The 42,220-nt window shown below is 71.8% G+C and carries 22 protein-coding genes (1 of these 22 running past the window's edge); 12 read left to right on the forward strand and 10 right to left on the reverse strand.

Translation table 11 applies throughout. The features are described from left to right. A protein-coding gene (locus ABZZ04_RS27955; RefSeq protein ID WP_356934988.1) for an NADH:flavin oxidoreductase crosses the window boundary here: on the forward strand, window positions 1–154 show its 3' end. The gene continues 935 nt to the left of window position 1, outside the view; 154 of the gene's 1,089 nt are visible here — the last part of the coding sequence; its start codon lies beyond the left edge, outside the window; the stop codon is at window positions 152–154. A 255-nt stretch (window positions 155–409) separates the two neighbouring features. On the opposite strand, the gene ABZZ04_RS27960 is transcribed toward ABZZ04_RS27955, so the two are convergent. The 3 genes from ABZZ04_RS27960 to ABZZ04_RS27970 form a co-directional block, all read right to left on the reverse strand. Beyond that, the gene (locus tag ABZZ04_RS27960) at window positions 410–781 is read right to left on the reverse strand and encodes a nuclear transport factor 2 family protein (RefSeq protein ID WP_356934989.1); all 372 of its coding nucleotides are present in this window, start codon (window positions 779–781) and stop codon (window positions 410–412) included. Window positions 782–1,162: 381 nt separating this feature from the next. After that, on the reverse strand, window positions 1,163–1,402 hold the full coding sequence (locus ABZZ04_RS27965; protein WP_356934990.1) for a hypothetical protein: 240 nt from the start codon (window positions 1,400–1,402) through the stop codon (window positions 1,163–1,165). Window positions 1,403–1,421: 19 nt separating this feature from the next. Further along, window positions 1,422–1,820, reverse strand: coding sequence for a hypothetical protein (locus tag ABZZ04_RS27970; protein ID WP_356934991.1), 399 nt, complete (start codon window positions 1,818–1,820; stop codon window positions 1,422–1,424). Between ABZZ04_RS27970 and ABZZ04_RS27975 the strand changes: the two genes are divergently transcribed. Then, complete coding sequence (locus ABZZ04_RS27975) at window positions 1,813–2,280, forward strand: cytochrome P450 (RefSeq protein ID WP_356934992.1); 468 nt, start codon at window positions 1,813–1,815, stop codon at window positions 2,278–2,280. The genes ABZZ04_RS27970 and ABZZ04_RS27975 overlap by 8 nt on opposite strands. Before the next feature lie 68 nt (window positions 2,281–2,348). Here the strand turns inward: ABZZ04_RS27975 and ABZZ04_RS27980 are convergent, their stop codons facing one another. After that, complete coding sequence (locus ABZZ04_RS27980; RefSeq protein ID WP_356934993.1) at window positions 2,349–3,011, reverse strand: NADPH-dependent F420 reductase; 663 nt, start codon at window positions 3,009–3,011, stop codon at window positions 2,349–2,351. Window positions 3,012–3,417: 406 nt separating this feature from the next. Between ABZZ04_RS27980 and ABZZ04_RS27985 the strand changes: the two genes are divergently transcribed. The 5 genes from ABZZ04_RS27985 to ABZZ04_RS28005 all read left to right on the forward strand — a co-directional run bounded on the left by ABZZ04_RS27985 (window position 3,418) and on the right by ABZZ04_RS28005 (window position 27,569). Next, window positions 3,418–3,666 (forward strand): acyl carrier protein, encoded by a 249-nt coding sequence (locus ABZZ04_RS27985; RefSeq protein ID WP_283855559.1) that lies wholly within the window; start codon window positions 3,418–3,420, stop codon window positions 3,664–3,666. After that, entirely contained in the window at window positions 3,654–5,645 is a 1,992-nt protein-coding gene (gene asnB / locus ABZZ04_RS27990) for an asparagine synthase (glutamine-hydrolyzing) (protein ID WP_356934994.1), read from the forward strand. Before ABZZ04_RS27985 ends, asnB begins: the two co-directional genes overlap by 13 nt. After that, on the forward strand, window positions 5,642–25,483 hold the full coding sequence (locus ABZZ04_RS27995) for an SDR family NAD(P)-dependent oxidoreductase (protein ID WP_356934995.1): 19,842 nt from the start codon (window positions 5,642–5,644) through the stop codon (window positions 25,481–25,483). Before asnB ends, ABZZ04_RS27995 begins: the two co-directional genes overlap by 4 nt. Window positions 25,484–26,167: 684 nt before the next feature. Continuing rightward, complete coding sequence (locus ABZZ04_RS28000) at window positions 26,168–26,815, forward strand: CBS domain-containing protein (protein WP_356934996.1); 648 nt, start codon at window positions 26,168–26,170, stop codon at window positions 26,813–26,815. Window positions 26,816–26,867: 52 nt separating this feature from the next. Next, window positions 26,868–27,569, forward strand: a complete 702-nt coding sequence (locus ABZZ04_RS28005) for a response regulator transcription factor (RefSeq protein WP_356934997.1) — start codon at window positions 26,868–26,870, stop codon at window positions 27,567–27,569. On the opposite strand, the gene ABZZ04_RS28010 is transcribed toward ABZZ04_RS28005, so the two are convergent. Genes ABZZ04_RS28010 through ABZZ04_RS28020 form a run of 3 tightly spaced genes read right to left on the reverse strand, consistent with a single transcriptional unit; the run spans window position 27,566 to window position 32,856 of the window. Continuing rightward, complete coding sequence (locus tag ABZZ04_RS28010) at window positions 27,566–29,311, reverse strand: GAF domain-containing protein (RefSeq protein ID WP_356934998.1); 1,746 nt, start codon at window positions 29,309–29,311, stop codon at window positions 27,566–27,568. The genes ABZZ04_RS28005 and ABZZ04_RS28010 overlap by 4 nt on opposite strands. Before the next feature lie 49 nt (window positions 29,312–29,360). After that, entirely contained in the window at window positions 29,361–31,982 is a 2,622-nt protein-coding gene (locus ABZZ04_RS28015) for an HAD-IC family P-type ATPase (RefSeq protein ID WP_356934999.1), read from the reverse strand. Between the two features lie 7 nt (window positions 31,983–31,989). Continuing rightward, on the reverse strand, window positions 31,990–32,856 hold the full coding sequence (locus tag ABZZ04_RS28020; RefSeq protein ID WP_356935000.1) for a universal stress protein: 867 nt from the start codon (window positions 32,854–32,856) through the stop codon (window positions 31,990–31,992). Window positions 32,857–33,194: 338 nt separating this feature from the next. Between ABZZ04_RS28020 and ABZZ04_RS28025 the strand changes: the two genes are divergently transcribed. Together ABZZ04_RS28025 and ABZZ04_RS28030 are read left to right on the forward strand one after the other, a co-directional pair. Further along, window positions 33,195–33,818 (forward strand): CBS domain-containing protein, encoded by a 624-nt coding sequence (locus ABZZ04_RS28025; RefSeq protein WP_356935001.1) that lies wholly within the window; start codon window positions 33,195–33,197, stop codon window positions 33,816–33,818. Between the two features lie 498 nt (window positions 33,819–34,316). After that, entirely contained in the window at window positions 34,317–34,568 is a 252-nt protein-coding gene (locus ABZZ04_RS28030) for a hypothetical protein (RefSeq protein ID WP_356935002.1), read from the forward strand. Between the two features lie 144 nt (window positions 34,569–34,712). Here the strand turns inward: ABZZ04_RS28030 and ABZZ04_RS28035 are convergent, their stop codons facing one another. Genes ABZZ04_RS28035 through ABZZ04_RS28045 form a run of 3 tightly spaced genes read right to left on the reverse strand, consistent with a single transcriptional unit; the run spans window position 34,713 to window position 38,949 of the window. Continuing rightward, window positions 34,713–37,103 carry a glycoside hydrolase family 65 protein gene (locus ABZZ04_RS28035; RefSeq protein ID WP_356935003.1) on the reverse strand — a complete coding sequence of 797 codons (2,391 nt, stop codon included), beginning with the start codon at window positions 37,101–37,103 and terminating at the stop codon, window positions 34,713–34,715. Further along, window positions 37,100–37,870 (reverse strand): HAD-IA family hydrolase, encoded by a 771-nt coding sequence (locus tag ABZZ04_RS28040; protein ID WP_356935004.1) that lies wholly within the window; start codon window positions 37,868–37,870, stop codon window positions 37,100–37,102. The genes ABZZ04_RS28035 and ABZZ04_RS28040 overlap by 4 nt, the downstream gene beginning before the upstream one ends. Then, window positions 37,867–38,949 (reverse strand): alcohol dehydrogenase catalytic domain-containing protein, encoded by a 1,083-nt coding sequence (locus ABZZ04_RS28045; RefSeq protein ID WP_356935006.1) that lies wholly within the window; start codon window positions 38,947–38,949, stop codon window positions 37,867–37,869. Before ABZZ04_RS28045 ends, ABZZ04_RS28040 begins: the two co-directional genes overlap by 4 nt. Before the next feature lie 194 nt (window positions 38,950–39,143). Here ABZZ04_RS28045 and ABZZ04_RS28050 point away from each other — a divergent pair, with 194 nt between their 5' ends. From ABZZ04_RS28050 to ABZZ04_RS28060, 3 genes are all read left to right on the forward strand, one after another. Then, window positions 39,144–40,571: an MBL fold metallo-hydrolase gene (locus ABZZ04_RS28050; protein WP_356935007.1), complete on the forward strand. Its 1,428-nt coding sequence runs from the start codon at window positions 39,144–39,146 to the stop codon at window positions 40,569–40,571. A gap of 133 nt (window positions 40,572–40,704) precedes the next feature. Continuing rightward, window positions 40,705–41,358 (forward strand): CBS domain-containing protein, encoded by a 654-nt coding sequence (locus tag ABZZ04_RS28055; protein WP_356935008.1) that lies wholly within the window; start codon window positions 40,705–40,707, stop codon window positions 41,356–41,358. A 53-nt stretch (window positions 41,359–41,411) separates the two neighbouring features. Next, entirely contained in the window at window positions 41,412–42,155 is a 744-nt protein-coding gene (locus ABZZ04_RS28060) for a hypothetical protein (protein ID WP_356935009.1), read from the forward strand. The last annotated feature ends 65 nt before the right edge of the window (window positions 42,156–42,220 follow it).

The raw sequence follows: 42,220 nt of genomic DNA on the forward strand, positions 1-42,220 counted from the left end.
TGAACTGCTGGCCCGGCTGGAGCGCGACGAGTTCGACCTGGTGGCGGTCGGCCGGTCGCTGCTGGCCAACCCCGACTGGGCGGCGCGGGCCCTCCGCGGCGAGTTGGAGTGGACGGTCGCGTACGACCCTGCCGTGCTCCAGAGCCTGGTCTGACGGCCGTCCGGCACCGCGTCGACGCGGCCGAAGACGCCGACCGGTCGTCAGCGGGCGCCGGCGACATCGGTCCCGCGTCGGCCCGGGGCAGCGCGGGACCGGGGAGTGGTACCTCACTCGTCCGGGGAGAACCGGATCGTCCCGGCGGGGACGGACGCCCCGCACCGGATGCGTTGCACCGAAGTCCTGCCTCCCGGCGGGCGTAAGGTCACGCGACGCTTCCGCAGACCGTGTGAGTGTCCGCCGTGGGCGGCGTCACCGCGCGTTCTCCTCCGGCGCGGTGTAGACGTACTCCTCGATCCGGTCGATGTGATCGTCCTCGAACCGGAAATACACCACGGCGTGGACCTCATCGGAGGAACCGTCGGCCAGATTCAGGCGCAGCACATGCTGCTGGAAAAGCTCGCTCCCGTTGTGAACCTGTCGGGTCACCTCGTACCGGAGGGAGTCGACGTTGGCGACAAAGGACTTGAAATGGTCGAGGCGGTCACTCATCGCCACCTCCCCCTCACCGTCGTTCTGCCATACGACGGCCTTTTCGGTGCACAGCGCCAGGGCACCGGAAAAGTCGTACGCCTCCAGCCGCCGCAGAAACTCATTGACGGGCACACGCAGGCCCTGTGTCATGCCGGACCACCTTTTCACGTCGAATGATTGCTCTCACACTATCGAGGAGTCACATTCTCACGGTCAAGATGATTATGTCGATGCATTGGATCGCCCAGGCCCATGAAGCGCTGCGGTCGGACTGGATCACAAAGTGCGATGTGCTAGATCGACAGAATGAGTTTGACTTGTGTCGGCCGACTCATTAGCAGTAGCCAGGACGCCTCCGCAGGAATATCAGAATTCGCTCAGGATTCATGCTGCCATGGACGCAGGAAATCCCAGCGACCCCGCCATTCTGGAGCCTTTCACCGTGGCGAACATCCACCGTGCCGCCGGCGCCGAGATTCCCGATTTCCCGGGCGGCAGACCGGAATCCTGCCCTTTCGACCCCGATGAGATCTACACCCGGCTGCGCGCCGAGGAACCCATGACGCCGGTCCACTGCCCTGCCGGAATGGACGCCTGGCTGATCAGCCGGTACGAGGACATGCGGCACATGCTCGCGGACCGAAGTCTGAGCTCCCGCGCCGCCGGCTCGGACCACATGCTGCCGTCGTACGACGGGCACGAGCCGCTTCCCGGCTTCATGATCCAGTTGGACGGCCAGGAGCACGCGCGGCTGCTGATCGGGGAGTTCACGGTCCGCAAGATGGAGGCGCTACGACCCTGCGTCCAGAAGATCACCGACGAGCACATCGACGCGATGCCCGCCGGGGCCGGTGCCGATCTGGTGCGGGACTTCGCCCTGCCGATCCCCTCGAAGGTGATCTGCGAGATGCTCGGGGTGCCGTACGAGGACCACGAGATGTTCCAGCTCGACAGCCAGGTGCTGATGAGCTTCGAGGCGGACGAGATCAGCCGGGGCGCGGCCGGCCAGCGGCTGGAGGCGTATCTCGGCGAGCTGATCAGGCAGCGGATCGCCGAACCACAGGGCGATCTGCTCAGTCGGCTGATCGCCCGGAGCAACGATACCGACCGGCCGCTGGAAGTGGGCGAGCTGGCCACGCTCAGCGTGCTGCTGCTGGTCACCGGGCACGAGACCACCCAACATGATCACGCTGGGCATGCTGATGCTGCTGGAGAACCCCGGGAAGCCGGCCGAGTTGCGGGCCGATCCGGACCTGATCGGTACCGCCGTGGAGGAGCTGCTGCGCTATCTGTCGGTGATCCAGTTCGGTCTGCCCCGCTATGCGACCCAGGACGTCACCATCGGCGGTATCGAGGTGAAGGCAGGCGAGTGGCTGGTCGCGGCCGTCCCCTCCGGCAACCGGGACGAGAGCGTGTTCCCGTCCTCGGACACCCTGGACCTCGGGCGACAGGTCCGCACCAACCTGGCATTCGGCTTCGGCGCACACGTGTGCATCGGCCGGCACCCGGCCCGGATCGAGCTCCAGGTCGCGCTGTCCACGCTGCTGCGCCGCATACCGGAGCTCCGGCCGGCCGAACCGCTGGCGCAGTCCGAGTTCAAGCGCAACGACATCGTCTACGGCCTGCAGAGCATGCGCGTCACGTGGTGACGACCGGGCCGATGAGGCCGTCCGGCCACGCGGCGAAGACCTCGGCGTTCTCCACCCCGAAGGCGGGTTCAGCCGCGAAACTCCGCCGGGCGCTCGGGGGACGCCTCGGACAGCGCTCGGGCGACCGCGTCGGCGCCGGCCTGCAGCCCGTACACCGGGGTGCCCGGCTGCTGGCGCCAGGAGTCGTCGAGGGAGCCCGCGTCGACGGTGTCGAAGCCCAGTTCGTCGATGAGGGCCCGGACGGTCTTCTTCGCGGCCGGGTCGTCGGCGGCGACCGGCAGGGCGAGCCGCTCGGGCGAGCCCGCCGGGCGGAACGCATTCAACAGGTCCTCCGCGTAGGTGCCGTTGAACGCCTTGACGACCGGGCGGCCGAGCTGGCGCTCGGTCCAGCGGCTCTCGGTCAGCTCCTCGTCCTCGATGCCGGCGATACGGCCGTCGCGGGGCCGGGGGTAGTAGTTGCCGGTGTCGATGACGACCAGGTCGCCGGACGCGCCGTCGAAGAGCCCCGAGGGCAGGTCGGGCACGCTCTTCAGGGGGAGAGCGACCACCACGACCTCGGCGCCGCGGACGGCGTCGGTGACGGTGGCGGGGGTCGCGCCCGTCTCCTCTGCCAGGGCGGTCAGCGTCCCGGGGCCGCGCGAGTTGGCCACGGACACCTCATGACCGAGCGCGCTGAGCCGCCGGGTGAGGTTGCCGCCGATATTCCCGGCGCCGATGACACCGATCTTCATGAAAATCTCCCGCAGGACATACGAACTTCGCTTCCCCATGACTTTACCCAGGCAACGTGAATTTATGTAGCTGATTCCATTGAATCGTACGAAGCGATCCAGTCCATCAATAAGTTCCGCTTGACCGGCATCAGCGGAACCATTGATAGTGAAATTTAGTGTGACCGCGACCGGTCAATGGGAAGGGGCACCGGCTGAGGGGCGGCCAAGTAATTCCAGACCGCCGACCGATCTCGTCGGCGGTATTCGCCAAGATCGATACGGATGGGTGATGGCGCAGTCGCACTCTCCCAGCGACCACCGCGCGGCCCGGCGGAGTTCTCGCACGCCCCCGAGGGCGCCGCGCGACGTCCCCGCGATGACAAGGAATGGGCCAGTGACCAGGACGGACAAAATCATTCGGTTCGTGGAAGAACAGTTCTTGATCGACTTCGGTGACGACGTGACACCGCAGAGCGATCTCTTCAAGGAAGGGATCATCGATTCCTTCGGATACGTCCAACTGATGTCCTTCCTGGAGAAGGAATTCTCGCTGGAGATCGAGAGCGCGGAGTTCCTGCTGGAGGTCCCGGCCACGCTGGAGGCGATCGACAGGTTCGTGGCCGACCGGATGGACCGCAGCGGTACGCCGGGAGGCGCCCCGTGTGCGGAGTAGCGGGGTACGTCCCCTCCTCGCCCGGTGCGGAGCCCCGCCCCGAGGTCGTCGCCGGCATGCTGTCGGAGATCCGCCACCGCGGACCCGACGAGGTGGGCTACTACCTGGACGACGGTCTCGCCATGGGGACCGTGCGGCTGGCGATCGTCGATCTGGCGACGGGTGCGCAGCCCATGTCGGATGCCACGGAGCGCTACTGGATCTGCTTCAACGGCGAGTTGTACAACCACATCGAGCTGCGTGAGGAACTGCGCGGGCTCGGCCGGCCGTTCCGTACCCGGTCGGACACGGAGGTCGTCCTCCAGGCATGGATCCAGTGGGGGCCGGACTGCCTGACCCGGTTCAACGGGGCGTTCGCCTTCGCCGTCCGGGACGCCGTCGCCGACGAACTCCTCCTCGCCCGCGACCGGTACGGCAAGCGCCCGCTGTTCTACACGAGCGGCCCCGGCGGGTTCCTCTTCGCCTCGGAGATGAAGGCGTTCCGCGCCGTCCCGGGTTTCCGTTTCTCACTCGACCCCCATGAGCTGAAGACGGTCTTCGGGATCTGGACCCCGCTGCCGGACCGGTCCCCGTTCAAGGGGGTGAGCCAGCTTCCCCCCGGCAGCTTCCTCACCCTCCGCGGGGGCCGGCCCGCGGTGCACACGTATGAGGAACTCTCCGTCACCGCCGAGCCGTTCACCGGTACGGCGGCCCAGGCGGCCGAACTGGTGCGCGACACCCTGCGCACCAGCGTCGATGTACGGCTGCGCAGCGATGTCGAGGTCGGGGTCTATCTGAGCGGCGGCCTCGACTCGTCCGTCGTCACCAGGCTCGCCACCGACCTCTCCTCCCACGAGGTCCGCACCTTCTCCGTGGAGTTCGAGGACCGGGCCCTCGACGAGTCGGGCAGCCAGCACTCCGTCGCGGACTACCTGGGCACCCGCCATTCCGCCATCACGATCTCCACGGCCGACATCACGGAGAACTTCCCCGCCGCCGTCCACCACGCCGAGTTCCCCGTCTTCCGTACGGCCCTCGTCCCGATGTACCTGCTGTCGCGGCACGTACGCGACGCCGGAATCAAGACGATCCTGAGCGGAGAAGGCGCGGACGAGGCCTTCCTCGGCTACTCGCTGTTCCGCGAGACCATGCTGCGCGCCTCCTGGAACGGCCTCTCCCCCGAGGAGCGGCAGCGCCGGATCGCGGTGCTGCATCCGGAACTCGGCCACTTCGGACCCGAGCACCGGGTCCATGTGGCGGGGCTGCTCAGCCAGTTCTCCGAGGAGCGGCTGCCGGGGCTGTTCTCGCATGAACTGCGCTACCAGAACGGTCGGTTCGCCCAGCGGCTGCTCCAGGACCGCACCGAGCCGTTCGCCGAACTGCTCGCGCTGGTCGGGAACACGCCCGGCTATGCCGGCCTGTCCCCGACCCAGAAGGCGCAGTGGCTGGAGTTCCGGACCCTGCTGGCCGGCTATCTGCTGTCCAGCCAGGGGGAGCGGATGGGGCTCGCCCACGGGGTGGAGAACCGCTGCCCGTTCCTCGACCCGGCCGTGGTGCGCGCCGCCGCCTCGATCAATCTGCGCTTCGACGACGGATGGGAGGAGAAGGCCGTGCTCAAGGAGGCGTTCCGCGGACTCCTCCCGGCGGATCCGCTCTCCCGGCGCAAGCAGCCCTACCGCGCCCCGGGCGGCATCGCCTTCCAGGAGCACCGGCCGGACTACCTGGAGCTGGTTCTCTCGGAGCGGGAACTCAAGAAGATCGACGGTATCGACCCGGTCTTCGCCGAGCGGCTGGTCCGCAAGGTCCTGGCCACTCCCCCGGACGGGATCAGTACCAAGGAGGACCAGGCGTTCGTCCTGCTTCTCTCGACCGCCCTGCTCAACCAGCAGTTCGTGACGGACGGGAACGGCCCCATGCGTATTCCATCGGACGCCCAGATGAACCTGACCACGGTGATCGACCGCCGCGGGTCCTCACTCCTTCCCGGAGGGCGGCGATGACCACGCGCGCGTACGTTCCGGCCGAGGACGGCGTCGCAGTGATCGGGCTGGCACTGCGGATGCCCGGCTCCGAGACCCTGCCGAAGTTCTTCGGGCATCTGGTCGCGGGCCGGTCGCTGATCTCCGAGGTGCCGCCCGAACGATGGTCCAAGGAGCGTTGGTTCGGCAGCCCCAGGCGAGGCGCCGAGAAGACGAACAGCGTCTGGGGCGGCTTCATCGAGGAGGCGGACCGTTTCGACGCCGCCTTCTTCAGCATCTCCCCGCGCGAGGCGGCGAGCATGGACCCCCAGCAGCGCTTCGCCCTGGAACTGGCCTGGCACGCCATCGAGGACGCGGGCTACCGCGCGGGCGAGCTGGCGGGCACCCGGACCGGCGTCTTCATGGGGGTCTGCCACGCCGACTACGCGGAACTGATGGAACGCGACGGGGCCAGGACCGACGCCTATTTCCCCACCGGCACCGCGTACTCGATCATCTCCAACCGGATCTCGTACCACCTGGACTTCCAGGGCCCCAGCATCACCAATGACACCGCGTGCTCCAGTTCGCTGGTCTCGGTCTACGAGGCGGTGTCCGCACTGCGCAACGGCGACTGCGCGCTGGCCCTGGCCGGCGGGGTGAATCTGTGCTGGTCGCCCAAACACTTCGTCGCCTTCAGCCAGGCGAGCATGCTGTCGCCCACCGGCCGCTGCCGGGCCTTCGACCAGGGGGCCGACGGGTATGTGCGCGGCGAGGGCGGCGCAGTGCTGCTGCTGAAGCCACTGGCACAGGCGGTCGCCGACGACGATCCGGTGTACGCGGTGATCAGGGGTGTCGCCACCAATCACGGCGGCCGGACCAATTCGCTCACCGTCACCAATCCGGTCGCGCAGGCGAGCCTGATCGAGGGGCTCTACACCCGGGCGGGCATCCGTCCGGAGACCGTGTCCTATATCGAGGCCCATGGTCCAGGTACGCCGGTCGGCGACCCCATCGAGGTGCTCGCGCTCAAGCGCGCCTTCCGCGAGCTGCACCGGGCGCAGGGCACGGAACCCGTGCCGGGGACCATCGGCATCGGCTCGGTCAAGACCAACATCGGGCATCTGGAGGGCGCGGCGGGCGTCGCCGGGATGGTCAAGGTGATCGCCGCCCTCCGGGAACGGGTGCTCCCCGCGACCGCCGGTTTCACCGAGCCGAACAAGCTGATCGAGCTGGATGGCAGTCCATTCCGGATCGTGAGCGAGACCGAGCCGTGGGCCGAGCCGCCCGCGGGTCCGGACGCCGCCCCGGTGCCCCGGCGTGCCGGGGTCAGCTCCTTCGGCTTCGGCGGGACCAACGCTCATGTCGTCCTGGAGGAGTACCTGCCCGGCGACCGGCCGGACTGCGGGGCCGAGGCGCCGGGCGCCTGTGTCGTACCCCTCTCGGCACGTACCCCGGAGCGCCTGCGCCGGGTGGCGAAGGACCTGCACACGTTTCTGACCGCGTCCTCCACCGCCGATACTCCGGCCGGTGCGTCGCCGCGCCTCGCCGATATCGCGTACACCCTCCGGACCGGCCGTGAGCCGATGCCCGCGCGGGTCGCCTTCGTGGTGACGGACCGACGGCAACTCCTGCTCGCTCTGGGCGAGTTCGCGGATGGAATGCTGAGCGACACCGCCGCGCACGACCGTACCGGGGCACCGGACACGGACGGTCTCGCCGAGCTGTCGGAGACCGCCCGGCGGTGGGCCGAGGGCAGCGAGACGGGCTGGTCCCCGCTGCCGGGCCACCCGCACGGGCGCCGAGTGCGGCTGCCCGGCTACCCCTTCGCCCGGGAACGCCACTGGTTCCGGACCCGCCCCGAGAACGAGAACGCCACGACCACCGGCACGCTCCACCCCCTCGTGCACCGCAACACCTCCCGCCTCGGCGAACAGCGCTATACCTCGGTCTTCACCGGCGACGAGCCGTTCCTCGACGACCACCGCGTGGACGGGGCGCGGGTGCTGCCGGCCGCCGCCCAGCTGGAGATGGTCCGCGCCGCGGTGTCGTACGCCACCGGTCACGAGGACCCGGCCGCCACGGCACTCCGGCTGACCGACACGGCCTGGCTGCGCCCGCTGGTGGCGGACGGGCAGCCGCTCCAGGTTCGGGTGGTGCTCACCCCCGGGGACGACGGCGCCCTCGGGTACGAGATCCGTACCGGGGACGAGGAGGCCGGCGCCGCCGTGGTGCACAGCCGGGGCATCGCCTCGGTCGGCCCGGCGGAGGAGCGCGAGACGCTCGACCTCGACGCGCTGCGCGCGTCCTGCGCCGCTCGCCGCGACCCCGCCGAGGTGTACGCGGGCTTCCGCGAGGCGGGTCTGCGGTACGGGCCTGCCCTGCGCGGACTCACCGGGATCCGCCTCGGGTCGGGGGAACTGCTCGCGCGGATCGAGCGGCCCGCAACGGACATCGCGGTGGCGCTGCCGCCGAGCGTGCTGGACGCGGCGCTCCAGGCGTCGCTGGTCCTCCGGTCCGCCCTGAACCCCGGGGCGGAGCAGGCGCTGACGCTGCCGCTCGCCCTTGACCGCCTCGACGTCCACGGCACGTGCGGGGACGCCGTCTGGGCCTGGGTCCGCCACCGGCGCGGCGGCAAGGAGCTCGCCGTCTTCGACATCGACCTGTGCGACGGCAACGGCACGGTCCTGGCCCGGCTGCGCGGTCTCGCGCAGCGGACCGTCACCGAACCGGCGGAACCCGCCGAACCGTCCGCCCCCACCGGGCCGGGCGTGGTGGCAGCCACCTCGCGCTGGGTGGAGGCTGCGCCCGCCGGCACGGCCGAGCCCGGCACGGTGCACGGCTTCGTCGCCGGGATGCCCGAGCCGTTCGTCTCCGGGCTGTCCGGTGCGACCGGCCTCCCCTTCACCGCCCTGCCCGGCGTCCCCCTCGACGCCGTGGCGGACGGTGTCACCGTCGTACTGGACCGTGTCCTCGGGCGGATCCAGGAACTGCTGCGCTCGAAACCGAGGGGAACGCACCGCTTCCTCGTGCTGGTCGACGACCGGGTGCCGCGCTTCTGCCACGCGCCGCTCGTCGGCCTCTTCCGGACCCTGCACCTGGAGAACCCGTCCGTGTCCGGGCGGGTGGTCCGGGTCGCCGGCCTCGGCACCGCGCCGTCCGGGCGGATCGCGGAGATCGTGCGCCAGGAGGCCGCCGATCCCGTCGTCGCCGACGCCGAGATCCGTCGCAGCGCCGACGGCGTCCGCCGCACCTGGCGTCCGGTCGCCGTCGAACCCGCCGCCGGTCCGGAGGTCCCGCCGCTGAAGAAGGGCGGGGTCTACTGGCTGACCGGGGGCCTCGGCGGCCTCGGCCGGAACGTCGCCCGCTACTTCGCCCGGCAGGACGGTGTCACCGTGGTGCTCAGCGGCCGGACCCCGGCCGGGGCGGCGACCGACGAGGCACTGGCGGGGCTGCGCGCGGCCGGGGTCGACGCGCACTACCTCGCCGCCGACGCGGGCAGCGCGCAGGACGTGGAGCGCGCCGTCCGCACCATCGTGCGCGAGCACGGGTCGCTGGACGGAATCGTGCACGCGGCGGGGACGCTGCGGGACGCCTATCTCCTCACCAAGGACCCCCGCGAGGTGGCGGAGGTGCTGGCGCCGAAGGTGGCCGGTGTCCTCCATCTCGACGCGGCCACCCGCGGCCTCGCCCTCGACTTCCTGGTGCTCTTCTCCTCCGTCGCCGGGGTGTACGGCAGCGCGGGCCAGGGCGACTACGCGGCGGCCAACGCCTTCCTGGACGCCTTCGCCCGACACCGGCAGACGCTGGTGGACGCCGGGGAGCGGACCGGCCGGACCGTGGCGGTGAGCTGGCCGCTGTGGGCGGACGGCGGGATGACGATGGACGAGGTGACCCTCGCGTCGATGCGCCGGCAGCGCGGCTGGGAGCCGCTGCCCACGGAGGACGGTCTGCGGGTCCTGGGGCGCGCGCTGCTCGACTCGCCGGAGCACCTCGTCCTCGCGTACGGCGCCGACGCCTCCCTCACCGCCGAGCCGCAGGCCGCGCCCGCCGCGGTGCCCGCCCCGCCCGTCCGGGCCCCGGGCGGGCTCTCCGGGGACGACCTGGTGGCGCGTACGACGGAGGTGCTGAAGCAGGTGCTGGGCGAGGTGCTGCACCACGACCCGGCGGCCCTCGACACCACCGTCGGCCTGGTCGACTACGGGATCGACTCGCTCGCCATCCTGGAGGCCACCGAGCGGCTCGGCAAGGTCACCGGGCCGCTGCCCAAGACGCTCTTCTTCGAGTACCTCGACATCGAAGGCGTCGTCGGCTATCTCGTCGAGGAGCACCGGACGGCGCTTGAATCCCATTTCGGCGCGGCACCGGAGCGGACGCCCGAGCCGGTGGCGAAGACCGAGCCGTCCGCCGTACCTGAACCGTCCGCCGTGTCCGGAGCGTCAGCCGCGCCCAAACCGTCGGCCGTCCCCGGGCCGGATGAGGCGTCCGCGCGCCGGGGCCTGGCACCGGTGGAGGTCCGGGCCGCCGCGGCCGGGGCCCCGGCCGCCGCCACGTCCGACGACCGCCACGACATCGCGATCATCGGTATCTCCGGCGCCTACCCCGGCGCCGAGACCCTGGACGAGCTGTGGTCGGTCCTCGAAGAAGGGCGCCACCTCTTCCGGGAGGTGCCCCGCGAGCGCTGGGACCACGACACGATCTACAGCAGCGAGCGCGGTGTCCCCGGCAAGAGCGCCATCCGTACCGGGACGTTCCTCGGGGAGATCGACACCTTCGACCCCCGATACTTCCGGGTCTCCAAGCGCGAGGCGGAACGGATGTCACCGGAGGTCCGCCTCTTCCTGCGGGCCGGTGTCGAGGCGCTGGAGGACGCGGGGTACTCCCGCGAGACGATCCAGCGCCAATACCAGGGCGACGTCGGCGTGCTCGTCGGCTCCATGAGCAACCACTACGGTCTCTACGGCTTCCAGAACAGCCTGACCCGCGGGGCCCCGGCGACCGGCAGCTACACCGGCACGCTGCCCAACATGCTGTCGTACTTCTACGGGTTCACCGGGCCGTCGATCTTCCTCGACACCATGTGCTCGGGTTCGTCGACGTGTGTGCACCAGGCCGTGCAGATGCTGCGGGCCGGCGAGTGCCGGATGGTAGTCGCCGGAGGGGTGAACCTCCTGCTGCACCCGTACAACCTCATCACCTCCTCACACGAGCACTTCACCACCGCGACCTCCGATGTCATCCGGAGTTTCGGGCTCGGCGCGGACGGGACCATCCTCGGCGAGGGCGTCGGCGCCGTGGTGCTCAAGCCGCTGATCGACGCCGAGCGGGACGGTGACCGGATCCACGCCGTCATCAAGGGCACCGCGATCACCAACGCCGGTGTGCGCAACGGGTTCACCGTGCCCAACCCGCGGATGCAGGCCCGTGCCGTCGAGAAGGCGATCGACGACGCCGGCGTCGACCCGCGCACCATCAGCTATGTGGAGGGCCACGGTTCCGGCACCTCGCTCGGCGATCCGATCGAGGTCAGGGCCCTCACCACGGCGTTCGGCAAGTACACCCGGGACACGCAGTTCTGCGCCCTGGGGTCGGTCAAGTCCAACATGGGACACCTGCTGCACGCAGCCGGCATGGTCGGCCTGGCGAAGGTGGTCCTCCAGCTCAAGAAGCGCACCCTCGTCCCCTCGCTCCACAGCGAGCAGCTGAATCCCGACATCTCCTTCGCCGACACGCCCTTCCGGGTGCAGCGGGAACGCACCGAGTGGGAACCGGCAGTCACGGTGGAGAACGGATCCACGACCGTCCATCCACGGCGGGCCGGTATCACCTCCATCGGTGCGGGCGGTATGAACTCGCACATCGTCGTGGAGGAGTACATCGACCGAACCGGCCCCCGGGCACCGCGGCCGGACGGGCCCGAGTTGTTCGTCTTCTCCGCGATGACCGACACCGTGCTGGAGACCTCGCTCCGGCGGTTCAGGGACTTCCTGGCGGCGGCGGACGAGGCGGACCTGCCCTCGATCGCCCATACGCTCCGGGTCGGCAAGAACGAACTGCCGTGCCGCTGGGCCTTCCTGGCCCAGAACCTCGCCGATGCCGTCGCGGCCGTCGACCGTTATCTGGCCGGTGACCGTGACCAGGCCGCCGCGCTCACCGCTACCGGCCCGCGCGCCTCGGCCGCCCGTGAACTGGCCCTCGCCTGGACCGGTGGCGGTGGCGTCGACTGGGCCCCGCTCACCGGCGCCCGCCCGCCCCGGCGGATCTCGCTGCCGGCCTACCCGTTCGAGCGGGTGCGGTGCTGGGTGGACCCGGAGCCGGGCGCACCCGACGTCACCGCGCCGCTGGCCCTGAGCGGGAAACCGCATCCGTTCCTCGGGGCCAACCACTCCGACATCGACGGGCTGCGCTACGGTCTGGACGTCCGCCTCGACGACCTCGCCGACTACGGCTGCCCGCAGGACAAGGTGCGAGGCATCGTCCCGACCTTCGCCGTCGATCTGGCGCTCGCCGTCGGGAAGGTCTCCGGACTCACCGGCACCCCGCGCGTCAAGGGCCTGCGCCTGTACGGCCCGGTCCCCTGGGACGCCACCGCCCGTCTGGTCACCACGGTCACCGTCCGGGGCCGGGAGGAAGCCGCCGGAGCCGTGTTCCGCGAGGACGGGACGGGAGCGCGTACCCCGGTCGCCGACTTCGCGGTGTACCCGGACAACCGGCGGGCCGCGCCGGACACCGTGCGGTTCGGCGGCGACGGTACGCGCGCCCTGGACCGGGAGGAGGTGCTGGCCGAACTGGCCGAGGGCGGCATCACCCCCGACCCCTTGCTGTGCGGGGTGCACGGCGCGCACTGGCTGCCGGACGGACAGCTCGTCCTCGATGTGTCCGTCCCGGAGCTTCGCCGGGATCACACCCGGAGAAACATCAGTATCGCCCCGCATGTCCTCGCGGCGATCGCCCATGGTGTCCAGCTCTTCGCCAGGCGGGCCGGTGAACCCGCCTGGGCACGGCAAGTCCCGTACCGGATCGACGACATACGTCTCTTCGGTGACGCACGGGACGGCGACGACGTGGCCCAGGTGTTCCTCGACCTGCCGACGCGGCCCGATACCCCCGGCGGCCGGGTCCGGCTGGCGGACCGCGACGGCCGGGTCCTGGCCGAACTGGTGGGCGTGCGGTGGGGCGAGGGCGGTACGGAGTCCGCGGCCACAGAGGCGGAGCGCAGCAGTACGCCGGTGCCTGCCATCGCTGAGCAGCGGGCGCTCGCGTCCGGCTCTCCGGAACCGCCCGAGGACGAGAGCGGGGCGCTGGTCGCCTTCACGGTCGGTGAACTCCGCCGTATCGCGGCGGACATCCTGAAGTTCGATGCCGAGGAACTGGATGTCCACACCGGTTTCGACGCCTTCGGCTTCGACTCCATCTCGCTCGTCGCGTTCAGCACGCTCATCAAGGAGTCGCTCGGTGTCGAGCTGACCCCCGCGGTCTTCTTCGATCTGACCACGCTGGACCGGCTGGGCCGCCATCTGGTCACCGAGTTCGGGCACCAGCTCGACACCGCGCGGGAAGGCTCGAAACCGCCGGTCCCGTCGATGCCTTCGGTACCGCGGACGGCTGTGACCGAGCCGGCTCCGTCCGCCGCGACCAGCCGGGAGAGCCGTGCCCCGGAACGCCGCGACGGGCCGGTGCCCATCGCCGTCATCGGTGCCGCCGGGCGCTTCCCCGGCTCACCCGACCTGGACACCTACTGGTCGCGGCTCGTCGAAGGCCGGGACTGCGTCTCGGAGTTCCCCGTCCACCGCTACAACGACGCCTACCGGCGGATCGTGGAGAAGGCCGATTTCCCGCGCCACGCGGGTGTCGTCGACGATGTCGACGCGTTCGACGCCGGCTTCTTCCAGATCTACCCGCGGGAAGCCGAGCTGATGGACCCCCAGCACCGGCTCGCCCTGGAGACGGTCTGGAGCGCGATCGAGGACAGCGGGTACACCCGGGCCGGACTACCGAGGAACACCGGGCTCTACTTCGGTGTCTCGGGCACCGACTACGCCACTCTGCTCACCACCCACGGCGTCGAACCGGACGCGTTCACCTCCACCGGCAACGCCCATTCCATGCTGGTCAACCGGATCTCGTACATCCTCGACATCCGGGGCCCGAGCCAGCCCGTGGACACGGCCTGCTCCAGTTCCCTGGTCGCCGTGCACCGCGCGCTGGAGGCCATCCGCTCCGGCGTGTGCGATCTGGCGATCGCCGGCGGGGTCAATCTCCTGCTCAGTGTGGACACCTTCGTCAGCGCCCACCGCGCCGGGATGCTGAGCCCGACCGGCCGGTGCCGGACCTTCGCGCGGGACGCGGACGGCTATGTGCGCGGGGAGGGCGTCGGCGCGCTGGTGCTCAAGCCGCTCGACGCCGCCGAGCGGGACGGTGACCCGATCCTCGGCGTGCTCGTCGGCAGCGCCGAGAACCACGGCGGCCGCGCCAACTCCCTGACGGCGCCCAACGCGGACGCCCAGGCCGAGCTGGTCCAGGCGGCGATGGCGGGCATCGAGCCGGACACCGTCGACTACATCGAGACCCACGGCACCGGAACCGTGCTCGGCGACCCCGTCGAGGTACGCGCGCTGCGCACCGCCTACAAACGGCTCGGCAGCACCCCCCTGGCGGACGTCGTGCTGGGCTCGGTGAAGACCAACATCGGCCATCTGGAGGCGGCGGCAGGTGTCGCCGGGCTGCTGAAGGTGCTGCTCGCCCTGGAGCACGGTGTCATCCCGGCGACCCGTAACTGCGCGGACCTCAACCCCTATCTCGAACTCGAAGGAGGCCCTTTCCGCGTCGGGCGCGAGAACGAGCCCTGGCGACGCCGCTCGGTCCCGCGGCGGGCCGGGATCAGCAGCTTCGGCTTCGGCGGCGCCAACTGCCATGTGGTCGTCGAGGAGCACACCCCGGTCACCCTGCCCGACCCGGATGCCGAGGACACCCCTGTGATCGTCCCGCTGTCGGCTCGTACCCCAGGACAACTGAGCCAGGTCGCGCACAGGCTGCTCGCCCATCTGGAACGGACGCCCGAGCCGCCGTCGTTGCGCGCGCTGGCCTGGACCCTCCAGTCCGGACGGGAGGCGATGGCCGAGCGCGTCGGCTGGGTCGTCGGATCGCTGCGTGAACTCACCGACCGCCTGCGGAACTTCACAAAGGACGGCGAGAACATCGGGAACGGGGTCAGGGGCAGTGCCGTCCGGCCGGTCACCGATTCCGTGCCCCTGGTGCCGAACGGCGACCCGGTCCGTCTGCTGGCCCGCTGGACCGCGGGGGCGGCCGTGGACTGGCGGCCGCTGTACGGGGCGTCGGCGCCCCGGCGGGTGCGGCTGCCCGGCTATCCCTTCGCCCGTGAGCGCTACTGGATCCCGGGTGCCGCGCCGGAGCGGCCGGACGACCCGGGCCGGGCCTGGAGCGGCACCGCGCTGCTGGTCCCCCGCTGGAAGCCGAAGCCCGCGCCCACGAGCGGCCCGCAGCGGCCGGAGCGCCATGTGGTGATCCTGTGCGGGGCGCTCGCCGCCGCGCGGGAATCCGCCGAGCGCCAGGTGACGGGCGTGCGATGGGTGACGGCCGAAACCGGCGCACAACGCCTCGACAGCTGTTTCGGCGCTGTCTCCCGGCAGGTCTTCGAGACCATGCGCGAGCTGGCCGCCGACACCTCGGCCGGCCGCACGCTGGTCCAGGTGGTGGCGCCCATCGGTGGCGACGACATCGTTCATCTGGCCCTCGCCGGTCTGCTGCGTACCGCGGCGGCGGAGGACCCCACCCTCACCGGGCAGCTCATCGGCCTCGACCTCACTGGTCGCGACGGGCCGGACGGCCCGGCGCTCGCCGCCCTGGTGGCGGAGAACGCGCGGGCCACCGGGGACGAGGTCGTCCTCCAGCGGGACGCGGTGCGCTCCGTCCTCACCTGGGAGCGGGCCGAGCCCGCGCCCGGGGACGACGCCTCCGGACCGTGGCGCGACGGCGGCGTCTATCTGATCACCGGCGGCGCGGGCGGCATCGGTGCGGTGATCGCCCGTGCCATCGCCCGGGACGTCGCCGGTGCAACGCTGGTCCTGGCCGGCCGCTCGCCCCGGGACGCGCGGATCGACGCGCTCCTCGCGGAGCTGCGTGCAGCGGGGGCCGCCGCCCGGTACACGCGGGCGGATGTCTCACGCTGGGAGGAGGTGCGCCACCTCGTCGAGGACGTCCGGGAGCGGGACGGGGGCCCGCACGGGATCGTGCACTGCGCGGGGGTGGTGCGCGACGGCGCCCTGGTACGCAAGACGGAGCGGGAGTGGGCGGACGTCCTAGCGCCGAAGGCGGACGCCGTCGTCCACCTCGACCGCGCGGTGGGCGAAGCGCCCCTGGACTTCCTGCTGCTGTGCTCCTCCGGCTCGGCGGTCACCGGCAATCCCGGTCAGGCGGACTACGCCACCGCCAACGCCTTCCTCGACGCCTTCGCCGTACGACGCAACGCGCGTGCCGCCGCCGGGGAACGCTTCGGACGCGCCCTGTCGCTGGCCTGGCCGCTGTGGCGCGAGGGCGGAATGACCGTCGACGACGCCGTCCTGAAGCGTCTGTGGCAGAGCCGGGGCCTGGCCCCGATGGATTCCGCGGACGGCATCGACGCACTGGTCCGTGCCTGGCGGCTGGACGGCGAGGGGCAGGTCTGGATCCACCACGGAGACCTCGACCGGATCCCGGTCACCCCCTCACCGGCAACCGCCGTGCGGGACGTAACAGAAGCACCGGCAACCGCCGTACGGGACGTAACAGAAGCACCGGCGACATCCGCGCGCACCGCCGCGGAGGCGCTGCGCGACCTCACCGGTCTCTTCGCCGAGGTCACCAAGGTCCCACCGGGCGACATCGACCCGGACGCGCCGCTGCACACCCTGGGGCTGGACTCGATCATGGTGGTGCAGCTCAACAAGGAGCTGGCCCTCAGACACGGAGAGGTGTCGAAGACCCTCTTCTACGAGCTTCCGACGCTCCGGGCGATCGCCGGGCACCTCACCCCTGCGCAGGACGGGCCGCGTGATACCGACGGCAGGTCCGCCGAGCCCACCCGGGACTCGGGGCCGGCGCCGTCCGAGCCCCGGCCGCTGCCCGCCACGCCCGCCGGGCGGCGGGAGCCCATCGCCGTCATCGGGATGAGCGGACGCTACCCGGGCGCCCCGGACCTCACCGCGTTCTGGGAGAACCTCAAGGCGGGGCGCGACCGCATCGGTGAGATCCCGGCCGACCGCTGGCCGAGGGAAGGCTTCTACGAGCCGGACCGTGCCAAGGCGATCGCCACCGGGCGCAGTTACAGCAAATGGGGCGGGTTCCTCGACGGCTTCGCGGACTTCGACCCGATGTTCTTCCGGATCGCCCCCCGGGACGCCTACGCCATGGACCCGCAGGAGCGGCTGTTCCTCCAGGCGGCCTGGGAGGTCGTGGAGGACGCCGGTTACACCCCCGGGGAACTCGGCGGCCGTCATGGCGGCCGGGTCGGGGTCTTCGCCGGTGTCACCAAGTCCGGCCACGCCCGCTACGGCGCGCGCAGACTGCCCTCGGGTGAGACGGTGGTCCCGGCACTGTCGTTCGCGTCGCTGAGTTCCCGGACCTCGCACGTCCTTGATCTGCACGGGCCGAGTCTGACCATCGACACGATGTGCTCGGCGTCCCTCACCGCGATCCACGAGGCGTGCGAGCATCTGTACCAGGGCTCCTGCGAGGCGGCCATCGCCGGCGGGGTGAATCTGTATCTCCACCCGCTGGACTACATCGAGCTGTGCCGTTCCAACATGCTGTCGACCGGTCCCGAGCTGCGCAGCTTCGGCAGCGGCTGTGACGGCTTCGTACCGGGCGAGGGTGTGGGCGCGGTGCTGCTCAAGCCGCTCTCCCGGGCGCTGGCCGACGGCGACCGGGTGCTGGCGGTGATCCGGGGCACGAGCGTCAACCACGGTGGCCGCACCCACGGTTACACGGTGCCCAGTCCCACGGCCCAGGCCGAGGTGATCCGTGACGCGCTCGACCGCGCGGGTGTCTCGGCCCGGGACATCGGCTACGCCGAGGCGCACGGCACCGGCACCGAACTCGGTGACCCGATCGAGGTGGCCGGTCTGACCCTGGCCTTCGCGGCGGACACGGACGACCGGGGCTTCTGCGCCCTCGGCTCCGTCAAGTCGTCCATCGGGCACCTGGAAGCCGCCGCCGGCATCGCCGGACTGACCAAGGCCGTCCTGCAACTGCGGCACGGGCAGTTTGCCCCGAGCCTGCACGCCGAGGAGCTCAACCCCAACCTCGCCCTCGAACAGACCCCGTTCTTCGTCCAGCGTGACCTCGCCCACTGGCCGGGCGACCGCCCGCGTCTGGCGTCGGTCTCGTCGTTCGGTGCCGGGGGCTCGAACGCACATGTCATCTTGGAGGAACACGTGTCAGAGCCCGTAGCCGACCGGGCCACCGCCGAACACCTGGTCGTCCTGTCCGCGCGCACCCCGGACCAGCTGCGTGCTCAGGCCGCCCGTCTGGCGGAGCATCTGGACGGCGCGGGCGCGCGGGAACGTCTCGCCGACATCGCCTTCACCCTCCAGATCGGGCGGGAGGACCGGGAAGAGCGCCTCGCCGTGGTCGCCACCTCGGTGTCCGGACTGCGCGCCGCGCTGCGCGCGCACCTGGACGGGGAAACGGACACCCCCGGCGTCCACCGGGGCACCGTCGGTAAACCCCGGAGCGCCGTCGCCGACCTCGCGGCGGACGAGGAGCTCGGGCATCTGCTGGTGGCCCGCTTGGCCAGGCAGGGCAAGCTCGCGGAACTCGCGGAGCTGTGGACCCAGGGGGTGGCGCCGGACTGGTACGCCCTGCACGGTCCGGACACGCCCCGTCGGATCTCGCTGCCCAGCTATCCGTTCGCCCACGACCGCTACTGGGCCGGCGACCTCGAGCCTCTCGGCGCACCCGACGCGCCCGCCGCTTCCCCGGTGTTCCGCGTCGAAGAGGCCGCGCCCTTCGTGTCCGACGTCCACCACCAAGCCGCTCCCGGGGTGCCCGACGTCCGGGAAGCCGCCCCCTTCGTACCCGGAGCCGTACCCGCAGCACGGCCCGGCCGCCCGGCACCGGCGCCCGCGGTGGCGGACGCGCGGCCCGCGCCGCCGCTCGACGAACGGGTCCGGCAGGTCGTGCTGAAGAAGCTGGCCGACGCTCTGGCCATGGAGGCCGGGGCGGTCGCGAGCGGCCACGCGTTCGCCGACTACGGGCTGGACTCCATCCTCGGCGTCCGCTTCGTCCACGAACTGAACGAGACCCTGGGCCTCGATCTCACTACCGGCGTCATCTACGACCACAGCACGGCCGACCGCCTGATCGCCCATCTGCTGCACGAGCACCGCACGGCCATCACGCTGCCCGTCCCGGACGCCCCGCCGGCCGCCGGGCCCGCTCCGGCGGCCGAGGTCGAGGCCGAGGGCCCGGCTCCGGAGGCGGGCGGCCGTGAGCCAATCGCGGTCGTCGGCATGAGCGGACGGTTCGCCGGCTCCGACTCCCTGGAGGAGCTCTGGAAGCATCTGGCGGCCGGTGACGACCTGATCGGCGAGGCGACCCGCTGGCCCCTCCCGGCGGCCGACGACACCGGCGGGCCGCGCTGCACCCGCGGTGGATTCCTCGACCGTATCGACGAGTTCGACCCGCTGTTCTTCAACATCTCCGGGGTCGAGGCCGCCGTCATGGACCCGCAGCAGCGGCTGCTGCTCGAAGAGTCCTGGAAGGCCCTGGAGGACGCGGGCTACGCTGGACGCGCGGTCGCCGAGCGCACCTGCGGTGTGTATGTCGGCTGCTGGGACGGCGACTACCAGCAGCTCGTCGGCGAGGACGCGCCCGCGCAGGCGTTCTGGGGGAACATGGCGTCCTTCGTCCCGGCCCGTGCCTCGTACTTCCTCGATCTGAAGGGGCCGGCCATCTCGGTCGAGACCTCCTGTTCCAGTTCCCTGGTCGCGATCGACCTGGCCTGCAAGGACCTCTGGTCGGACGAGACGGACATGGCCCTCGCCGGCGGTGTCTACGTCCAGACCTCCCCGCGTCTGTACGACCTCGCCGGACGCGCCGGGATGCTCTCGCCGACCGGGCGCTGCCATGCCTTCGACCACCGCGCCGACGGCTTCGTACCGGGTGAGGGTGTCGGTGTCCTGGTCCTCAAGCGGCTGGCGGACGCACTCGCCGACGGCGACCACATCCACGGTGTGATCCGGGGCTCCGGCACCAACCACGACGGCGCGACCAACGGCATCACCGCCCCCAGCTCGCTCTCGCAGGAACGGCTGCTGAGCGAGGTGTACGACCGGTTCGGCGTCGATGTCGAGACGATCCAGGTCGCCGAGGCCCACGGGACCGGCACGAGGCTCGGTGACCCGATCGAGTTCCAGGCGCTGACCCGCGCCTTCCGCAAGGGCACCGACAAATCCGGTTTCTGCGCCCTCGGTTCGGTCAAAACGAACCTCGGGCACACCCAGTCCGCCGCCGGTGTCGCCGCCGTCTTCAAGGTCCTCCTCGGCATGAGGCACGGGCAGATCCCGGCCTCGCTCCACTTCGAACGGCCCAACAACGCCGTGCAGTTCGACGGCAGCCCCTTCTATCCCAGCACCCGCACCCACCCGTGGCCGAAGCCCTCGGGAACCCCGCGACGCGGTGTGGTCAGCTCCTTCGGGGCCAGCGGCACCAACGCGCATCTCGTCCTGGAGGAGCCGCCGGCGGTGTCCCGGCCGCGTCCGCAGAGCCCGGCCCATCTGGTCGTGCTGTCGGCGCGTTCACGTGAGCAGCTCCAAGAGCAGGTGACGCGTCTGGCCGCGCATCTGCGCCGGGAGACCGCCCTGGACTGCGGTGACATCGCCTGGACGCTCGCCGCCGGACGCGAGCACTTCGCCCACCGCTTCGCCTGCGTGGTACGGGACCGCGACGAACTGCTGGACGTCCTGGACCAGGGGATCGACGGGCCGCAGGCGCACACCGGGGAGGCCGCCGGAGCAGGGCTGCCGGACGCCGAGGAGGCGCTGCGCCGCTGCGCCACCGGGACGGCCCTCACCCGCGCCGCGGACCTCACCGTGCTCGCCGAGCTGTTCGTCGGGGGCTCGGTGCTCGACCCCGCCCGGATCTTCCCGAGTAAGGGGCCGCGCCGGGTCCCCCTGCCCACCTACCCGTTCGCCCGCGAGCGCCACTGGGTCGGCGGAAGCCCTCTGCCGGGGCCGGCCGTCACCGAGGCCGCGTCCGACCGGCTCGCGCCCCTGGAGCCCCGCCATCCGATCCTGGTCGGTACGGCCCCGGTGCCGGGCGAACCCGGCGCCGTACGGGGCACAGCGAAGCTGACCGGCGAGGAAAGCTTCCTGCGCGACCATCTGGTGCGCGGCGAGCGGGTCCTGCCCGGGGTGGTCCATCTGGAGCTGGCCCGTGAGGTCGCCGCCCGTGCCCTCGGCACGGACACCGCGACCCCGGTCACCCTGCGGAACGTCACCTGGGTCCGCCCGCTGGTCGTGGAGGGCGCTCCGCTGGCGGTGGATGTCACGGTGCGGCCGGAGGGCGACGGCGTCGCCTTCCGGGTGGCCTCCGCGACGGACGACACGGACCCGTTCTGCGAGGGACGTGTGCTGCCCTCCGTCTCCCCGCGTCCGGCCCCGCTGGACCTGGAAGCACTGCGCGCGGGCTGCCCGGTCCGGGTGCCGGGCGCGCGGATCGGCGAGGCGATCGCCGCCAAGGACATCACCCATGGGCCGAGCCTGCGCGCGATCGAGGAGGCCCAGGTGGGGCCGGACCTGGTCGTCGCCCGTCTCTCGGCGGCACCGGGTGAGCCATATCCGTACGGTCTGCATCCCACGCTGCTCGACTCGGCGATCCAGGCGTCGGCGGCGCTGGACCTCGACGGTGCGCAGACCCCGCCCGGTGCGGTGATGGTGCCGTTCGCCCTGGACACGCTGGAGCTGTACGGCCCCTGTGTGGACGCGATGTGGGCCGTGGTCCGTACCGCGCCGGGTCGGGAGGGGCCGGACGCGCTCAGCAGGCTCGACATCGACCTGGTCGACCCGACGGGGGCGGTCCTGGTACGGATGACCGGTTACACCTCGCGGGCCGTGCCCGAGCCCGTGCCCTCGCTGTTCGCCCCGGTGTGGGAGCCGGTGCCGGAAGAGGACCTCGGGGTGTCCCCCGCGCCGCTGCCGGAGCGGACCCTGGTCGTCGGCGCCTCTGACTGGCAGTTCGCCGAGATCGCCCGGCGCTGCCCCGGGGCGCGGGCATGGCGGCTTGCGCCGAGCGCGTCGGCCGAGGAGAACGCCGCCGCGCTGCGGCCCGGCGGCCCGGTCGGACATCTGCTGTGGGTCGCCCCGGACACTGCGCCGCACCCGACGGACACCGCCGCCTTCGCCGCCGCCCAGGAACAGGGCGTCCTCGCCGCCTTCCGGATGGTCAAGGCACTGCTGCTCACCGGTCAGGGCGCCCGTCCACTCGGCGTCACCCTGGTCACCCGCGGCGCCCAAGCCACCCATCCGGCCGAGGAGATCCGGCCGGCCCAGGCGGCCCTGCACGGCCTGTTCGGCTCGCTCGCGCAGGAATACCGCCACTGGGAGGTCCGCCGCTTCGACCTCGGCACCACCGACGGTCCGAACGCCTTCACGGACCTTCCCGCGCGGTCCACCGGCGGCACCTGGGCGCGGCGCTCGGGCCAGTGGCTGCGCCGGCGGCTTGTGCCGTGCGCGACCGAGCGGCCGACGGTGGCCCCGTACCGGGAGCGCGGTGTCTACGTCGTCATCGGCGGCGCGGGCGGCCTCGGCGAGGCGTGGACCCGGCACGTGGTGGAGCGCCATGGCGCCCGAGTGGTGTGGATCGGCCGCCGCCCGCAGGACGCCTCGATCGAGGCGCGGACGCGGGCGGCCGGACCCGGCGGAGAGGTCAGCTACCTTTCGGCCGACGCCACGGACCCCGAGGCGCTGCGCGCGGCCTGTGCGGAGATCAAGGCCCGGTACGGGCGAATCCACGGTGTCGTCCACGCGGCCCTGGTGCTGCGCGACCGCGGCCTCGCCACCATGGAGGAGGCCGACTTCCGGGCGGGCCTGGCGGCGAAGACCGACACCAGCGTCGCCATGGCACGGGTCTTCGCCGGGGAGCCGCTCGACTTCGTCGTCTTCTTCTCCTCGCTCCAGTCGTTCGTCACGGCGGCGGGGCAGAGCAACTACGCGGCCGGTTGCGCCTTCTCCGACGCTTACGCGCGTCTGCTGGCCACTCATCTGGACTGCCCGGTGAAGGTGATGAACTGGGGCTGGTGGGGATCGACCGGCAGCGTCGTCTCCGCGTTCCACCGGCAGAGCATGGCGCGGTGGGGACTGCTGTCGATCGAACCGCCGGAGGCGATGGCCTCGCTCGCCACCCTGCTCGGCGGTCCCCAGCCGCAGGTGAGTTTCGTCAAGATGACTGATCCGGAGGCGATCGAGCCAATCGACATGACGCTGCGCACGACCGTGTACGGGCGTTCGCCCATGGGTGTGCCGTCCGGGGCGGCGCTGGCCCCGGCGGACCTCGCCGACGGGGACGAGTGTTTCCTGCGGAGCGTGGCCGACTGGCGCCGCACCGAGCGTGATCCGCTGCTCGCCGAGCTGATGCGGGCCCATCTGGAGGCGCTGGGTGTGCTGCGGCCAGGGGAGCCGGCCCCCGCCGATCCGGCGGCGGCGCGTGAGCGCGGCGGGATCGACGAGCGGTACACGATGTGGCTCGCCCATGCCCTGCGGGTCGTACCGGACCGGGCGCGGCCTCTCGACGTTCTCGGACAGCGGTGGGCCGAGCAGTGCACACGGTGGTCCGCCGATCCCGACAAGAGGGCGGAACTCGCCCTGGTCGACGCCACGTTGAAGGAGCTGCCGCATATTCTCATCGGGCGTGTCCCGGCGACGGACAGCATTTTCCCGCGCGGCTCGGTGGAACTGGTGGAAGGCTGCTACCGGAACAACCGGGTGGCCGACACCTTCAACCGCACCATGGCGTCGGCCGCCTCGGGGATCGTCTCGGAGCTGCTGCGGAGGAACCCGGGTCACCGCATCCGGATACTGGAGATCGGGGCGGGCACCGGGGGCACCAGCGTCGGCATGTTCGCCGCGCTGCGCCCGTACTGGCACAGTGTCGAGACCTACACGTACACGGACCTGTCGAAGGCGTTCCTGAACCGCGCCCGGGCCCGGTTCGGTCCGGATGTCCCCTACCTCGACTGCCGGCGCTTCGACGTGGAGCAACCGCTCGCGGGGCAGGGCATCCCGGAGGGCGGCTACGACCTGGTCATCGCCGCCAATGTCCTGCACGCCACCCGGAACATGCGCAACACGCTGCGCAACGCCAAGTCGGCGCTGCGGGACAAGGGCTGGCTGCTGCTCAATGAGCTGACCGCCTTCGACGTGTTCAGCCATCTCACGTTCGGGCTGCTCGAAGGGTGGTGGCTGTCCGAGGATGTGCCGCTGCGTGTGCCGGGCTCGCCCGCGCTGGCGCCGGAGACCTGGCGGGAGGTGCTGCACGGCGAGGGGTTTTCCTCGGTGGTCTCCCTGCTGCCGCACGCCCTCGACCTGGGCCAGCAGATCCTGGCGGCCGAGGGCGACGGTGTCGCGCACCGGCGGGTGGCCGCGCGGGTCCGCGCGGCCACCGTGCCACCGCGGCCCACCGCGGCCGTCCCCGCGCCCCCCACCCCGACCCCGGCCGTCGTACCCCCCGCCCCCGCCGCGACCCGGGCTTCGCTCCTGGCCGCCTATCTCACGGACAAGGCGGCGGAGACACTGCGGATACCGGCGAAGAAGATCGACCCGGGGACGTCCTTCGCCTCGTACGGGATGGACTCGATCCTGGTCCTCCAGTTCGCCAACGCGCTCCGGGAGGATCTGGGCGAGCTGTCCTCGGCTCTGCTCTTCGAGGAGGACTCGGTGGACCGGCTCGGCGCCTACCTGCTGGAGCACCAGCGCGCTGAGGTGGACGCGCTGACCGGGGCCCGGCTGCCGGACAGCGGCAAGGACGCAAACCCCGATGCCGTACGGGGGCCGTCGGCCGCGTCCATCGGCTCGCTGTTCACAACGCTGGCGGGGTCGGGTGACCCGGCCCTGAGCAGCTCCCTGCTGACGGCCGCCGCGCGGCTGCGGCCCGCCTTCGCCTCCGGCGCGGACGGCCGGGAGCCGGAGACCCTGCATCTGGCCGACGGCGCGGACGGAATCGGGCTGGTCTGCCTGCCGTCGCTTGTCGCTCCCACCGGGGCGCACCAGTACCTCCGGTTCGCCCTCGCGCTGCGTGGTCTGCGGTCCGTCTGGACAGCCGGTGTGCCGGGCTACGGCGCGGGCGAACCGTTGCCGGGGACCCTGGACGCGGCGATGGACCTCCAGGCCGATTTCCTGCAACGCCGGTTCGCCGGCCGCCTGTTCGCGCTGGTGGCGTACTCATCGGGCGGGTGGGCTGCCCATGAGGTGCTGCGGCGGCTGGAGGCCGCCGGAGCCGCCCCGGTCGCGCTGGTGCTGCTCGACTCCCCCGGGCGGCCCGACGACGATGTCGCCGGGGGCATGGCCACCATCGCCCACTGGCTGACCAGTCGGTTCCCGCAGTTGCCCGTCGAGGACGAGCAGCTCACCGCGATGGCCCGGTACGCGGAGCTGTTCGACGGCTGGCGGCCCCGCCCGGTGTCGACCCCGACGCTGTTCGTGGGCGCGGCTTCGGAGGGACCCCTCTTCGAGGTGCTCGGTGACCGGTCGGGACCGCTGTGGCGGCCGGAGTGGCCGCTGGAGCACACCCGGCTCGAAGTTCCCGGCAGCCACTTCACGATACTGGACGAACACGCAAAGTCCACGGCGCTCGCCGTCCACCAGTGGCTGGCCCAGCGGTCCGGCTGATCGGAGGTTCCGCGACACGAGGGACGCGAAGGCGGCTTTCGTCCGGTTCCGCTCCTGCCCGGAGCGGAACCGGACGAAAGCCGTCTTCGTCGTGGGCCCGGCCCGGTCGCCGAGCCTGCGTCGAGGACGGCCCGTGGTGGTTCATCGTTGTCCTGCCCGAGGACAGCGGCCACCCGCTCGTCGCACGTGGACCACGTGGCCTTCATCCATAGGGCCGTGGCCTTCAAGAGCTGCCAGTCGTGGCCGGCCACCCAGGCGTGGCATCAGCGGGAAGGTGAACTGTGAGGTGTTTTCATCCTGACGCGGCCGCGAGCTGAAGGGCGAGAACAGCCTTCAGGACGAAAACACCTCACTCATGGTTGGAATCCTCTACGGATTAGCCGCTCCCGGGCCGATGCCGACCCGGCGAGTGCAGCAGTCCCCTTGCCCACCCGCCCCGAAGCCGTGATCCACATTGCCATGACCGGCCTCATGACCCGCCGCCTCACCAGCGAGAACACCATCTCCTGGCACGCCCCGAAGAAAGCCACAGAACATCCCATACATGTACAAAATATCGAACAAAATGGCCTCTCAGAGTGTCGGACGGCGGTCCGGGGCCGGTTCCCACGAGAAGGGACCGTCCGGCCCTCCCCGCCGCCATGCCCGGGGCAAGAATGGGAACTGCGGGAGAGGAGGTCCCCGATGACTTGCCTGCCCGGCGCCCCTCGCACCGTCAGCGACGTCATGAGTCATACCGCCGTCGCGGTCGGCCATGACGCGTCCTACAAGGAAATCGTCACCCTCATGGCCGAATGGAAGGTGAGCGCTCTGCCCGTCCTCGAAGGAGAGGGACGTGTGGTCGGAGTCGTGTCCGAGGCCGATCTCCTGCCCAAGGAGGAGTTCCGGCACGACGATCCCCAATCCGGCCGATTCGCACAGTCGGCCAAGGCACGGGCCCTGCGGGCCGGGGAACTCATGTCGAGTCCGGCCGTGACCGTCCATCCGGACGCCACACTCGCCGAGGCGGCACGGATCATGGCCACGCGGAAGGTGAAGCGCCTGCCCGTGGTGAACGGTGTCGGCATGCTGGAGGGGATCGTCAGCCGCGGCGACCTTCTCAAGGTGTTCCTGCGCGCGGACGGTGAGATCGAGGAGGAGATCCGCCGCTGCGTACTCGACGACCCCACTGCCGCGGCGGGGCTGGACGTCTCCGTGTCGGACGGGGTCGCCGTCCTTCGGGGGATGCTCGCCGACCGCTCGCTGGTACCGCTCCTGGCCCGCGCCGTGCGGGCCGTGGAGGGCGTCGTGGACGTCCGGATGGAACTCGGCGCCCACGAGGAGGCCCCATGACGGACAATCCTTGTGGGGGGCGGTTACGTGCCCATCGACCGCAGGGATCGCCATGACCGATCTGACGGCAGCCGGTACTCCCACACGGGTCTTTCTCGTGGACGACCACGAAGTGGTGCGGCGAGGTCTCCGTGACCTGATCGACGACGAGCCCGACATGCGGGTGGCGGGCGAGGCGTCCACTGCGGCCCAGGCTCTGGCCAGGGGGCCTGCCCTGCGGCCGGACGTGGCCGTCCTCGACGTTCGGCTGCCCGACGGCGACGGGATCACCGTGTGCCGGGAACTGCGCTCCCGGATGCCCGGCCTGGCGTGCCTGATGCTGACCTCGTTCGACGACGAGGACGCGCTCCTGGACGCGATCATGGCGGGGGCGGCGGGGTACGTCCTCAAGCAGATCAAGGGCTCCGATCTCGTCTCGGCGGTGCGCACCGTGGCGACCGGGCAGTCGATGCTCGATCCGGCCACCACCTCCCGGCTCATGCGCTCCCTCCGGGAGCCCGAAACTGCGAAGCCCCCGGAGGACGAACGCCTCGCCGCGCTGTCCGGGCGCGAGCGTTCGGTCCTGGAACTCATCGGCGAGGGGCTCACCAACCGGCAGATCGCCAAACGGCTCTATCTGTCGGAAAAAACGGTCAAGAACCACATCTCGCGGCTGCTCGGGAAACTGGGAGTGGAACGGCGGGTGCAAGCGGCCGTGATCGCCGCACAGGCCCACGAACACGATGCCCACGAGCACGACGCCGAGGAGGGCTAGAGCCTTTCCTTCCCGTCCGGCGGCAGGGGGACGAGCCATTCGAGCAGGGTGCCCCCGCAGGGTTCCGCCCGAGGGAGAACGGACAGCGAACCGCCCAGTCGCTCGGCCCGCTCGGCGAGGTTGCGCAGGCCCCGGTCGGTCCGGCTCCGCGGGATACCCACTCCGTCGTCGCTCACCGTCACGACCAGGCTTCCCTCCCCGGCCAGGACGGCGACCTCGGCCGCACCCGCACCGGCGTGCCTGGCCACGTTGGTGAGTGCCTCGCCGATCACCGCGACGGCGGCATCGGCCACCTCGACCGGCACGTCCGTGTCCAGCAGCCCCTCCATGCGCAGGGCGGGGGTGAACCCGAGGGCCGGGACGGCCGAGTCGACCGCCGAGACGATGCGGCTCCTGAGTTTCGGCGCGGTGCCAGGATCATCGTGTTCCCGGAGGCCGAAGATGGTCGACCGGATGATCTTGATGGTGGCGTCCAGGTCGTCGATCGCCCGGGTCAGCCGGTCCATCGCCTCCGGATGCTCGACAAAACGCCGAGCGCTCTGCAGGGTCATGCCGGTTGCGAAGAGCCGCTGGATCGCCAGGTCGTGCAGGTCGCGGGCGATCCGGTCGTGGTCCTCCAGGAGGGTCGCCTGCTCGGCGTCGCGGCGGCGGGCGGCCAGTTCGAGGGCCAGGGCCGCCTGTCCCGCGAATCCGGGAAGGGCGGCGATCTCGGCCTCCGTGAAGGGTGTCCGTCCGCCACGCCGGGCGAGGAGCAGCACGCCGCTCAGCCGTTCCTTGGTGGCCACCGTGACCGCCACCGCCGGTCCGAAGCCCTTCCAGCATTCCGGCCGTGCCGTCACCCGCTCGTCGCCCTCGACGTCCGCCACCGCGACCAGTCCCTCCCCCTGTGCCAGGACGACTGCCGCCAGGGTGCCCTCGCCACCCGGCAGGGCGAGGCCCCGGTGGATGTCGGCATCCTCGCCCCGGGCCAGCGCGCCCCGCAGCTCGCCGACCGTGCCCACCGGGTAAAAGATCCCCGTGTCGGCGCCGACGATGTCCACCGCCTGCTCCAGCATCCCGCCCAGGGCCTCGGTCTCCTCCGTACCGGAGAGCAGGGCGCTGGTGAAGTCGGAGCTCGCGGCGAGCCATCGCTGCCGACGGCGGCCCTCCTCGTACAGCCGTGCGTTCTCGATCGCGATGCCGGCGGCGCCGGCCAAGGTGGTCACCACGGCCTCGTCCTCGGCGTCGAAGTCGGTTCCTCCGCGCTTCTCCGTGAGGTAGAGGTTGCCGAAGACCTCGTCGCGAACCCGGATGGGAACGCCGAGGAACGAGTGCATCGGCGGATGGTGCGCCGGGAAACCGTACGAGGCGGGATGTTCGCACAGTTCGGCCAGGCGCAGCGGCTCCGGGTTGCGGATGAGCTCGCCGAGGATGCCGTGCCCCGACGGCAGGTCCCCGATCTGCCGTCGCAGGTCGTCGTCTATGCCCACGGGAAGGAATTCGGACAGCTTCCGGTCCTCGCCGATGACGCCCAGTGCTCCGTACTCGGCATCGACAAGGGACACCGCGGCCTGGACGATTCCGTGGAGCACCTGAGGCAGATCGAGTTCACGGCCGACGGACATGACGGCCGCGAGCAGCCCGTTGAGACGGTCCCTGGTGCCCCGCGCCTCGTCGATGCGGACCTGGAGTTCGTCGAGCAGCTCGTCGAGCCGGAGTCGTGGCAGCCGTGTGTCCGCGGATCCGGCTTTCTCCCGATCCATCGGAACCTCCGGTCGCATCCGGCACGCGCGGCATCTGCCGCACCCGGTTTCACGGTAGTCCGGATGCCCCGGCCGTTCCTGCCGAGCCCGTCCGTCGGAACGCCGTCCGGACGAGTCGCGCCGCGAGGAATCCGACCGGTGCGCAGGCGGCGGCGATGCCGATGGCCGCCCAGCCGAGTGGTTCGGTCTCCAGGACCGAACTCAGGAACGGGACGTAGAGGGCTGCGGCAGCCAGGAGGGCGGAGGCCAGGACCGTGAGGGGGAGGAACGGGTTCCTGCCGGTCAGCAGTCTGGCGCGCAGTCCCAGGACGACGCCGAGCTGCGCGGCGAGCAGGGCGAGGAACAGGACGCTCTGCCAGGGGAGGCCCAGCGTCCGGGCGGCGAGGGCCGCGCCGAGCGTGGCAGTCGTGACCACAGCGGCGAGGAGAAGCAGTCGCTGCCAGGCCCCGCCGCCGAGGATGTGCTGGTCCGGCGGGCGCGGTGGCCGTCGCATCGTGCCCGGGGACGTCGGCTCGGCACCCATGGCGACACCGGTGAGGCCGTGCGTCAGCAGGTTGATCCACAGGATCTGGCCGGCCCGGAGGGGAAGCGGCAGCCCGAGCAGTGGCCCGATCAGCATGACCAGGATCTCGGCGGCGCCACCGGCCGCCCCGTAGACCAGGAAGCGGCGGATGTTGTCGTAGACGCGCCGTCCCTCCTCCACGGCCGTCACGACCGTCGAGAGTTCGTCGTCCGTGAGAACGAGGTCCGCCGCCTGCCGCGCCACCTCGGTGCCTCGTGCCCCCATGGCGACACCGATGTCGGCGCGGTGGAGGGCGGGGCCGTCGTTCACGCCGTCGCCGGTCATGGCGGTCACCGCGCCGCGGGCGCGCCACGCCTCCACGATGTCCAGCTTCTGCTGGGGGTCGGTGCGGGCGAAGACCCGGACGGTGGTGAGGTCGGCCACGCGTCCCGCGGCCACGTCCGCGCCGGTGACGACCCGGCCGTCGGCCTCGGCACCCTCACCCAGAAGCGCGACACGGTCCGCCACAGCCCGTGCCGTCGCCGGATGGTCACCCGTGATGAGGACGGGGGTGATGCCGGCCGCGCGGCAGGAGGCGAGCGTCCGGGCGGCGTGTGGCTTCGGGGGATCGCTCAGCGCCACCAGGCCGAGGAGCGTGAGCCCCGATTCCGCGACGGTGCGCGGAACCGGCAGGCCGTCCCGTAGCCCCGATGCCACGGCGAGCACGCGATGGCCCCGTGCGGCGAGGCTCGCCGCCCTGCTGCGGGCCCGTGCGACGGTGCCGGGGGGCTCATCGAGCACGCCCGGGACCAGTACGGCTTCGGGGGCCCCTTTCAGGCAGACGAGCACCCGGCCCTGTTCGGTCGTGTGCAGAGTGCTCATGCGTTTGCGCAGGCTGTCGAAGGGGGCTTCGCCGGTCCGGGGGAAGGTCGCCGCCAGTTCCTCCGGCTGGGGGCAGCCCGCCCTGGCCGCCGCCGTGAGCAGGGCGGCTTCCATGGGGTCGCCCAGCGCTGTCCAGCGGCCGCCGGGAGTCGTGGCGTCCGGTGGGCGCAGGGTGGCGTCGTTGCACAGGGCCGCCGCCGTCAGCAGTTTCCGCACGGGGGCGAGTTCCTCCTCGCCCGCCGGTCTCCCCGCGACCAGTACCTCCCCCGTGGGCTCGTGGCCGACGCCCGTGAATTCGGCGCTCGCCCGCGGTGTCCATACGTACTCGACGGCCATGCGCCCCTCCGTGAGGGTGCCGGTCTTGTCGGTGGCCAGGACGGACACCGAGCCGAGCGTCTCCACCGCCGGCAGCCTCCTCACCAGGGCGTGCCGGGCGGCCATGCGCCGGGCCCCCAGGGCGAGGGCGAGGGTGACGACGGCGGGAAGGGATTCGGGAACGGCGGCCACGGCCAGGCTGATGGCGGTGACCACCATCGTGCCGGGGGGCAGGCCGCGTACCAGACCGAGAGCGAGGACCAACGCGCACAGGGCGAGTGTCACGGCGGCCAGGACGCGCCCGAGGGAGGCGAGCCGGCGTTGCAGTGGGGTCGGCTCATGACGGTCGTCGAGGAGGGCTGCGATGCGGCCGAGCGCACTGGCGGCACCCGTCGCCGTGACGGTGGCCACCCCCCGGCCCCGTACGACGACCGTGCCCGCGCCCAGCGCGGCTCCGACAGCCTTGTCCACGGGGGCCGATTCCCCGGTGAGCATGGATTCGTCCAGCAGTAGGGCCGACGCCTCCGCGAGTTCGGCGTCGGCCGCGACGATGTCCCCCTCGCCCAGGACGAGTACGTCGCCGGGAACGATCCCGGAGGCCGGGAGGTCACGGACGTCACCGCCGCGCCGCACGCGCGCGTGCGGCGCACTCAGGGCCGAGAGGGCGGCGACGGCGTTGTCCGCGCGGATCTCCTGCGCGACGCCGACGGTCGTGTTCACTACGACGACCAGGGCGATGACGATCGCGTCGGGATGGTCGCCGATCGCCAGGGTCAGCACCACGGCCCCGATCAGCACCATGATCAGCGGGTCGCGCAGTTGGGCGAGCACCCGGCTGTGGAGCCGCACCGGTTTTCCGGCGGCCACCTCGTTGGGCCCGGTGTCGGCGAGCCGCCGGGCGGCTTCCGCCTCGGTGAGACCTGCCGCCGAGGTGCCGGACGGAAGTGTCCGAGCGGCTGTCGGCTCCGGCATCGCTCTCTCACCCGGCAGGAGCGGGAACGGTGATCACGGGGCATCGGGCGCGGTGCAGCAGCCCGTGGACGACGGAACCGACCCTCATCCCGGTGTAACCGCCCCGGCCCCGACGCCCGACGACGACGGCCAGGGCATGCTCGGCGGCTTCCGCGAGCGTCTCGACGGGCGAGCCGACGAGCACTTCGTGCGTGATCCGGACGTCGGGGTACTTCCCCGCCCAACCCGCGGTGGTCTCCGCGAGCAGGCGGCGCTCGGCGTGGAACAGCGTGTCGTTCCTGTGCAGGGAGAACACGGGCGGCTGCCAGACCGCGACGGCACGCAACGCGCAGTGTCTGAGGTCCGCCTCCTCGAAGGCCAGGGCCAGGGCCGCCCGGGAGGACTCGCTGCCGTCGACACCGACGACGAGGTAGGACGGATCCTGTGTGCTGTGTTCCGCGTCGCCCACGACGACGACGGGGCACCGTGCCTGCGCGGTGACGGGGACGACCAGGGAGCCGGCGCTCAGGAACTCCTCGGTGCGGCTGAGGTGTCGGGAGCCGAGGACGACCATGGCGGCCTCCTGTGACAGTCCAGCCATCACTGCGGCCGGGGCTCCGCCGAGGAGCACGGAGCCGATGTCCACATCCGGTTGCCGGGCCCGTGCCCAGTCGGCCGCGGCTCGCAACGTGTCCTTCCCCGCCTGGGTCCGTGCCCGGTGCCCGGGAGTTTCGCCGTCGCGCCGTGTGTCGTGCGGCGGCGGTACGGCGACGACGAGCCGGAGCGCCAGCCGGCGCCGGTGGGCCTCATCGGCCGCCCAGGCCAGGGGAAGGTGCCCGTCGCGGACGGGGTCGATACCGACGACGACGTCTCGGCGCTCCGTTCCGGAGGTCATGATGTGCTCCCTTCTCCGGGGTCCGCTCCCGGGAACGGGCTCCACTGGGCGGTGGGCGTGCCGCGGCCGGGCGGGAGCCGGTCCGAGGTATCCGGGGCCGACCATGGTTCCTCGTCGGTCCACCGGATTGTTCCCACCCTCGCACCCGGCCTCCGGGGGCCGGAGGGCCGCTGGGGGCACAGGTGGGGCCAAAGGTCCCATAGGGGCGGCGGGGAACGGGCCGAGGACCGGTCGGGCCCGGTGGAGGGACCGTTCGGCCCCTCGCGGACGCCCGGCGGACGGTGGACGGTGGGGAGCACGGGGCGGTCCACCGCGACGACGCGAACAGGAGGCCCGCGATGAAGCACGTGAAGGTCGGCGAACTGATGACCGACACCGTGGTCTCCGTCCTCCCGGGGGCGTCGTTCCGGGAGATGGCGAAGCTGCTCGCCGAGCACGGTATCAGCGGGCTGCCCGTCGTGGACGAGGACGATCATGTCGTCGGGGTGGTCTCCGGGAGCGATCTCCTGGCCCGGCGGGCGCTCACCGCCCGGGAGCTGATGACCGCGCCGGCCGTCACGGTGCATGCCGAGGAAGCCGTGGCGGACGCCGCCCGGCTGATGGTGCGCCGCGGGGTGGAGCGCCTGCCCGTGGTCGACGAGGAGGAACGGCTGGTGGGCATCGTGACCCGCCGCGATCTGCTCTGCGTCTTCCTCCGCCCGGACGCGGAGATCCGGCGGCACATACGGGAGGAGGTCCTCGCGGATGCCGCCGGTCCGCCCGAGGACGCGGTGGACGTGCACGTACTGGACGGGGTGGTGACTCTCGTCGGGCGGGTCCGGCGACGGAGCCGGGCCGTACTGCTCCTGCGGCTCGCCGAGCGCGTGGAGGGGGTCGTCGCCGTCGTGGACAGGCTGTCCGCCCGCGAGGACGACACACGCCTCGCCCCGTCCACGCGCACGGTCCACGACTTCTCCGGGTGACCGACCGCGCACGGACAGGAGGAATCGTGTCCGGTACCTCTCTGCCCCGTCCGCTCGTGACCTCGTTGGTCGAGGACGCCGTCACGGCGCCGTCGATGCACAACGCCCAGCCCTGGAGCTTCGTCCACCGCACAGGCACCGGCACCGTCGAGCTGTACGGCGGCCCCGGCGACTCCGACAGCGGGCTGGGACCGTTCCACCCCGCTCCGGCCCGTCGGCACACCAGCCGGTTCCCCTTCACCGAGGAGCCGATTCCCACCGAGGTGCTCGATGGGCTCCGCGCCGCGGTGATCCTGGAAGGCTGCCGCCCGGTCGTTCCGGGGGCGTGGCACACCGGCCCCGTCATGGAACTCGTCCACGACTCCGAGCTGTTCGAGGCGGCGGACGAGGCCGCCCGCGCGGAGATCGCCGCGTGGACGCGCGGGCGTGAGCGGGGAGGGCCCCGACACCGAAGGCATTCCCTGATACGCCTTCGGTCCACGGCAACACGACGTGACCGTGCCGGTCAGGGACTTCGGCGCCTCGCGCCGGGTGCCCGGCCGTGCTTCGGCACGCTTCGAGAGGCACCCGCGGATCGTGCTGCTCGGGACCGACGAGGGCACCCCGGAGGCATGGCTGAGGGCCGGCCGGGCCAGGCACAGGATCCTGCTCCAGGCCGCCCTCGACGGGTTGGCCACCTCTCTCATGTCCCAACCCCTCGAATGGCCGGAACTCCGTTTCGGCACCCGTGATCCGGGTTCGCACCCGTGATCCGGGTTCGGCGGTCGGTTGCGTCCACATGGTGATCCGTCTGGGCTACGGCCCGGCGGACCGGGCCACCCCGCAGGCCCGTGTCGGAGGTGCTCGCCTTCGGCTGAACCGCCGGGCGCGGTCCGGGTCCGCGGGGACGAACGGTCACAGCCGGAACCACCGCTCCTCCCCCGATGCGACGGTGGCCCGTCGTCCTCCCGGCAGCACGACGGCGAGCGGCCCCCTCGACGAGGCGGGGACCCGTATTCCCAGGCGGCCGGGCAGCATCCGCAGACGTACACCGCGGTGGCCGCCGCAGCAGAGGGTGAAGGCGAACCTGGGGAGCTCGCGCAACGCCACCGGTGCCACCCGCAACCCGTCCGGTCCCGCCTCCAGGCCGGTGATCCCGCGCTCGACCAGATCGACCGTGCCGGCCATGGCCCCGAGGTGGATGCCCTCCCCCGTGGTACCGCCCTGGACGTCCGCCACGTCGGCGACCAGCGCTTCCTCGCAGTACCGCCAGGCGTCGGGGCCCTTCTGACGGGTCAGCACCCAGCCGTGGACGAGGCTGCTGAGGGTCGAACCGTGGCTGGTGCGCCGCAGGTGGTGGGAGACGGTGGCCCGCCAGGTCTCGTCGTCCAGCCGGTACCCGAGCCGGGTGAACAGCTCGGACAGCTCCTCGGGCCGGAAGAGGTGGCCGAGCATGAGGGTGTCGGCCTGCTTCGACGCCTGGTAGCGGTTGACGGTGTCGCCCTCGGCCTCCAGGATGCGGTCGAGTCGGCGGATGTCCCCGTAACGTGCCCGGTACGCCTCCCAGTCGAGCTCCGCCAGTTCCCCATAGCCCTCGAACTGGCTCACGACGCCCTGGTGGAACGGCACATGGAGGCGACGGGACACATCGTCCCAGCGGTCGAGTTCCCCGTCGTCGAGCAGAAGTCGCTCGCGCAGCTCCGCCCGCCGTGCGGCGGGCAGTCCGTCCAGCAGGTCGAGGCCACGGGCGAGCACCCAGGCGGCGGTCACGTTCGTGTAGGCGTTGTCGTCGATGCCCGGAGCCGTCGCGCCCGGATAGGCGTCGTGGTACTCGTCGGGCCCGACCACCCCGCGGATGCGGTAGCGGCCCGAGGCCGGGTCGAGGGTGGCGGCACCGGCCCAGTACCGGGCGACCTCCAGCAGGATCTCGGCGCCCTCGGCATGCAGGAAGCCGTGGTCCCCGGTCGCCTGCGCGTACTTCCAGACGTTGTACGCGACGGCCGATCCGACATGCCTCTGGAGCCGGGAGCGGTCGGGCAGCCAGCGCCCGGACCTCGGATTGAGGTGGAGCTCCGGCGTCTCCTCCCTTCCTGAACTTCCGCTCTGCCAGGGGTACATGGCACCCTGCTGACCGGCGTGACGGGCCGCCGCGCGGGCGGCCGGCAACCTGCGATGGCGGTACATGAGCAGGGCCCTGGCCACCTCGGGAAAGTGGAGGTCGAGGTAGGGCAGGACGAAGAGTTCGTCCCAGAAGACGTGGCCCCGGTACGCCTCCCCGTGCAGGCCGCGGGCCGGAACGCCCACATCGAGCTCTGCCGTGTGCGGGGAGAGCGTCTGCAGCAGATGGAACAGATGCAGCCGCAGAATGTGGCCCGCTTCTCCCGGTACGTGCAGTTCGCCCTCCTCCCAGAGCCGTTGCCAGGCGGCCCGGTGCGTGGCGAGCAATGGAGGGAACGCCGGTGCGCGGGTGACGGTCCCGACGGCCTCGGTGAGGGGGTCGCCCGGGGGGCGGTCCAGCGACGTGCGCAGGGCCATGGTCTTCTCCACACTCGCCGAACGGCCCCTGCCCAGGGGCAGACGGTACGTCTGGACGGTGCCGGTCGGTGTGGTGATCGCCCGGGCCGGGCACCTGGGGCGGGTTTCCGTACGTACGGCCAGGGCGATCAGGTGGCCCGGGTCGCTCGTGCGGCAGGACAGGAAGGCCGTCCCGTCGGCCTCGAAACCACTGCGGTGGCCGAGGAGGTGGCGGCTCTCCAGATGACGGTAGCGCTCGACACCGACGTTGGTGACGGCGCCGTCCAGGGCTGCCTCGACCTCGACGGCACCGGTCCAGCCGTACGCGTGGAAAGTGGTGAGCTGGGCCGCGAGCCCGGGGTCTCCCATGTGCACGATCCGCAGGTGGCCGACCCTCAAACCACCCCCCTGGGCGTCCTGGAAGAAGAGGCGCCGGGTGAGGACGCCCCGGCCCGGGTCGAGCTGTACGCCGTAATGGCGCAGTTGCGCGGAGTCGGGGGTGAGCCAGTCTCCCGGAGGGCCGTCGTCCGGGAGGCAGCGATAGCGCAGCAGCGTCCAGTTCGGCAGGTTGACGAGGTCCTCGTTCTCGACCTGCTCGCCGGCGACGAGCGAAATGCGCCGGTCGTAGCAGCCGGCGAGGTAGGTGCCCGGGTAGTGGAACGTGTCGGCGGCGCACTCCGGCGCGGAGCCGCGGGTGGCGAACCTGCCGTTGCCGAGTGTGCAGAGCGCTTCCACCAGCCGTTCCCGAGCCGGGTCGTATTCGTCGTACCGCCAGATCCGTGCCGTGGTCATGGACGCGCCCCCCACACCGCCTCCAGCAGTTCCGCGAGGTCGGCAACGACGATGTCGGCACCCTGTTCCCGCAGCGCTGCGGTGTGGTGCCGGTCGGAGGTCCGATCGAGGCCGACGACGAGCCCGAAGCGTCCGGCGCGGGCCGCCGAGACTCCGGCGAGCGCGTCCTCGACGGCCGCGCAGTCCTCGGGGCGGGTGGCGAGGAGACCGGCGGCGTGCAGGAAGAGCGCGGGGTCCGGTTTTCCGGCGAGGCCGAGCCGGGCGATGTCCTCGCCGTCGACGACGACGGTGAGGAGCCGGTCGAGTCCGGCGGTGGTGAGCAGGGCCCGGGCGTGCCGGGACGCCGACACCGCCGCGCACGGCACGCCGAGGGAGCGCAGGGCGGTGAGCGCCCGCCCTGCGTCCTCGAAGGAGATGACCGGTTTCCTGCGCAGGGCGTCCTGGAACTCCTGTTCCTTGAGGGCTGCCACGGCCCGGACCGTGTCGCAGCCGGGAGGGTCGCCGGGTTCACCGGGGGGAAGGCTGATGCCCCGGGCCGTCAGGAACGCCTCGGCCCCGTCGTACCGGGACTTGCCGTCGACGAACCGGCGGTACTCGACATCGGCGTCGAACGGCTTCCCACTCCGCTCCCCCGGGGTCCACTCCACGAGGCAGGCGTCGAACGCGGCCTTCCACGCCGCCGCGTGGACGGTGGCGGAGGCGAGCAGCACGCCGTCGGTGTCGAGGACGACGCCCCGCGGCGGCGCGGAGCCGGCGCGGCCGTTCATCCGGCACCCGCGAAGTGCGCGGCCTCGACGGCCGTGTGCTGCGGACCGCCGAGCAGGACCTTGATCGCCCCGGTCCCCGCGGCGCGGCCGAAGACGTCGTACGCCTCCTCCATCTGCCCGAGTTCGAACCGGTGGGTGATCAGTTCCCCGGCCGGGAGCCGGCCGGCCGCCATCATGCGCAGCAGCATGGGCGTCGATGCCGTGTCGACGAGTCCGGTGGTGATGGTGACGTCCTTGATCCACAGGTCTTCGAGGTGGAGGGCCGCCGGTCCGCCGTGGACACCGATGTTGGCGACCCGGCCGCCCGGCCGGACCATCCGCGTGCACATCTCGAAGGTCTCCGGGACGCCCACGGCCTCCATCACGACATCGGCGCCCAGGCCGTCGGTCAGGTCGGCCACGAGCTGCTCCGGTCCTTCCCCCGCCGTCGCGGTGGCGTCGGCCCCCAGGCTGCGGGCGGCGGCGAGGCGGGACTCCGCCAGGTCGACGGCCACGATCCGTCCCGGGCTGTAGAGGCGTGCCGTGACGATCGCGGCGAGACCGATGGGGCCTGCGCCGACCACGACGACCGTGTCCCCCGGCCGCACGCCGCCGTTGAGTACGCCGACCTCGTAGGCGGTGGGGAAGATGTCGGCCAGGAGCACGGCGTCAAAGCTGTCGACCGCGTCGGGAAGGGGGTGGACGGACAGGTCGGCGAAGGGCACTCGGACGTACTCCGCCTGTGTCCCGTCGACGGTGTGTCCGAGGACCCAGCCTCCCCCGCCCCGGCACTGCCCGTAGCGGCGCTCGCGGCAGAACGGGCAACGCCCGCAGGGGGAGACGCAGGAGATCAGGACACGGTCGCCCGGCCGTACCGTGCGGACATCGCCGCCCGTCCCGACCACCGTGCCCACCGCCTCATGACCGAGGACACGACCGGGTTCGACCGCCGGCACGTCCCCCTTGACGATGTGCAGGTCGGTGCCGCAGATGGTGACCGCGTCGACACGGACGATCGCGTCGGACGCGGCCTCGATGCCGGGGTCCGGCACGCCCTGCCACGCGATGCCGTCAGCCCCCTGGAACACCAGAGCCTTCATGACAGCCACCTTCCCGTGGTGTCCGTGGGGTTCGTCCCACCGAGTCCACCCTCAGGCTGCCGCCGTGCCCGGACGGTGGCATGGGCCGGTCGGCCCCCAGGAGGACCCCCTCGGGCCCATGCCGCGCCGTCCCGGAGGGGTGAGGGTGGATGCGGGCCGGTACGACCGGCCCGGGTGACGAAGGAGGGCCCGCCATGTCCCAGGCAGTCCCGAGCCCGGTGTCCGCCGTGCCGCGTCCTGCCCTGCTCAGCTTCCTGGGCGGGGTGGGAACGGTCACCGGCAGCAAGTTCCTGGTCGAGAGCGACCACGCGCGGCTCCTTCTCGACTGCGGTCTCTTCCAGGGTTTCGCGAACCTGCGCCGACGCAACTGGGAGCCCCTGGGCCGTGCCGCCGCCGATGTCCGTGCCGTGGTCGTCACCCACGCCCACCTGGACCACTGCGGTTATCTTCCACGCCTGGTCCGGCAGGGCTTCCGCGGGCCGATCCTTGCCAGCGCCCACACCGCCCGGCTCGCCGGGATCGTGCTGCGCGACAGCGCCAGGCTCCAGCTGGAAGCCGCCCGGCACGCCGACGAACACGGCTGGTCGAAACACCGCCCCGCGAAGCCGCTGTACGACGAAACCGACGTCGACAAGACCTTGTCGTTCTTCGATCCGGTCCCGTTGGACGAGGACGTCGGGATCATGGCGGGCATCCGGCTGACGCTGCACCGCGGCGGGCACATCCTCGGCTCGGCCTGGGCCGGCCTCACCTTGGAGGACGGGCACACACTGGCCGTCTCCGGCGACCTCGGGCGCCCCGGTCACCCGCTGCTGCTGCCCCCGGAACCGTTCTCGGGAGCCGACGTGCTGCTTCTGGAGTCGACGTACGGGGACCGTCGGCACGACCCGGAATCGGGGCGGTCGGCCTTCGCCTCCGTGATCGCGCGTGCCCTCGCCCGCGGCGGGACCGTCGTGATCCCCGCCTTCGCGATCGACCGCACCGAGGTCGTCCTGCACGAACTGACCGGGCTGCGCGAGAGCGGCGTGCTGCCCCGGTCGGTGCCCGTGTACGTGGACAGCCCCATGGCCCTGGCCGCGCTCGACGTGTACCGCGATGCCGTGCGTGAGCGGTCTTCGGAACTGCGGCCCGAGATCCTGGCCCGGGGAGAGGCCGCGTTGAGTCCGGCGCCCTTCCTCGCCGCCCGGACGGTTCAGGAGTCCATCGACATCAACAGCGCGCCCGGCCCCGCCGTCATCGTCTCCTCAGCCGGCATGGCCACCGGTGGCCGGGTCCTGCACCACCTGCGCCGGTTGCTCCCGGACCCGCGCAATGCCGTGGTCGTGGTCGGATTCGCCGCGGCGGGCACCCGGGCGCGGGATCTGGTCGACGGTGCTCGCGTGCTGAAGATGTTCGGCGAGTACGTGCCCGTACGGGCCGAGGTCACCGACGTACCGCACTTCTCCGCCCACGCCGACGCGGGACAGGTCATCGACTGGCTCCGGGGTGCCCCCGCCCCTCGCACCACGTACCTGGTGCACGGCGAACCGGCCGCGTCCGGTGCCCTGCGCGACCGCATCGATCACGAACTGGGCTGGACGGCCGTCGTGCCCCGCTCGGGTGAGGCCGTTCTGGTCCGCTGACCCGGGCCCTTCGGTCCCCCGGTGTGACCTGCGCGGCCCTCCCGGGCTCCGTGCCTCCCACGAGAGGCTGTGGGAGAAGGGCCGGCCGGTCGTCGGCCCGGAACCCGGCTCGTGCCCGCCGAAGGAGACAGCCATGGCCCCCCGGCCGTTCACCGTCGCCGATGTGATGACCAAGAAGGTCGTCGCCGTCCGGCCCGGCGCGGAATTCAAGGAGATCGCCGCCACCATGGAACGGTGGAAGGTGACCGCGCTCCCCGTGGTCGAAGGAGAGGGCCGTGTCGTCGGAGTCGTGTCCGAGGCGGACCTGATTCTCAAGGAGGAGTTCCACGACCACCGCCTCGGCCTCATCGAGCAGCTGCGGAGGCCCGACGCCACCGCGAAGGCCGGTTCCGACCGGGCCGAGGACCTGATGACCTCGCCCGCGGTCACCGTCGGTCCCGGCGACCCGCTGCCGCAGGCCGCCCGGCTGATGGCCACCCGGCGCGTCAAACGGCTGCCGGTCGTCGACGCCCATGGCATTCTCCGGGGCATCGTGAGCCGTGCCGACCTGCTCAAGGTCTTCCTCCGCCCGGACGAGGAACTCGCCACCGAGGTCCGTCGTGATGTCATCGCACAGGTGTTCCCTCTGTCGTGCAACCGGGTCGACGTCCGCGCCGAGGCCGGTGTCGTCACCCTGACCGGCAACGTGCGCGACAGCACGCTCGTCCCGGTCGCGGCTCGGCTGGCGCGGGCTGTCGAAGGGGTGGTGGACGTACGATGCGAGCTCACCGCGGACGCCGACGCGTAGCCGGGGCGCACCGTCCCCGTGCGGGGCGCCGGGCGGCCCCTCGCCATCGGGGCGTGCCCGAAGTGACATCCACTGACCTGTACGAGGTCACCATGGCGCTCTCGTACCTGCGGGAGGGTATGCGGGCACCGGCCACGTTCAGCCTTTTCGTGCGCGACCTGCCCCCGGGGCGGGGGTTCCTGGTCGCCGCGGGACTGGAACCGGCACTCGACTGCCTCTCCCGCTTCAGAGTGGGCCGTTCGGACGCGGAGCAGTTCGCGGAAGCGATGCGGCGCCCCGCAGCGGACCTCGAACCGTTGCGCGGCCTCTCCTTCGACGGTCGGGTCCGGGCCGTGCCGGAGGGCCGGATCGTCCTCCCCGGTGAACCGCTGCTCGAGGTCACCGCCCCGGGTCCGAAGCAGGTCTTCCGCGGCCCGGGGCTCCGGGACGTGATCGGCCTGGCCGACGAGACACCGCCCGAAGGCACGGAGCCGCTGCTGCGGACCGTGATGCGCGGCGGACTCCGGACGGAGCCCCCCGACACCCCGACGGCCGCCCGTGCCCGCTTCGAGGCCGACCTCTCGGCCCTGCCGGAGAAGGCACGGCGCATCGCGGCCCCGACGGCGCCCGCACCCGTGGTGTCGGCCCGGCTGACCGACCACCGTCCGGCACCGGATCGCCGAAAGGACCGGAGCCGCACCGCAGAACGGCAACGGACGCCCGGGGCCGGTCGTCCCTCTTCCCGCCTCCGGGGGAGGCCGATCGTGAGAGGTGGTAGCCATGTAGGGCCGAGGCACGGGAAAGGGGACCGGGGATGAGGCACCGAAGTGTCGCCGAGCTGATGACCCCCACGGCCGTCAGTGTCGTGCCGGGCACGTCCTTC

This window comes from Streptomyces sp. NPDC006435, assembly GCF_040612315.1.
Classification (GTDB): domain Bacteria; phylum Actinomycetota; class Actinomycetes; order Streptomycetales; family Streptomycetaceae; genus Streptomyces.

Bases quoted from the DNA above. Each gene is read 5' to 3' on its own strand.
- ABZZ04_RS28055 (WP_356935008.1), top strand. From the start codon at position 40,705: ATGGCCCCCCGGCCGTTCACCGTCGCCGATGTGATGACCAAGAAGGTC.
- ABZZ04_RS27995 (WP_356934995.1), top strand. From the start codon at position 5,642: ATGACCACGCGCGCGTACGTTCCGGCCGAGGACGGCGTCGCAGTGATC.
- ABZZ04_RS28010 (WP_356934998.1), bottom strand. From the start codon at position 29,311: ATGGATCGGGAGAAAGCCGGATCCGCGGACACACGGCTGCCACGACTC.
- ABZZ04_RS28045 (WP_356935006.1), bottom strand. From the start codon at position 38,949: ATGAAGGCTCTGGTGTTCCAGGGGGCTGACGGCATCGCGTGGCAGGGC.
- ABZZ04_RS28000 (WP_356934996.1), top strand. From the start codon at position 26,168: ATGACTTGCCTGCCCGGCGCCCCTCGCACCGTCAGCGACGTCATGAGT.
- ABZZ04_RS28025 (WP_356935001.1), top strand. From the start codon at position 33,195: ATGAAGCACGTGAAGGTCGGCGAACTGATGACCGACACCGTGGTCTCC.
- ABZZ04_RS28040 (WP_356935004.1), bottom strand. From the start codon at position 37,870: ATGAACGGCCGCGCCGGCTCCGCGCCGCCGCGGGGCGTCGTCCTCGAC.
- ABZZ04_RS28035 (WP_356935003.1), bottom strand. From the start codon at position 37,103: ATGACCACGGCACGGATCTGGCGGTACGACGAATACGACCCGGCTCGG.
- ABZZ04_RS27960 (WP_356934989.1), bottom strand. From the start codon at position 781: ATGACACAGGGCCTGCGTGTGCCCGTCAATGAGTTTCTGCGGCGGCTG.
- ABZZ04_RS27975 (WP_356934992.1), top strand. From the start codon at position 1,813: ATGATCACGCTGGGCATGCTGATGCTGCTGGAGAACCCCGGGAAGCCG.
- ABZZ04_RS27980 (WP_356934993.1), bottom strand. From the start codon at position 3,011: ATGAAGATCGGTGTCATCGGCGCCGGGAATATCGGCGGCAACCTCACC.
- ABZZ04_RS28005 (WP_356934997.1), top strand. From the start codon at position 26,868: ATGACCGATCTGACGGCAGCCGGTACTCCCACACGGGTCTTTCTCGTG.
- ABZZ04_RS28020 (WP_356935000.1), bottom strand. From the start codon at position 32,856: ATGACCTCCGGAACGGAGCGCCGAGACGTCGTCGTCGGTATCGACCCC.
- ABZZ04_RS28050 (WP_356935007.1), top strand. From the start codon at position 39,144: ATGTCCCAGGCAGTCCCGAGCCCGGTGTCCGCCGTGCCGCGTCCTGCC.
- ABZZ04_RS28015 (WP_356934999.1), bottom strand. From the start codon at position 31,982: ATGCCGGAGCCGACAGCCGCTCGGACACTTCCGTCCGGCACCTCGGCG.